The organism is Gordonia sp. SGD-V-85, assembly GCF_001456905.1.
Taxonomy (GTDB): domain Bacteria; phylum Actinomycetota; class Actinomycetes; order Mycobacteriales; family Mycobacteriaceae; genus Gordonia; species Gordonia hongkongensis.
Genome location: NZ_LNQO01000018.1, coordinates 57,489 through 101,559 on the forward strand (window position 1 = coordinate 57,489; position 44,071 = coordinate 101,559).

At 65.2% G+C, this 44,071-nt stretch carries 40 protein-coding genes and 1 pseudogene (1 of these 41 running past the window's edge); 24 read left to right on the forward strand and 17 right to left on the reverse strand.

Translation table 11 applies throughout. The annotated features are described in order from the left end of the window. The 3 genes in view from AS181_RS25460 to AS181_RS18610 are tightly spaced (at most 12 nt apart) and all read left to right on the forward strand, a layout consistent with a single transcriptional unit that may run on beyond the window. Positions 1-191 carry the 3' end of an Eco57I restriction-modification methylase domain-containing protein gene (locus AS181_RS25460; protein WP_231742558.1) on the forward strand. It extends 3,889 nt beyond the left edge of the window, so the window shows 191 of its 4,080 coding nt (coding positions 3,890-4,080); its start codon lies off the left edge, out of view; it ends in the stop codon at positions 189-191. 12 nt (positions 192-203) lie between these two features. Beyond that, on the forward strand, positions 204-3,665 hold the full coding sequence (locus tag AS181_RS18605) for a helicase-related protein (RefSeq protein WP_058253022.1): 3,462 nt from the start codon (positions 204-206) through the stop codon (positions 3,663-3,665). Continuing rightward, positions 3,662-4,762 (forward strand): Swt1 family HEPN domain-containing protein, encoded by a 1,101-nt coding sequence (locus AS181_RS18610; RefSeq protein WP_058253023.1) that lies wholly within the window; start codon positions 3,662-3,664, stop codon positions 4,760-4,762. Before AS181_RS18605 ends, AS181_RS18610 begins: the two co-directional genes overlap by 4 nt. Positions 4,763-4,780: 18 nt before the next feature. Here AS181_RS18610 and AS181_RS18615 read toward each other — a convergent pair whose 3' ends face one another. From AS181_RS18615 to AS181_RS18630, 4 genes are all read right to left on the reverse strand, one after another. After that, positions 4,781-7,033, reverse strand: a complete 2,253-nt coding sequence (locus tag AS181_RS18615) for a hypothetical protein (RefSeq protein WP_058253024.1) — start codon at positions 7,031-7,033, stop codon at positions 4,781-4,783. Between the two features lie 242 nt (positions 7,034-7,275). Next, entirely contained in the window at positions 7,276-9,822 is a 2,547-nt protein-coding gene (locus AS181_RS18620; RefSeq protein ID WP_058253025.1) for a S8 family peptidase, read from the reverse strand. Continuing rightward, on the reverse strand, positions 9,815-10,783 hold the full coding sequence (locus AS181_RS18625; protein WP_058253026.1) for an AAA family ATPase: 969 nt from the start codon (positions 10,781-10,783) through the stop codon (positions 9,815-9,817). Before AS181_RS18625 ends, AS181_RS18620 begins: the two co-directional genes overlap by 8 nt. A gap of 187 nt (positions 10,784-10,970) precedes the next feature. Further along, complete coding sequence (locus AS181_RS18630) at positions 10,971-11,699, reverse strand: hypothetical protein (RefSeq protein WP_231742561.1); 729 nt, start codon at positions 11,697-11,699, stop codon at positions 10,971-10,973. Positions 11,700-11,904: 205 nt separating this feature from the next. On the opposite strand from AS181_RS18630, the gene AS181_RS18635 reads away from it, so the two are divergent. Next, positions 11,905-13,500 carry a hypothetical protein gene (locus AS181_RS18635; protein WP_058253027.1) on the forward strand — a complete coding sequence of 532 codons (1,596 nt, stop codon included), beginning with the start codon at positions 11,905-11,907 and terminating at the stop codon, positions 13,498-13,500. Positions 13,501-14,115: 615 nt separating this feature from the next. Further along, the gene (locus tag AS181_RS18640; protein ID WP_058253028.1) at positions 14,116-14,550 is read left to right on the forward strand and encodes a DUF309 domain-containing protein; all 435 of its coding nucleotides are present in this window, start codon (positions 14,116-14,118) and stop codon (positions 14,548-14,550) included. Positions 14,551-14,554: 4 nt separating this feature from the next. Here the strand turns inward: AS181_RS18640 and AS181_RS18645 are convergent, their stop codons facing one another. Together AS181_RS18645 and AS181_RS18650 are read right to left on the reverse strand one after the other, a co-directional pair. Beyond that, on the reverse strand, positions 14,555-15,103 hold the full coding sequence (locus AS181_RS18645) for a dihydrofolate reductase family protein (RefSeq protein ID WP_058253029.1): 549 nt from the start codon (positions 15,101-15,103) through the stop codon (positions 14,555-14,557). 61 nt (positions 15,104-15,164) lie between these two features. Next, entirely contained in the window at positions 15,165-15,734 is a 570-nt protein-coding gene (locus AS181_RS18650) for a TetR/AcrR family transcriptional regulator (protein ID WP_231742562.1), read from the reverse strand. A 37-nt stretch (positions 15,735-15,771) separates the two neighbouring features. Here AS181_RS18650 and AS181_RS18655 point away from each other — a divergent pair, with 37 nt between their 5' ends. Then, positions 15,772-16,464, forward strand: coding sequence for a lysophospholipid acyltransferase family protein (locus AS181_RS18655; RefSeq protein WP_058253031.1), 693 nt, complete (start codon positions 15,772-15,774; stop codon positions 16,462-16,464). 24 nt (positions 16,465-16,488) lie between these two features. Here the strand turns inward: AS181_RS18655 and AS181_RS18660 are convergent, their stop codons facing one another. From AS181_RS18660 to wrbA, 3 genes are all read right to left on the reverse strand, one after another. Continuing rightward, positions 16,489-16,917 carry a nitroreductase family deazaflavin-dependent oxidoreductase gene (locus AS181_RS18660; protein WP_058253032.1) on the reverse strand — a complete coding sequence of 143 codons (429 nt, stop codon included), beginning with the start codon at positions 16,915-16,917 and terminating at the stop codon, positions 16,489-16,491. Positions 16,918-17,204: 287 nt separating this feature from the next. Further along, positions 17,205-17,729 (reverse strand): FBP domain-containing protein, encoded by a 525-nt coding sequence (locus AS181_RS18665; protein ID WP_058253033.1) that lies wholly within the window; start codon positions 17,727-17,729, stop codon positions 17,205-17,207. Between the two features lie 286 nt (positions 17,730-18,015). Beyond that, complete coding sequence (gene wrbA / locus AS181_RS18670) at positions 18,016-18,615, reverse strand: NAD(P)H:quinone oxidoreductase (protein WP_058253059.1); 600 nt, start codon at positions 18,613-18,615, stop codon at positions 18,016-18,018. 132 nt (positions 18,616-18,747) lie between these two features. On the opposite strand from wrbA, the pseudogene AS181_RS18675 reads away from it, so the two are divergent. From AS181_RS18675 to AS181_RS18705, 7 genes and pseudogenes are all read left to right on the forward strand, one after another. Beyond that, positions 18,748-19,501: pseudogene (locus AS181_RS18675) on the forward strand (DUF72 domain-containing protein). 80 nt (positions 19,502-19,581) lie between these two features. Continuing rightward, a complete protein-coding gene (locus tag AS181_RS18680; protein WP_058253034.1) occupies positions 19,582-19,836 on the forward strand; it encodes a DUF2510 domain-containing protein in 255 nt (84 codons plus the stop codon). Between the two features lie 57 nt (positions 19,837-19,893). After that, positions 19,894-20,388 (forward strand): RrF2 family transcriptional regulator, encoded by a 495-nt coding sequence (locus tag AS181_RS18685; RefSeq protein ID WP_058253035.1) that lies wholly within the window; start codon positions 19,894-19,896, stop codon positions 20,386-20,388. A 140-nt stretch (positions 20,389-20,528) separates the two neighbouring features. Then, positions 20,529-21,710: a globin domain-containing protein gene (locus tag AS181_RS18690; protein ID WP_058253036.1), complete on the forward strand. Its 1,182-nt coding sequence runs from the start codon at positions 20,529-20,531 to the stop codon at positions 21,708-21,710. Next, positions 21,707-22,141: a hypothetical protein gene (locus AS181_RS18695; protein WP_058253037.1), complete on the forward strand. Its 435-nt coding sequence runs from the start codon at positions 21,707-21,709 to the stop codon at positions 22,139-22,141. Before AS181_RS18690 ends, AS181_RS18695 begins: the two co-directional genes overlap by 4 nt. Before the next feature lie 301 nt (positions 22,142-22,442). Beyond that, the gene (locus tag AS181_RS18700) at positions 22,443-22,697 is read left to right on the forward strand and encodes a hypothetical protein (RefSeq protein ID WP_058253038.1); all 255 of its coding nucleotides are present in this window, start codon (positions 22,443-22,445) and stop codon (positions 22,695-22,697) included. 128 nt (positions 22,698-22,825) lie between these two features. Beyond that, positions 22,826-23,551 (forward strand): FadR/GntR family transcriptional regulator, encoded by a 726-nt coding sequence (locus tag AS181_RS18705; RefSeq protein ID WP_058253039.1) that lies wholly within the window; start codon positions 22,826-22,828, stop codon positions 23,549-23,551. A 21-nt stretch (positions 23,552-23,572) separates the two neighbouring features. Here AS181_RS18705 and AS181_RS18710 read toward each other — a convergent pair whose 3' ends face one another. From AS181_RS18710 to AS181_RS18720, 3 genes are all read right to left on the reverse strand, one after another. Next, positions 23,573-24,805, reverse strand: a complete 1,233-nt coding sequence (locus AS181_RS18710) for an amidase (protein ID WP_231742563.1) — start codon at positions 24,803-24,805, stop codon at positions 23,573-23,575. Between the two features lie 68 nt (positions 24,806-24,873). Beyond that, a complete protein-coding gene (locus AS181_RS18715) occupies positions 24,874-26,694 on the reverse strand; it encodes a hydantoinase B/oxoprolinase family protein (RefSeq protein WP_082652975.1) in 1,821 nt (606 codons plus the stop codon). A 1-nt stretch (position 26,695) separates the two neighbouring features. Further along, a complete protein-coding gene (locus AS181_RS18720) occupies positions 26,696-28,774 on the reverse strand; it encodes a hydantoinase/oxoprolinase family protein (RefSeq protein WP_058253040.1) in 2,079 nt (692 codons plus the stop codon). Positions 28,775-29,032: 258 nt separating this feature from the next. Here AS181_RS18720 and AS181_RS18725 point away from each other — a divergent pair, with 258 nt between their 5' ends. The 8 genes from AS181_RS18725 to AS181_RS18760 all read left to right on the forward strand — a co-directional run bounded on the left by AS181_RS18725 (position 29,033) and on the right by AS181_RS18760 (position 37,677). Beyond that, the gene (locus AS181_RS18725) at positions 29,033-29,590 is read left to right on the forward strand and encodes a MaoC family dehydratase (RefSeq protein WP_058253041.1); all 558 of its coding nucleotides are present in this window, start codon (positions 29,033-29,035) and stop codon (positions 29,588-29,590) included. Beyond that, positions 29,587-30,801 (forward strand): CaiB/BaiF CoA transferase family protein, encoded by a 1,215-nt coding sequence (locus AS181_RS18730; RefSeq protein ID WP_058253042.1) that lies wholly within the window; start codon positions 29,587-29,589, stop codon positions 30,799-30,801. Before AS181_RS18725 ends, AS181_RS18730 begins: the two co-directional genes overlap by 4 nt. After that, complete coding sequence (locus AS181_RS18735; RefSeq protein ID WP_058253043.1) at positions 30,798-32,180, forward strand: MmgE/PrpD family protein; 1,383 nt, start codon at positions 30,798-30,800, stop codon at positions 32,178-32,180. The genes AS181_RS18730 and AS181_RS18735 overlap by 4 nt, the downstream gene beginning before the upstream one ends. Positions 32,181-32,228: 48 nt before the next feature. Then, the gene (locus AS181_RS18740; protein WP_058253044.1) at positions 32,229-33,392 is read left to right on the forward strand and encodes an acyl-CoA dehydrogenase family protein; all 1,164 of its coding nucleotides are present in this window, start codon (positions 32,229-32,231) and stop codon (positions 33,390-33,392) included. Next, entirely contained in the window at positions 33,389-34,228 is an 840-nt protein-coding gene (locus AS181_RS18745; RefSeq protein WP_058253045.1) for an HpcH/HpaI aldolase/citrate lyase family protein, read from the forward strand. The genes AS181_RS18740 and AS181_RS18745 overlap by 4 nt, the downstream gene beginning before the upstream one ends. A gap of 326 nt (positions 34,229-34,554) precedes the next feature. Then, complete coding sequence (locus AS181_RS18750; protein WP_139114218.1) at positions 34,555-34,953, forward strand: hypothetical protein; 399 nt, start codon at positions 34,555-34,557, stop codon at positions 34,951-34,953. Between the two features lie 202 nt (positions 34,954-35,155). Continuing rightward, the gene (locus tag AS181_RS18755; protein WP_058253047.1) at positions 35,156-36,724 is read left to right on the forward strand and encodes a hypothetical protein; all 1,569 of its coding nucleotides are present in this window, start codon (positions 35,156-35,158) and stop codon (positions 36,722-36,724) included. Next, positions 36,721-37,677 carry an alpha/beta hydrolase family protein gene (locus AS181_RS18760; RefSeq protein ID WP_396266597.1) on the forward strand — a complete coding sequence of 319 codons (957 nt, stop codon included), beginning with the start codon at positions 36,721-36,723 and terminating at the stop codon, positions 37,675-37,677. The genes AS181_RS18755 and AS181_RS18760 overlap by 4 nt, the downstream gene beginning before the upstream one ends. 43 nt (positions 37,678-37,720) lie before the next feature. On the opposite strand, the gene AS181_RS18765 is transcribed toward AS181_RS18760, so the two are convergent. Together AS181_RS18765 and AS181_RS18770 are read right to left on the reverse strand one after the other, a co-directional pair. Further along, positions 37,721-38,764 (reverse strand): 2Fe-2S iron-sulfur cluster-binding protein, encoded by a 1,044-nt coding sequence (locus tag AS181_RS18765; RefSeq protein WP_058253048.1) that lies wholly within the window; start codon positions 38,762-38,764, stop codon positions 37,721-37,723. A gap of 2 nt (positions 38,765-38,766) precedes the next feature. Further along, complete coding sequence (locus AS181_RS18770; RefSeq protein ID WP_058253063.1) at positions 38,767-39,978, reverse strand: cytochrome P450; 1,212 nt, start codon at positions 39,976-39,978, stop codon at positions 38,767-38,769. Between the two features lie 238 nt (positions 39,979-40,216). Here AS181_RS18770 and AS181_RS18775 point away from each other — a divergent pair, with 238 nt between their 5' ends. The 3 genes from AS181_RS18775 to AS181_RS18785 all read left to right on the forward strand — a co-directional run bounded on the left by AS181_RS18775 (position 40,217) and on the right by AS181_RS18785 (position 42,429). Continuing rightward, positions 40,217-41,149: an AraC family transcriptional regulator gene (locus AS181_RS18775; protein WP_058253049.1), complete on the forward strand. Its 933-nt coding sequence runs from the start codon at positions 40,217-40,219 to the stop codon at positions 41,147-41,149. A 120-nt stretch (positions 41,150-41,269) separates the two neighbouring features. Then, a complete protein-coding gene (locus tag AS181_RS18780; protein ID WP_058253050.1) occupies positions 41,270-41,983 on the forward strand; it encodes a TNT domain-containing protein in 714 nt (237 codons plus the stop codon). Continuing rightward, positions 41,980-42,429 carry an Imm63 family immunity protein gene (locus AS181_RS18785; RefSeq protein ID WP_058253051.1) on the forward strand — a complete coding sequence of 150 codons (450 nt, stop codon included), beginning with the start codon at positions 41,980-41,982 and terminating at the stop codon, positions 42,427-42,429. The genes AS181_RS18780 and AS181_RS18785 overlap by 4 nt, the downstream gene beginning before the upstream one ends. A 181-nt stretch (positions 42,430-42,610) precedes the next feature. Here AS181_RS18785 and AS181_RS18790 read toward each other — a convergent pair whose 3' ends face one another. From AS181_RS18790 to AS181_RS18800, 3 genes are all read right to left on the reverse strand, one after another. Then, complete coding sequence (locus AS181_RS18790; protein ID WP_223258854.1) at positions 42,611-43,156, reverse strand: RES domain-containing protein; 546 nt, start codon at positions 43,154-43,156, stop codon at positions 42,611-42,613. A 171-nt stretch (positions 43,157-43,327) separates the two neighbouring features. After that, positions 43,328-43,666, reverse strand: coding sequence for a hypothetical protein (locus AS181_RS18795; protein ID WP_033204248.1), 339 nt, complete (start codon positions 43,664-43,666; stop codon positions 43,328-43,330). A gap of 23 nt (positions 43,667-43,689) precedes the next feature. Then, the coding region (locus AS181_RS18800; RefSeq protein WP_175404356.1) for a transposase at positions 43,690-44,071 on the reverse strand (382 nt) is incomplete at its 5' end.

The following is a 44,071-nucleotide window of genomic DNA, read 5'->3' on the forward strand; positions in this document are numbered from 1 at the left end:
TCGAAGCGCGCGCGAATAGGTCTCCCTTCGGGAAGGCCACCACAGCGAGTCTCATCGCAGGCATCGATGCCTTGGTGGCCCGCGGCTACGGATTGACCACGGCGGATTTCGCGATCATTCGCGAAGACTTCTCTCCCAATGGCTATCCCGACGACGTGTTCTCGCTCGCCTGCATCGACATCGCCAGATAATCGGGAGAAACCATGACGCAGCTACCTGACTTTGCTACCAACCACGCGGCGAATGACGCGTGGTTGACGGTTGCGGACAAGGTAAACGAGTTGTTCTGTCGCTTGCGCGAGAACAGGGTCACAGCTCCACCCATTGCCATCGCGACTGCCTACGTAAACCCTGCGGGTTACGCGCTTCTCGCCGACGAGTTGGAGGCCGCTCCACGAGTGCGGCTGTTGCTCGGCGCTGAACCGGAGGAGGAGTCGGTTCGGGCGATCACCTCTGGTGACTCCGATCAAGATGCGCGTCGGGACGCGGCAATCGAACACCATCAAGCGTGGCTGAAAGCAGAGCGGGACACCATGGGCTTTGCGCGTGTTCCCAACGCTGAGGCGAAGCGCATGGTCGATTGGCTGAAAAGCGTTGATAGTCTGGGTAACTCGAAGGTTGAGGTGCGTCGCTACTCAGGAGGCTTCCTTCACGGCAAGGCGTATCTGGTTGAGGACAACGCAACGCAAGCGGCGATCGCTGGTTCGTCGAACATGACTTACGCTGGCCTAGCCCGCAATGCCGAGTTGAATCTCGGCACCGGTGGCGGGACTGGCGCAGCGGAGAAGGTGCGTGAGTGGTTCGAGCACTACTGGTCGCAAAGCGACTCGTATGACCTTGCTGAGCTGTATGGCCGCCTGTGGGATCCGCATACGCCGTGGGTGGTCTACCTTCGGATGCTTTGGGAACTGTATGGCGAGCATCTCGATTCTGATGAGAACCCTGAACCCCACACGCGCCTTGAGTTGACGCGCTTTCAGGCGGACGGGGTGGTGCGAATGGAGCGCCTTCTCGATGAGCACGGCGGTGTCCTGGTCGCGGATGAGGTTGGCCTGGGAAAGACGTACCTTGCGGGCGAGGTCATCTACCGAACAGCAAACATCAATCGGCAACGGGTGCTCATCGTCGCGCCGGCTGCACTGAAATCGTCGATGGGGGAACCATTTCTGGAATCCTACGACTTCAGCCGCTGGGTGAAGGTCTACTCCTACGAGGAGGTACGCAACCGTCTCGACGCGGACAGAGGACCGATTGACTCATTCCTCCAGGAAGTCGCGGACTATTCACTCGTCGTCATCGACGAGGCACACAACCTGCGCAACTCCGGTGCGCAGCGTTCAGGTGCTGTGGACCGCGTAATCACGGCGGGTGGGGCGAAGCGTGTTGTACTGCTGACTGCGACTCCGGTCAACAACTCCCTCTCCGACCTCGAAACTCTGGTGAAGTACTTCATCCGCGACGATGCCCGCTTTGCGGCCCTGGGTATCCCGAGCATTCGTGAGTACATTAAGCATGCGCAGGCCATGGACCCCGTAAATCTGACACCCGAGCATCTGTTCGATCTGATGGATCAGGTTGCCGTGCGGCGCACCCGAAAGTTCGTCAAGGAGCATTACGCCAATGAGCTGATCCGGGGCGCGGATGGCAAGCTGACCACTCTGAAGTTCCCGCAGCCCAAGGTTCGCCGGATCGACTACGACCTCAACGATGACGGCTTGGCGCTCATTGACGCGATGGTCTACGCGCTCGACGACCCGACCGATCCACACGCCTCACGCGCGTGGGAAGAACGCAGTCGCGATCCGCAGCGGCTGATGCTCGCACGATACCTCTCCAGCATGTACACGGTCGACCACGACTTGCAGGAATACCAGATCACCAACGCAGGCCTGCTTCGGTCCGGCCTCCTCAAGCGACTCGAATCCAGTCCACAGGCGCTCCACGCCTCTCTCGAAAACATGATCGCCTCCCACGAGAGCTTCCTGGAGGCGCTCGGAAAGGGCTTCGTCCTCAAAGGCGAAGCGCTGAGTGATTGGGTCTCCTCCGACTCCGACGACCTCGACGCCTTCGTGGCCGAATTCGACAACGACGAACAGATCGAATCGGTCGACGGCTACCACCTCACCGAACTTCAGGGTGACGTCGAGTCCGACATCGCTTTGCTCTGTGAGCTGCGAGATCTCGCCCACGTTGTGATCGAAGGTGTCGAGCCCAAGGTTGAGCAACTCATCGGGGAACTGACGACGATTGCGGCCGACGCGCAGCGCGTCGACCCGCGCGGTCTCTCGCATGCTGACCGCCGGAAAGTCATCGTATTCTCGGCCTTCACCGACACGATCATCCCCATCCACGACGCCATCGTGGCAGCAATCGTATCAGCGCCCGCAGGATCTCCGTTGGCCGACTACCGTGCTCGCATCGCCCCGCCAATCATGGGCTCCTACGCCAGAACCCACGAACGCGGAGCAACCGGCGGCGTCGACCAAGGAGGCCGAGCGTCAACCATCGCCGGCTTCGCACCCGCGACGGCCGGACCTCGAAACGCAAAGGGCGAGCCAGCGGCGAAGGACGAGTTCGACATCCTCTTCACCACCGATGTGCTCTCCGAGGGTGTGAACCTGCAACAAGCCGGGCAGATGATCAACTATGACCTGCCATGGAACCCCATGCGAATCGTCCAGCGACACGGTCGTGTCGACCGCATCGGCTCCAAACACGACTACGTCCACTTGGGGCTCTTCTTCCCGGCCGAACGCCTCGACGCCCTGCTGGACCTAGAGGCACGTCTTGAAGCAAAGCTGGCGCTAGCCGATGCGGCGGTCGGGGCAGGGAGCGTACTCCCGGGCCGCGGACCAGGTCACGAAGTGAATCTCACCGACGACCAAGTCGTCGACGAGTTCGAGAAGCTGCTCGACGCCGGTGGATCGAGTGCCTCACTGTCCGGCGAGGAGTACCGTCGGCGACTGTCCAGTGCGTTCAACATGGACCCGCTGCTGAAAGCCGACATCCTCAGTCTCCCCTACGGTTCGGGAAGCGGATTCGTGAACCCAGTGGTGAACGGCAACGGCTACGTCTTCTGTATCAAGATCGGAAAGAGCCCGAAGCCCTGGTTCAGATACGTGCCGGTCGACGACGACTGGTCGCTCCGCCACAACGAAGACGGCCAACCATTGATCTCCCCTGACACCCTCCTTTCCCTCCGCGTCGCCGATCCACAAAACGCCAGCGCTGATCGATGGCTCCCCGACGAGGTCTACGACCACGCATTCGACGCGTGGGAGGTCGCGCGCGACAGCGTCTACAACGTCTGGCAGGAGCTAACCGACCCGAACGCGTTCCAACCCGACCTGCCACTGTCCTTCCGGGATGCATACGCACTCGTGTTCCGGAAAGGTGGATATCTCGGTCGAGATGCTCAGATCGCGCTAGCCAATCGCCTACGCAGCGTCCCCTCCGCCAAAGTATCGCGACAGGTTCGTGGGGCCATCAACCAAGGTCGCACGGACGAGGAACGCATCAAGCTGATCACCGAGGTGCTCGACGAGGCCGGAATCAGCGAACCACCGCCACGCGAACCCCTCCCCGATGTCGAGAAGCACGAGGTCCGCCTCGTGACCTGGCTCGCTGTGAAAGGTACACGGGCACTTGAGGAGACAGCACAGTGACCTTCGATGCACGCCACTCCGTCGATCAGAGTCTGCACCACCTCGCGCAGCGACTCGACCCGATCATCGGCACCAAGTTGGCGCCCAGCCTCAGCGGCCTTCCATGGCCGACAGTCCTGAGTGAGCTCGACAAGATGAAGGGCAAACCACCCAAGTCATACTCGGCGGCGGACCTGCAATCGCAACTCAGAATGATCACCGAACGCCTCGGCAAACTCGGGTTCCCGTTCGACGACTACACACGCGTGGTCACCACACTTGGCAACGAACTGCGGATCGTCAGGAACCGGTGGGCACACCATGATGACCTGACGACATTGGATGCTTGGCGCGCAAACGATTTCGCGGTACGACTCCTAGAGCACTTCGGTGACGATCAGGGTGCCGCCGATGCGCGAAAGCTTCGTGACGAAGCCTTCGACGCCTTGGTGGAGGCGAAAGTCATCGCTCAGCACGTCGCACCTACGCTCCCGCAACCGCACACCGAGGCGCCGGAGCCCGGTGCCGAAGCTGAGCCGGACTCGGACGTCGTCCGCCCAGACCCTTCCGTGTTGACGCGCTCCGATTCCGCGAGCACCCCAACCATCGGCTCCGGACGGTCGGAGTTCGAGCCGTGGACAGTCGTCGTGGTCGGTGATGTCGATGTCCTCGACGCCTTGCCGAAAAAGGTCGCCAAGGAACAGGTCCGTGCTGCCGCAACTGAGATCGCCGAGTTCGAAGGCCCAATACACATCAACCGGCTCGCCCAGCTCACAGCCGCATCCTTTGGAGTCCGACGGCTTTGGCCGGCGCGCGAGAAGAAGCTGATCTACCAGATCAAGCAGACCGGGCTGGTCATCGATGATGACAAGTGTGTCTGGCCAACCGATCTCGATCCAGCGACGTGGACAGAGTTCCGGCCCAACGACAGCACTGTCGCCAGGCCCTTCACCGAGATCAGCCCGGCCGAGGTCGCAAACGCGATGCGGCTCCTGCAAGCCAGCACTCCGGGGATCAGCGACGCGGACCTCGACGCAGCCACCCTCCGAACCTTTGGGCGCAAGCGCAAGACGAAACAGTTTGCTGCGCAACTCGCGCGGGCTCGACATCTCCTTTAATGCGGAATGATGACCAACTCACTCCAGGGTCCCGTCGAGTTCCTGGATCGCGTCCTCCACCGCAGCGGCAACCTCCCGGAGGAATCGGTTCTGATCTGGCGAAGCGCTCACCGTCGGGATAGGCGCACCGCGATCGTAGACATCGGTCGCGATGATTTTGGCCCTTTCGAATGTCGATCCCGGCCCCTTCTGCAGGTAGGCAGTCTGCCAACCCTGCCGAACCTCGTCGCGTAGTCGGCGCTGTGTCAGTTCCACAAGCCGACTTGTGATGGCGTGGGACAGCGAGTCGACGATCGCCTGCCTCTCGTCATCGCTTGGCTCCCCGCCGATCCATCGCTCGGGCTGCTGCAGCATTAGGTAGACCTGCATCTGCAAGAAGTAGCGAAGGTTAGCTACCGGTTTCAAGTTCCCGTACTCGTCGTCCCAGCCCTCGGCGAGGCGACGGCTGAGAGCTTTCACCCGAGTCCAATGCTCCTTGGGTGCGTCGGGATTGAAATCAAGCCCCAGAGTGCCGCGCCATCGTGCATGGAACGTCTTGGCAGCCTCCGTTACCGCCAGCGAGAGATTCATACGGTTAAATACCGGCCGGCTAGGACCAGCTTCAGCGGCTAGTTCCGGGTGCCCGAGTAGCTTTAGCGCAGCATCGAGTTGCGCGATCGAGCGCGAGCCAGCTTTCTTGTTTGCATCTAGCTTGCCCTGAATTCCGCCCACGAAGAAGCTGGCCTGGTCAACTCTGAGCCGCAGGATTCGTTCGGCGGCAGGGCCAAGTTCGTCGCCAATGGACTTGAGCACGTTGTCGACCGACGCCAGGACGTGTTGTTTACGATCGGTGAATCCAGGCAGATTGTCGCCTTTGACCTGGTCGAGATGCGTGAAAATGGTGTGGAGCTTGCCGGCGTTGCCGGACACCGCGATTCCTTTGAGAGCGGCCACTGCAGCGGCCTGCATAGGCTGCGCGGCATTGTCGACGAGGAGAATTGCATCGACCTCCTGTAGTCGAGTGGCAACATGAGTAGACAGGGTCGCGACGGACCTAGGCGTATGTCCGAGTCCCTCGCCGTCGACGAGCACTAGTCGAATAGGCTCGGAGACCCAGTCGGGCTGGAAGGGGCCGGACACTCGAATTCCGTTGACCAGTGGGGTCAGAAGGCTTCCAAATAGAGGCGCATAGTTGCTGGAAAACCGCGTCACCTGGGTGATGAAGGCGGACCGATCTGCGGACTCCCATGTCCACGTGGTTGGCCACCCTTGTCGGCTTCGCGTTACCTTGCCGAGCCTTAAGGCAGCGAAACGCTTTTCGATTTCGTCAATGAGTGAGTCGACAATGAGATGGAACTCTTCGGACTGCCGGAGATCGCTGTCGAGTCGTTCCTCGATCACTTCTTCCAGGACTCGCTCATCTTGTTCAGCTTGGGTCTCAATGGAGCGAAGTTGACCTGCGTAGCGGCCAACGACTGACTTCACTGACGAAATAGCCGCAGCCACAACCTTATTAGTTGTTTCAAGATCGACTGAACCAAAGTCACTGGGGTCGAAGGCGAGCTCATGATCGTCGTCGTCATCATCGTCGAAGTCATCAGCGTCTGCCAGCGGCGCGCCCCGCCCGAGTACGTAGCTGAACCGGTACCGCTGATTAATGTGATCTAGGAGGCGCCTTCTGATCTCGTCGTCGGAGCGCTCTCTGAAGGCAGCGAGCGCCGCTTCGGAGACGTTCTCCGTTAGGTAGTCAATCACTTGGTCGCGGGGAACAAAGGTCACGACGGCCTTGTATGTCTCGTCAGCGGTGGTGATCAATTCGGTGTCGGAAACCGTCGTCTTCGCGGTTGACGTCGATGGAAAGCGTTCATTGTCCGGATCGGTTCCCAGCATTTGTCGGACGACGGTCGTCTTTCCGGCACCAGTGGTGCCCAGCAGTTGTACTGTGCGGTAGCCTTCGTCGCTGCCCGGTATTGGCAGCAACTCGTCACGAAGGTTTGCGTAATCGGTTTCTGCGATCTCCATTCCCTCGTAGAAGATGTCAACCACGCGGGAGTCAAAGCGGCTTATCGCAGTGGCACGGGACGTGATCTCCCAGAGTTCCGGATTGCGAAGCAATTCGTTCAACTGTTCGACAAGCTTAGTTGCCTCCAGCTCGTCGCGGGTGCCCAGGCCGCGCCGAACGCGCCGACCTGTCTTGCCCGTCGCAACATCCAGACGCGCAGGATGTCGGAAGATTACGGACCAGGACTCTCTCCCTTGGGTGCGACTCTTGCTTGCGGTGTAAAACTTCATTCGCCCACCTTGTTGTTCCGGTGATGTTCCGGAACTGAGTATTGGCGATGCCCGACGCGCTGTCAAGCCCTACTTGGAACATCACCGGAACAACAGAGACTCACGGGTGGATGGCGGATTGAGCAGTCAGCGGGGCGGTGAGCGCATGCACACCACTGCGTTTCCATCACGCGCGAGGCGCGGTACGCGCGTTGTTCCGGTGGATGACTATCCACCGGTGAGGTACGGCTGTGGGGCCTGAGTCAGTCCGTTGCGATCGCAGTCGCGATCGGAACTTGCAGTTGGGTCGCGATGGGTGTGTACAGGTCAACTCCCTGTTCGGGTGTCCTGAGCGACAGGATCAACGAGTACCGCACCGGCATGTCGATCCGGTCCTGCCGCTTGTTGTTTTTCCACCAGCCGCCAGCCGGGTAAACAGCGACTGAATTACATTGCGCCAATTCACTTCCCGTGCCATGCCACTCGTCTTGGTGCAGCGATCCGAGGTGGCGTTGACGCTCGCCGAGGAGCCATCTTTCGGAGGTTGTTCCTGAGCCTGCGCGACCGGCTTCTTGAGCTTGAGCGTTGCGGTTGATTCGAGAAACGAACTGCTGGCCGCTCTCCAGCGCTCCCTGCAAGTCGAACCGAAGCGAGTGAGACGGATAGGCGTACCGCTGCCGCCATCCGCGTCGCGATGCTGACGGCTCGATGAAGTACGACAGCGTGATCCGAAGCCGGACCGCCGCTGACCCGAGTTCTTCGAGGGCCTCTGTGGGCCATGGGAGCGTGTGTAGCCGGAAGCGGCGCATTGTGTACTTTCTGCCATCGAATGGCACGAACTGGTCCTGCGCGACGAGCGTAACTGCCCGTCGTGATGAGTTGAGGACGGAGTTTTCTGTTGGGACACCCCACCCGTAGCGACGAAGCTGTTCGAGCCGAGCGGCTTTGGGCTGATTGGCCTGGACGTTGCGGGCCATCGCCGGTGTCCATTCGGCCTCGTGCGCAAGTAAACCGCGGATCGTTTCCGGCCAGTAATCGGGGTATCTCTCCATTGCGAGCGCGGCCAAGCGTGCCGCCTGCGCGGTTGCGGCGCTCGTGGCGTTCGCTGAGGTCAGGGCGATGTCACTTGTGTTCCCGGTCGACCGCAGTGAAAGGCCCGGGAGTCTGGTTTCGAACATCTGGCCACCGTCGGTGAGGACATTGCCACCCTCCATGCAAATGTCCGGCTTGATCGGTGCAGTGCGGTGCCGGAACCGCATCGATGTACGGCTGTGTGGCGACAGGCCACCAGCCTCGCCCAACACTGACCACCCCGCGTACTGCGGATGTTGGGGCAATTCGGTCAGGTTGGTAAAGGCACCAACCGTTAGCGCGTTCCATGCTTGGGCGGGATCTTCGATCGCGGCAAGGTCGGAGTGGTCGGCATAGTCCTTCGCGTAGGAGTCGACGTTGCCCGCAGCTACGACGACAAGGCGCGCAATGGTGGGGTCGGGCTCCGAGATTAGCTGGAATCGATTTCCGTCCCTTGTGGTTTCGGTGCCAACCGCAAGGGCATCGACTGTAGCGGACCACAACGTCGGGTCGCCGGGGTTGTCGGACCTTGTGCTCAGTGTGAGGGCGAAAACGCGCCGGCGTTGAGCGGCAATCTCTGGGAGTGCCACTGCCTGGACCGTGGCGCTCCCGTAGTCCAAGGGATCGATCCGGGCTTCGCCTGGACCGGGTTTCATCCGTACGGACTCGAGGCGATGGCGGAGCTGAACAGGCTCGCTACTCTGCAGCGCCGCGTCTAAGTCATCGCCGTACAGCGCAAGGCCAGCCATCGACGTGCCGTGACCCCGGGGGTCCGTGTCCGCTCCTGAAGCGCCGATTATGGTGTGCAGGTCCTCGGGAGCGAGGGACGATTCGATCAGCACGTGGCTGCGCAGCACACCTGTGTCCAGGTGACACACTGCCGGTGCGCTACCGTCGGCCGTGCTCAAGCGTTCGACCAGGTCCTGGACGTATTCGTCCTGTTCAGCAGCGGGTAGGTCTTCGATCGTCTCGATGAATTCCGGCTTTCGGATCTCCGCCAGCGGCACGACCGTGAATGGCAGTGGTTCGAGTTGGCTCCAAGTGGCCTCGACCCACACTACGAAGCGGTCACGTAACTGGATCGACCGAGGCAGCATTCGAAGCTCGTAGGCACTCACGAACCCTTTGATGGCTTCGAAGTCACCGCCCGAAGTGTCGAGCCAAAGCTCCCACCAGTGCTGCCCGTGCACCGGGGGTTCGCCGTCAGACGTCCACAGATCGGCGAGGATGGCTTTGCGGATTCGTGAGATGTTGGCGACGAGGTCTTGATTTGGCGGCTGCCCAGTCTTGGTGCTGCCACTGAGGTAGTCCTCGAACAGCTTCATGAACGCTGCGCGGTCCTCGTCGGCCACCCACACGGTTGCCCGCTCCGGGGTGTCCTTTGTCGCTGGCCTCACTGAAAGTAGCAGCCAGCGAGGCCTTTTCGGAGTCCTTGTGTGGGTAGTCATCCGGTTGAGAGAGTCAAGCTTCAGCGGGTACGACACATTCTCGCCTTCGAGAACGAGGATCGTTCCTTGCGACTCGAGTTCATCGTCGGAAAGCTCGAAGTCGTCGCGGTCGCTATCGAGTTCATCGAATGCGTCAGTCAGCTCTTGCTTGCGGGCAGCGCCGTGCAAGTCCCGATTTACGCTCCGGCGCTTGAATCCGCCACCCCCACCGCCGGAGTAGCGATCGAAGCTCTCAGCTGTGGTGTATCCCTGAACGTAGAGGTGGTCGAGCGGCTGGTCCTGTTCAGCCAATGGTGGCCGATCGCCGAGCAGTGAGTGCCGCGATGAGATCGTCGCGCTCCACCATCGTCTCGCCTCGCATCAGGACCGATTTGGCCGCAGACTCTGCGGCTTTCACCAAGTCTGCGTGACTAAGTCCCTCTGTGTAGTCGCCGAGCTTCGTTAGACTGCCCTTCTGGACCAGGGAGCCTAGCCTGGCTCGCATCACCGCTGTGGCTTGTCGAGCGTCCGGGAGGGTGTAGTCCAGGACCGCGTCGAAGCGCCGAAAGAGCGCTTTGTCGAGGATGGAGCGGTGGTTTGTGGCCGCGATCACGATCGATTCGGGACTCGAGTTCTCGAGGAATACAAGAAAAGAGTTCAGGATTCGGCGAGCCTCGCCGACGTCGTTTCCCGAGCGGTCGGCGCCTAGCGCGTCGAACTCATCGAACAGGTAGACGCCCCGCTCCGCCGCGACGGAGTCGAATACGATGCGTAGCTTCGCTGCGGTCTCACCCATGAACTTGCTGAGCAGACCATCCAGACGAACGGTGAACATCGGCAGCGACAGCTCAGTGGCAAGGACCGATGCGGTCATCGTCTTCCCGGTTCCTGGCGGACCTACAAGGAGTAAACGATGCGCGGGTGCGAACCCATGTTCAAGCAGGTTCTTTCGCTGACGCTGCTCAGCGAGCAGTTGCTTGATCTGTGCAGTTCGCTCTGGTGGAGCTACCAGCTCACGAAGGTGAACCTGAGGGTGTGACGCCTCGACCAGTTCGGCCAACTCGCCACGAACTCGCGGAAGCGAGGTGACGTTTGAGAGGGGCGCGCGTTCACGGGACGCGTCTACCGCTTCCTTGATGTTGGTGGCAAGGACGTGGTGCCCCTGTCGTGCCTCGCGTGCAGCGATCTGCAGTGCGACTGAGTAGAAGGCTGCGTCGTCGCCTGCCGCGTGATTGCGGACCATCGCGGTGATGTGCTCGCCTAGGCCAGCCATGACGCCTCCTTCCTGGCGGAATCTGCCTGCGTAGATCGTACGGTCTTACACGGTGCGCGATACTGATACCTCGCCGAACCGCTGCTTCGGCAGTGAGCCTGACAATTGGGGTATCCGTCGCGTCGATCGAAGGGCACACCGACATGAAGAGCGCCAGTTGGAGGTGGGCACGATACTTGCTCCCGCTCTAGCTCTCCTCGAGCACAGGTTCTGGTGACTCTCCAAACAGGCGGCGCCAGAGCGCTCCGACCTCGTCGGCGAACTGGATGTCGGCGCGGACCTCGACGTCGCCGTCGACCACGTACAGCACACCTGACGACTGGCCTGCCGGAATGACCCGCGGGAACTGGTCGAGCATCTGCTGCTGAACGTGTTGGATCACCTGAGACATCTGAGGGGAGTTCATCAGGTGGCTGGACATCATGGAGCCGTAGCCACCCAGCTGGCCGAGCTGCGACCTTTGGGAGCCGAATCCGAACCCCGGCGGGAGCCCTGAGTACATCGATTCCGCCTGCTGCCCGATGGCGTCGAGACCTCCGCTCAGACTCTCAGATAGGGCATCGCGCATGAGTTCGCGCAGTGAGATGTTCCCTTTGGCGGGTCGACACCGATAGGGCGCGCGGAGACCATCTTCCTCCACGGCGTACACATCGACGTCGAGGTCGGTGATGGGGCCGGCCGGCTGATGGCCTTCGGAGAGTCTCCGGAAGTTGAAAAGAATGCTGTCAACAGGGTCAACGAGAAGCTGAGAGACCGCGGCGTGTCGTGCAGGGTCAATCCATATGCGCTGCGCAACCGGTGGATGGTCACCCAGGCGAAGACGCTCAAGCTCGACGAATTCTGCGCGGTCGCCAACATCATCGACATCCGAGGTGTCCGGGCCATCGTGACCGGCCCCACGCCCTCGCTCACGCACCTCACGAAGGCCATGAGGGACGCACACCATCGAGACAACTCTCACGAAAACAGCTGAGCACTAACCACTTACACGAATCTGGCGCGCGACGTCAGTCGCTCTGCCGACCCATAATCTCTCGAAAGGCTTCACCATGGCAATACATCCTCGGCACTTCGATCCGGCCTGCGCACCTTCTCCTCAGACGTTCGCCACCGCTCTTGCGATGGCCAAAGGATCGGGAATCGCTGAACTGATCACCGGGTGGAACAGGCAACAACGCAGGCCATCGCAAGGAGGGCGGCGTCGCCTGCCCTACACGATCCTGGGCTGGCAGACCGCGCTGATCGTGCGGGGCCTCTTATCCCAGCCGCCCACGATCACCGGTACCTTCCGCACCCTGCTGGACTTCGATGCCGCGCAGCTTGCTGAGGTCGGTATCGACGACAAGGCCCTCGAACCGATGCGCAGCAACTTCGAGCCGGCCTACAAGAGCTTCGCTGGATGGCTCGACGCCGAACTGGAATGTCTCGACTCCGGACCCGACCAACCAGCAAGCCGCATCAGCGTGCCAGAGGCGCGTGCAATAGAACGCAGGCGAACACCCGACCAGTTGGCTGCCTACCAACTCGCTGGCGAGCGCCGCGCCGAAGTCGTTAACGCTATCGTCAGCGCGTGGATCGATCCCAAGTGTCGGCAGGGAAGTCGAGGTGACCTTGTTGTCGACGGCATGGTCGTCGACCTCGCTGGCCCGTCACCTGACTTCACTCGCCACGAGAAGCGGAAACGAGCAGCCACATACTATGGCGCTTACTACCGGCGCGACTCCCGCCACCGACTCGATTCCGAGGGCAACAAGATCGCGAAAAAGCGCGGCTGGGGCATCGAAGTCACGGCAGTGACATCGGTAGGACCGACCGGCGCCCTACACAGCGTTCCGCCACTATTCACGGGCCTCTCGATCCACAAACCGACTTCTGGGTCGCTGGAAGGTCTTGACGAGGCGGTTCGCTTCCACCGGAAGGCTGGCTTCGATACCCGGGCCAAGGCTGCAAACGCCCGCCGTCCACTACTCGTCGCCGACATGGGATATCTCAAAAAAGGTTCGGGCACATGGCAAATCGCCAATGGATACGCGGCGATCTTCCGCTATCCGGAGAACTGGAAGTCGCTGGTCTTGCCTGCCGTCGACCCGACCGATGCGAACCGGAAGATCGCCCCCGGACCGACGCAAATCGAAGGCAACTTCTACTGTCCGGCCGCGGTCGAACTGTACAACGGTCGGCGCATGATTCGACCCCTGCGCACCATCCTCGACAAGGACGCGTGGGAGGCCCATGACGTGCGTCTCAAGCGGATGATGCCGATGGTGATGGGAGTCAATCGCAGAGCTTACGAAGCCGGGGAGCGTCGGGGCCGACCGACTCGAGGTAGTGACGGCAAGCGGGTGATGGTAAAGAAGTTCACGTGCCCAGCTGCGCTCGGAAACGTCCGATGCGCACGCTGGCTCAACCCGGCGACGGACGGTCGTGACGATCTGCCATTCATTGACCCGGGCCCCGAGGTACCCGTATACCGGTGCTGCCGACAGAAAGCGACCGTCGTCACCCTGACCGACGACCAGGTTCAGCGGCAACAGCACTCCCAGTACGTTCCGGGATCGTGGATGCACGCCATCACCTACGAGGCCTATCGCGCGCTCACCGAGCAGCGGTTCGACCTCGTCCGACGGCGCCCATCCACCGGCTTGGAGCACCTCAAGTACGGGCCCGGCGTGAGCCCGTCGTGTGCATTACCATCGCGGTCGCATTCGCGGTCGTGAACTGGCTTACGATCCAGGGCTTCAAACACCGGGGCATCCCAGACTTCGAGTCCATCGACGAACGGTGGCAGCAACTCGCCGACGACCTAGGGCAGGACCCGGCTACGGAGCCGCCCGCAGCTAGGGGCACGTCAACAACTTCACACCCACGAGGGGTGGTCTCCACCGGAGACCACCCCTCGTGGCGTCTCCACCACGCGGCAATTCTCCGAACATTCCGGCACCTCAACTGCGATGACCTCGTGAGATCAGCGCGGAGCGCCCGAAGAGCCGTAGGTACTTGGGTGTGCGAGCGCCCGTGACCAGTTCTCAGCAAGCTACTCAGCGAGCATGCGATGCGATCGGGTGTCCGTCGTCGACTGCCGAAAATTCTCCGGACGTCAGGGACAAATTCCCCGGACACCCATCGCTGGCTTGGTGGCTGGCCAGCCAGCACGGACTGCACACCACACCACGAGTTATTTCAAAGGTCAGGTTGCGCACAGCGACCTGACCTTTCTCGTTTCCGACGTAGGAAGTTGGGTATCGTCCGGCTGTCCGCTCGTCGTTACGCAGTCTCACAGCCGAGGCGTTGGGCTTACCGGCACAAGCGAGCACATGTCAGAGAGGTGCGCCGTGTCCGACGACCGTGACCGCGACCCCGACGGTCGCGCCCGCCAGGCCCGGCCGCGTGACGAGCTGGGACGGCCGCTGCCGTATGGCGCACAGGGCGTCGAACCGGTGTCCGAAGAACCGTTGCCGCCCGACGAGACGATCGCTTACGCGTGGCAGCTGCTCGAGGAGGGTCGGCCGTTCTCCGCGCATGAGGTGTTCGAGACCCGGTGGAAGTCGTGTCCGCCGGACGAACGTCCGTTGTGGCAGGGACTTGCGCAGCTCTGCGTCGGTCTCACGCACCATCGTCGGGGCAACGCCGTCGGGGCTCGACGCCTCTACGATCGCGCCGCTGCGCACCTGGACGAATACGAGCGGTCGCACGGACCGACCTACGGGATGGATCTCGCGGCGATCCGCGACCGTGCTCTCGCGGAGATCGAATCCGATCCGGCGTGACGCGTCACACCGTCCGGTAGCGCAACAGTGAGACACCCTGTTCGAAGCTCTTGGTCTCCATCAGTTGCAGCGCGGGGATCTCCATCCCGTCCGGGAACAGGCGACGACCCGATCCCTGCACGGTCGGATAGACGAACAGCCGGTATTCGTCGACCAGCCCGGCGCTGATCAGCCTGTGGCACAAGCTGATACTCCCGGTCACGACGATGTCCTTACCGTCGGCCTCCTTCAGCGCGGTCACCTCGTCGACGACGTCACCGGACAGCACCGTCGAGTTCTGCCACTCCGGGTCGGTCATCGTGCTCGACACCACGTACTTGTCCACGGTGTTGAGATAGTCGGTGATCCCGGTGGCGTCGTCGGTCTGGTGCGGCCAGAAGCCGCGGAAGTCCTCGAAGGTCTGCCGGCCGACGAGCAGCGCATCGGCCTCGGCGTCCTGTCGGTGCGATTCGGCCATGAGGTCCGGCGCCTCGACGGTCGGGTCGAACCAGTTGGTCAGCATCTCGATCGAACCGTCGAGTGTCATGTTCTGGGTGATCGCCAGCGTTCGCATGCTTCTCCTGAAGTGTCGTCGCGATGTCCTCCCAGATACCGACCGGCGGGCCGGGCGAATGTTATCGGTCCGGATCGCCGGGAGAAGGTCGGAGGCTGTTCGCGACGATGCGTTCGACGAGCTCGGCGTCGTCGATCCCGGGCGCGGCAAGTCCCAGTGATCCCGTCGAGGACAGCATCGCGATCCCGTGTATCCCGACCCACAGCTCGGCCGCGCGTAACTCGGGATAGACGACAGAGCCGCTCTGCTCGATCAGCGAGACCAGCCAGGTGAACAGCGGCTGCGACGTGGAGCGAAGGTCGGCGCCACCGCCTTCGAGGAGGTCGTGACGAAAGATGAGGGCGAACATCGCAGGTCGACGGCGGGCGAATGCGACGTACGCGAATGCGACGTCGTGAATGCTCGCAGGGGCCTCGGCCGCGCGCATCAGTTCCGACGACAGGTCCTCCAGGCCTTCGCGGGCGATGGCTGCCAGAAGTGAGCGATGCGTCGGGAACCATCGGCGGGGAGCGCCGTGGGACACGCCGGCACGGCGTGCGATCTCGCGTAACCCGACATCCGGTGAACCGGTCTCTTCCAGCAGCTCGACGCCGGCGTGAACCAACGCGTTTCTGGTTTTGACGGACTCCACGTAGACAGTGTCACCCATAGTCGCGTAGACAGTGTCTATGCGACTGCGAACCAAGGCGATGTACGTGGTGTGTCGTTACGTTCTGATCGGCCCGGCCTTGGTCCTGTGGCGGCGACCGCAGATCACCGGCCGTCATCACCTTCCGGCGATCGGGCCGGTCATCCTGGCTGCCAATCACCTCTCGGTGCTCGACTCCTTCTATCTGGCGCTGGCGGCAGGGCGACCGGTGACATTCCTCGCCAAGCGCGAGTACTTCGACCGGCGCGGCCTCATCGGCCGCCTACAGCGCTGGTTCTTTTTCGCTATGGGGCAGATTCCCGTCGACCGGCGTGGGGGCCTGGGTGCGGCAACGGCGCTTCGGCAGGCAGCGACGGTTCTGGATGACGGCGGGGTCTGGGGGATTCACCCCGAAGGCACCAGATCGCCGGATGGTCGGATGTATCGCGGCCGGACCGGGGCCGTTCGGGTAGCGCTGGCCACCGGTGCGCCGCTGGTGCCGGTCGCGATCACCGGGACCGGGCGGACGGATGGCCGATCACGCGGACGACGCAGGGTGACGATCGACATCCTTCCGCCGCTCGACCTCGGGTCCGGGGACCTCACCGAGGGCCGAGTACGCGTCCTCACAGACGAACTGATGGCGACGATCTGTGAGCGGTCCGGACAGAGCTACATCGATGAATACGCGCGGCTGTGGGTCCGCGGCGCAGACCGTCCCGGTGCTGCATGAATCATCGGATCGCCACGCAAGCCCCTACCGAGGCGTCAGATCGACGATGGCCAGCGGGCGCGTCGTCTTCTTCTGGTAGCCGGCGTAGCGACCGCGGTTCACCTCGTCGACGAGGACGAAGCGCCGGGCGTAGTCCGGGTCGTCGGGGTAGGTCGCCCGCGCGGTGACCTGGATGCGGCGTCGACCCACCTGGACCTCGACGTTCGGGTGGGCCTTGAGGTTGGCGAGCCACCCCGGGGGTCGCGGCGATCCGCCGTTCGACGCGACCACCAGGTAGGCCTCGCCATCGCGCGCATAGGTGAGCGCATTGCACCGCGCCTCGCCCGTCCGGCGGCCGATCGTCCGGAGCAGCAGTGTGGGGTTGCCCATGAGCAGTCGGTGGCCGACGAGACCGCCGGAATGCTCGTAGAGCCATTGATGGGTCTGCAGTGCTCGGATGAACAGCGACGTCATGGGTCCACTATCGCCGATGTAAAGCCGAGTGAGTGCTCTACGAAGCGCGTCGGCCTCGACGACCTCCGTCGAGTGCCCGGCCCGGCGGGTTTCGCACCTGCAGCACCTGCAGCACCTGCAGCATCTGCGGCCTGTCGGCCGTCGTGGGCTACGAAGGAACATTCGTGAGCGTCGAAATCTCCGCTCCCCGAGGTGCGAGCGAAGCGAGCCACGAAGGGTTTGGCAACGTGTCGCACCAGGCCCTTCGTGGCTCGTCGCAGCGCTCCTCGCACCTCAGGGACCAGGGGTTATGTGGGTTCTTCGGATGAGGGGTCCAAGGGGCTGTCTCCGCTCGCCACGCGCTGGGCGAAGCCGGCGAGGTGGGTGCGTAACGCCTGAATCCGCTGCTGGCGCACGGTCTCGACGTCATCGGAGGCGAAGATGGCCGACGGCTTCGCGCGGACATTCGTCGAACATTCGAAGTTCGAGCAGATGAGTGTCCCGACGGTGTTGCCCTTGCGGCCCGCCGCTCCGGCGAACTTCGCGCTGAAGAACGCCACCTCGTTCGGCAGCTGTACGTCTTCGCAGAACGAACACAACGGACGGTTGCGAGGCTGTCGGCCGCCCAGTCGCAGCATGATCCCGACGACACCATCGTCGGCCGGGATGACCAGATAGCCGACCATCGGGAGTTTCGGATCGCGCCAGCCGACGAAATCCAACCGCTCCCAATCCAACTCGTCGAAGTCGGGTGGGAGCGTCACGCTCTTGCGTTCGCGCAGCGAGGCGTTGACGAACGATGAACGGATCTGGGAATCGGAAAGGGAATGCATGGATGTGTACACCTCAGGTGTCGGAGGAGAAATGAAGAGAGCACGAGTCGACCGGCGCGGTCCGTGATGGGACGCGCGCCGATCGGGGCGGGCTGCTCAATCGTCGGCGCGCACGACGCCGACGACCTCCTCACGCCCGGAGGGCGACACACTGACAGACACGAGCACCGATGGTGAACCGCCGAACCTTCGCTGTCAACTCGATTACGGCGACCGCGCGCTCACAAGATCCGTCCCCGCCCGAACCAAACGGCTGAGCGGGAACGGATCTCGTGAGCGACGACTATCAGGCAGCGAGGAGGCCCGCGATCCGCACCACCCGCTGCGCCATGTGTTCGAGCGCGGCCTTCGTCGCGTCGTCGAGCTCGTTCTTGTTCTCCGGACCCGTGACATGGGAGACGCCGTACGGGTTGCCGTCGGCGAACTTCAGTCCGTCCGTGTACCCGGGCGGGACGAGGATGCCGCCGAAGTGCATCAGCGATGTGTAGAGAGCGGTGAGGGTAGTCTCTTGCCCGCCGTGGGCGGTGTTGCTGGAGGTGTAGGCGGCGTAGGCCTTGTCGGCGAGCTTGCCCTCGGCCCACAGTCCCCCGAGAGAGTCGATGTATGTCTGGAACGGCGAAGCCGTGCTGCCGAACCGCGTCGGACTCCCGAAGATGACGCCGTCTGCCCAGACGATGTCGTCGCCGGTCGCGGCGGGTAGGTCCTTGGTGGCCTCGTAGTTGGCCGACCAGGCCGGGTTCTCGGCGAACGTCTGCGGGTCCCGGGTTTCGGCAATGTGGCGGACTCGGACCTCGGCACCGGCGGATTCAGCGGCATCCGACAGCACCTGTGCCATCGCAGTGCCGTGTCCGGTGGCCGAGTAGTAGATGATCGCCAGCTTGGTCATGTGTACTCCCGTCTCGGTGATTGGCATGTGCCACCGACGGGTACCCACGAGCCGTGAGTCGACACCCACGCGCATACCGGGTACTCGTCGTGGACGGGATTCGTAGCCCCGTCCCGAACGGATAGTTGCGCGATGCTGTTCATCGGCACCTCCGGCTGGCAGTACCGGGACTGGCGCGGTGCCTTCTATCCCGAGAAGCTCCCGCAACGGTTGTGGTTGGACTACTACGCGCAGCGGTTCCCGACCGCCGAGGTCAACAACACCTTCTACCGGTTGCCCGAGCGGAAGGCGTTCGAGCGCTGGGCCGAGACGGTCCCCGCCGACTTCCGGATGGCCGCGAAGATGAGTCGCTATCTGGGGCACATCAAACGGCTCAACGAGCCGGCCGAACCGGTCCAGCGGTTCCTCGATCGGTCGGCCGGGCTCGACGGCCGGCTGGGACCGGTGCTCCTCGGAGTTGCCGCCCACTCTCCGCGCCATCCCCGACGCCCTCGACGAGACGCTCGCGAGGTTTCCGACGTCGGTGCAGGTCGCCGTCGAACCCCGGCGCGAGTCCTGGTGGTGCGACGAGACAAGGACGGTCCTCGAGCGGCACAACGCGGCGCTGTGCTGGGCCGACCGGAAGAACCGAATCCTCAACCCTCTTTGGCGCACAGCCGATTTCGGATACCTGCGCCTTCACGACGGGACGTCTCGACGACCGATGAGCTATGGAACCCGGGCGATCGACAGTTGGTTACGCCGTCTGTCGGAGTCCTTCGACGATTCGTGTGACGTCTACGTCTACTTCAACAACGACCCGGGATGCGCCGCGATCGACAACGCCGCCATCATGATCCGCCGCGCGCGACGCATGGGCACGACGGTGAAGACCGTCGGAGACTGACCCCATTGGCGGTCCGTCATTCGACGGAATCGGAGCGTCGGCCCGGTGGCGCCGCCCGCCGGTCTCGGTACGGTACGTGCATGTCGATCATCCTGATGCTCGCCGTCCTGCTCGTGCTGCTGGCGGTTCTCGGTGCCGGGATCGTCGGCATCGTCGTACTGGTGTCCCGTAAGTCGAAGAACTCGGCTGTCGACGCCGGACGGAATGGGATGGGTGGCTGGTACCCGGACCCGCAGTATCCGGACGTGGACCGGTACCACGACGGCCACGCCTGGACCGCTCACACGCGGCCCGCATCGGCGCAGACTAGTAGCCGGCCGGCTCACCTCGCGTGACCGGCGTCACCTCATTTAATTGGCATCTAAGGTGCCAATTTGTGTTCTACTTACGACATGCAACTGACGCGCTTCACCGACATCGGCCTCCGGGTCGTGATGCGGCTGGCCGTCTCGGGTCAACATGACTCTGTTGCAACAGCTCTCACCACCAAGGATCTCGCCCGCGAACTCGCGGTCCCATACACACACGTCGCCAAGGTCGTCGGAAGGCTGTCGGAACTCGGCGTCGTACACGCTCGGCGCGGTCGAACCGGCGGGCTGACGATCACCGAACTCGGCCGCGATGCCCGCGTCGGGTGGCTCGCCCGTTCGCTCGAAGGTGACGGCGAGGTCGTGGAATGCGAAGGCGCACAGCCCTGCCCGTTGCGCCACGCCTGCCGGCTCCGGGGGTCCCTCGCCCGAGCGGTCGCCGCATTCTATGAGAGTCTCGACTCCGAGACGGTCGCCGATCTCGCCCGCGAGCCGACGACCGCGGTGTTGCTGTCGCTGTCGTCCCGGCCGCCGCGGGACGGACCGGTATCCGAAGCTGCCGCACCCACAGCGACCTGACGCTGTAACCGCCTGCTGCGGTGGTGGTTTCGACAAGCTCAACCAGCGGGGGCGGCGCTCAACCAGCGGGGGCGGCGCTCGACCCGTCACACATTCTTCCTGCGCACCAACCCGATGAGCAGATGAACAAAGGAGTTCTCATGCTGTCTGACACCCAACGCGCGACGATCGCCGCCACGCTTCCCGCCGTCGAAGGGTCGCTTGCGGAGATCACCCCGCGCTTCTATCGCGGACTGTTCGCCGCGCATCCCGATCTGCTCGACAATCTCTTCAACCGCACGCACCAGAAGTCGGGTGATCAGCCGCAGGCCCTTGCCGGTTCGATAGCCGCGTTCGCTCGTCTCCAGCTCGAGCCCGACGTCCGTCGCCAGCGTTTCATCCTCGACCGCATCGCACACAAGCATGCCTCACTCGGGGTCACAGCCGATCAGTATGCCGTTGTGCACGAGCATCTTTTCGCTGCGATCGTCGAAGTGCTCGGCGCTGCGGTCACTCCCGACGTCGCGGATGCCTGGGATCAGCTGTACTGGGACATGGCCGACCTGCTCATCGCATCGGAAGCCGAACTGTATGCCGCCGCCGACGTCGGTCCCGGGCAGGTCTGGCGTGAGGTCCGGGTCACCGACCGCGTGCAGGTCTCTCCCGACACGATCGCGCTGACCGTCGATGCAGTCGACGGTGATCTGCCGAGATTCCGACCTGGACAATACATATCCCTGCAGGTCCCCCTGGCCGACGGCGCCCGGCAGATCCGCCAGTACAGCCTCACGGGCTCGCCGGCGGAGTCGCGATGGCGGTTCAGTGTCAAACTCGCCGGCGAGGTGTCGGCGCATTTGCACGAGCACGTCTTCGAAGGTGACCTCCTCGATGTCAGCACGCCCTTCGGTGACCTGGTGCTGCCCGACGACGACGCTCCGCTCCTGCTCGCTTCGGCCGGGATCGGCTGCACACCTGTGATCGGGCTGCTCACCGCCCTGTCGGAGAAGCGCGACACCCGGCCGGTGACCGTCCTCCACGCCGACCGTTCGCGGGATCGTCAGCCGCACCGCGGCATGCTGGCTGCGCTGGTCGACTCGCTCCCGTCGGGCCGGCTGATCCAGTGGTACGAGAGCGCCTCGCCGCACGTCGTCTCGGACGCGATCCGCATCGGACAGATGACCCTCGACAACCTCGACGTCGAGAGGGATGCTCACATCATGCTCTGCGGTCCCACCGGATTCCTGTCGTCGATGCGTGAGGCCTTCGTCGGTCGCGACGTCGACGAGAGCCGGATTCACTACGAGACATTCGGACCGGAACTGCTCCGGACCGGCGCCCGATGAGCACCGCGGGCTCGGTGGTGACCGCGCTGACCTTCTTGTGGCTCGGAATGGTGTTCGCCATCTCGTTCATCGAGGCGCCGCTCAAGTTCCGTGCCCCCGGGGTGACTCTGCCCATCGGTCTCGGCATCGGCCGGTTGGTGTTCCGGGCGCTGAATGCGGCTGAGATCGTCTGGGCGGTCGGCATTCTGATCGCGGTTGTGTGGGGCTCGTGGTCCGGCGCTGCCGTGCCGATCACCGCCGGTGTGGCGATTGCCGCGCTCGCCGTTCAGTTGGTGGCCGTCCGACCGGCACTGACCAAGCGGTCCGACGCAGTGCTCGCCGGACACGACGGACCTCGAAGTCACGCCCACCTCGTCTACGTCGGCTTCGAGGTCCTGAAGGTCGTCGCGCTCGTCTGGCTTGGTACCGCCGTGCTGATCGGTGCTGGCTGATCCCTCCCCAATCCGGAAGAACGACATGACCATTGATCCCTGAGGTGCGAGGAGCGCAAGCGACCCACCCCCTGCTCCCTGAGGTGCGAGGAGCGCAAGCGACCCACCCCCTGCTCCCTGAGGTGCGAGGAGCGATAGCGACGAGCCACGAAGGGCCTGGTGAGACGCCTTGCGAGACCCTTCGTGGCTCGCTTCGCTCGCACCTCAGGGAGCAGACGTTGGCTCGCTTCGCTCGCACCTCAGAATTGTCGTACCCACGGCATAGCGTGTGCACGACTGACACCGGGACGAGGGGACTTCGATGCCGAGCAGGATCGCTGCATTTCAGAACCACGACGCTGCGACGCTCGCCGGTTATCTCGAAGTGTGTGAGGACCAGTGGGAGAACTGGCAGAGCCGAGCAAACGGCGCCCGGTTGGTAGCAGCCGATTCGCGGACCATCCGGTTCTACGACGACGAGGCCGCGTACTGGAGCCACTTCGCGGAGATGCTCCGTTCCGCGATTGCCGAGGTGGAGGCGTCGACTCGACGAGCAGGGCGCCGACGACCGGCGTGACGTACCGGAGCTGACCACGCCGGGGTCCACCCCCGCCAGGCCGCATCCGAAAACCCTTGGCGCAGCGTCGTCTCCGCCTCGCCGATCTGGTAAGTTGGATCACACCCCATCCACGATCGGAAGATGTTGTGACGGAAGCGAATAAGTCGGCCCGGCGACCGGCGTACCAGGTCGTGGCCGACGCGCTTCGCGTACGTATCCTGGCGGGTGAACTGACCCCCGGTACCCGGCTGCCACCCGACACAGAGTTGCGGGCCGAGTTCGGCGTGGGACAGAGCACCGTCCGCGAGGCCATCCGCTCGCTCGCCAGCGAGAACCTGGTCCACACCACGCGCGGGGTCACCGGTGGAACGTTTGTCGCCACCCCCGACATCAGTCAACTGAGCGCTCACCTCGAAGCCGGGGTCACGCTGCTCGCGGCGGCCGAGGGCGTGACTGTCGACCAACTGATGGAGGTCCGGCAGCTCACCGAGGTCCCGGCCGCCGGCGTGGCCGCGTACCGCCACACCGACGCACACCTGGAAGAGTTGCGCGCCACCATCTTCGACGCCTCGGGCGAGATCGGTCCGGAGGTGTATGCGAACAACCAGGAGTTCCACCGCGTGCTGCTCCGGGCCGCGGACAATCCGCTTCTCGACCTGATCACCGTGCCGGTCTTCCGCGTCATCGGCAGTCGATTCAGCCGCGACGCCGCGCCCGAGGACTTCTGGAAGTGCGTCGACGAGGACCACCGCGCCATCCTCGATGCGGTAGAGAAGCGGGACTCCATGACGGCGATGACCCTCATGCGACGCCACCTCGACCACCTGGGTGACGTCTACAAGCAGATGGACCTGCTCAGACGCCAGGGCTGAGCAGGCCCGCCCCGCCCGAGTTCAGCCCACACCGACCCGGACCGGCGGGAGCCGTCGATGCCAGTCCGTCTGCGCCTGGAACTGCTCGGCGAGAGCGAACAGCGTTCCCTCGCCACCCTTCACCGCGGTCAACTGCGCCCCGATCGGCATGCCGGACGGATGGGTACCCACCGGCAGGGCGAGCGTCGGTCCGTCGTGCAGGGACCACGGGTACGTGAGCTGTCCCATCCGACGCGCCTGCGCCACAACGGCGTCGCCGCCGCCGAGGTGTGGGACGTCGCCCGGCATCGCCGGTGTGAGCACCACATCGACCTCGTCGAACAACTCAGCAGTCCCGGCGCGGAACACATCACGCTGTTGCCGAGCAGCGACGACCTGGTCGTGGGAGATGCTGAGGCCGAGCCGAATTCGCTCACGAGTGGCCGGCTGAAAGCGTTCCGGCTCGTCCCGCAAGCGTTCGGCGTGGGTCTTCGCCAGGTCCGAGTAGATGAGGGTGTACACGACGTCCTGCGCCGATTCGCTGTGACGGACCGGTACGTCGACGACGCTGTGGCCCAGTTCGCGAAGCAGTTCCGCGGCAACTCTCACCGCGTCCCGCACCGCCGGATCCACGTCATCGGTGACGAACGGCCACGGCATCGAGATCCGCAGCGGACCGGTCCGCAGCGGAACCGGATCAGCGCCCGCGAGCACCGCGAACGTCTCCCGAACCTGAACGGCCGATCGTGCCAGTGGACCGACGGTGTCGAAATCCGCACTGACCGGGAAGATCCCGGACATGTCGAGTAGTCCGACCGACGGCCGGAGACCGGTCACGCCGCAGCACGCGGCGGGCAGGCGGATGGACCCGCCGGTGTCGGTACCGAGCGCGACGTCGACGACTCCCGCAGCCACCGCGACACCCGACCCGCCGCTCGAACCGCCCGGCACCCGCGACGGGCTCCACGGGTTCACCGCACCACCCGCCGCCGAGTTCTGACTCGTCACCCCGACAGCGAACTCGGCGAGATTCAACGTCGATGTGATCACCCCGCCCGCACGCTTCAGCGCGCCCACACAGGCGGCGTCGGACTCGGCCACCCGGTCGGCGAAATACTCCGACCCACAGGTGGACAGCACTCCGCCGACCTCGATGTTGTCCTTGACGCCGATCCGCACCCCGGACAGCGGACCCGGCGCCGCAGCCGGATCGGAACGCAACTCGTCGGGGACCCAGGAGATGACCGTGTTCAAGCGCTCGGCGACGGAAAGCACGTCGGCAGAACAGCTTTCGGACACGCCGGAAGGGCCGGCAGTGTTGCCGGCCCTTCCGATGTCACTGTTCAGGACGCCACCCGCGACGAACGCAGCTGCTCGGTGGCCGCTGCGTCGACCGTCCAGTCGTCGGTGTTCACGACGACACCGTAGTCCTGGCGTGCCTCTTCGGCGGTGAGGTACTCGTCCCACACGTCCGAGAGGACGGCGAACGGGTCGCGCAGGAACGGCTCGCCGAAGCCGCCGCCCGACGGCATCCGGATCTCGAGACGCTCGCCCTCGCGGATGACCTCCTGGGTCACCTTGGAGAACAGCACCTCTTCTTCTGGAGTGCCGGGGTTGCGGATGAACGATCCGGACGCGCCGTCGCCGCCACCGAGGGCGCCCGCCGGCGGGTCGGTGCGGTTGTCGGCTTCCGAGCCCAGGAAGGTGTCGGTCTGCATGTACCAGGTCCGCACGCTGCCGATGCCGCCGCGCCACTGACCGGGAGCAGGCGCCTCGTCGCGGAGTTCGTACCGTTCCGCGCGCATGGCGTGGTTGAGCTCGAGTTCCTCGATCGGGTTGTTGCGCGTGTTGGCCATCAGGGCGTCGACGGCGTCCATGCCGTCCTTGCCGTTGCGCGCACCGTACGAGCCCTCGTTGATCTCGATGTACACCCAGTACGATTCGCCGTCCTCGGCGAGTCCCGAGTAGGCGATGGCGCACAGAGCCGCCGACGACCCGGCGATCGCACGCTCGGGCAGCACCGGCGCGAGCGCCAGGTTGATCGAGTCGAAGATGCGGTTGACCTGGGAGAAGCGCGCGAAGCACGACGCCGGGAAGTCCGGGTTGAAGATCGTGCCCTCCGGCGCGTAGGCGCGCACCGGACGGAAGCAACCGTCGTTCTGCGGGACGAACTCCTCGGTGAGGTGCTCGTCGAGCAGGATCGTGCGGATCGCGCTGACCGCGACCGGCAGCACCGAACCCTCGAACGGCACGTTGAACGCCGTCGGCACCTGGTCGTTGGAACCGGTGAGGTCGATGAGGACGTCTTCGTCCTCGACCTGCACGCGCACCGCGACCTTCAGCGGCACACCGCGGTTCTTGCCGTCGTCGTCGAGGTAGCCGATCGGTGCTTCGTAGCTCCCGTTGGGGATCTGCCGGATCCGGCTGCGGAGCATCTCTTCCGAGTAGTCCATCCAGCGGTCGGCGGCACTCATGACGGTGTCGAGCCCGTGCTTCTCCAGCAGTTCGACGAACCGCTTCTCACCGATGCGCGAGCAGGCGATCAGCGCCTCGAGGTCACCGCGGTTCTGCTCCGGGGTGCGCACGTTGTCCAGGATGTGCTGGATCAGCATGTCGTTGCGGACGCCGCCGTCGTAGATCTTCATCGAGTCCATCAGCTTGCCCTCGGCCCAGACGTCGACGACGTCCATGCACAGACCGGGGAAGTTGCCGCCGATGTCGGAGACGTGACCGGTGCAGCCGGCGAAGCCGATGTGCTCACCCTCCCAGAAGATCGGGATGATCACGCCGTAGTCGGGGGAGTGCGCGGCACCGTGATACGGGTGGTTGTGCAGGATCACGTCGCCCGGCTTGTAGGTCCCGGCGAGCTTGCGGTTGACGCCGCGGATGTAGGCGGGAATCGAACCACAGTGCATCGGAGTCGAATCCGACTCGCACAGTTCCCGGCCGTTGACGTCGAAGATGCCGGCACCGAGATCCTCGGACTCGCGGATCAGGCTCGAGTACGCCATCCGGTACAGGACCTGGGCCATCTCCTTGGCCATCGAGTTGAGCGCACCACCGATGACGCGCAGCGTGATCGGATCGACCTCGACGGTGTTCCAGGTCCGGTTGGCCTCGGCGGCAAGCGAAACGCCGTCGGTGGGCATCAGAGCTTTCGCCATGTCAGGCGCTCCTCTCGATGATGATGTGGCCCACGGCGTCGACCGTGGCCTTCTGTCCGATGCCGACGATGGTCGTCGAGTCGAACTGCTGGACGATCGCGGGGCCGTCGAAGGTGTTGCCGGCCTTGAAGAGTGCGCGGTCGTAGATGGGGGTGTCGACCCATTCCGGGTCGGCCGAGTCGTTCTTCCAGAACAGCGCCCGGGTGGTGGCCTTGACGGCTCCCGAGGCGTCGGCGCCGCCCTTCTCGATCTCGGCGATGCGGATGTGTTCGACTGCCCCCACCCCGGTCACGCGGATGTTGACCAGCTGGACCGGCTTGTCGTCGAAGCGCTGCGAGTAGGTACGACCGTGGACCTCGTGGAAGGTGGCCGCGGTCTGCTCGACCCATTCGTCGGTGATGTCGCCGGCGGGTGCGGGGACCCGGAGCTCGTAACCCTGTCCGACATAACGACAGTCGACGCTGCGCTCGAGGGTGATCGCGTCCTCGGCGATGCCGTCGGCCCGAAGCTGGGCGACGGCCTGCTCGGACAGCCGGTCCATCTCGCGACGCAGCAGCTCCAGGTCCGGTTCGGCCGACGAGGTCCACACGGTGGTCGGGACCTCGTAGCGGACGTCGGTGGTCAGCAGGCCGACCGCCGAGGTGATCCCCGGGTGCCCGGGCACGATGACGCGCGGGATGCCCAGATGCTCGGCGATCTGCCAGGCGTAGAGCGGCCCGGCGCCACCCTCGGCGACGAGCGAGAACTCGCGGGGGTCATAGCCTTTGCGGACCGAGTGCAGCGAGATGGCCTCGGTCATCGAGTGTGCGAGGATCTGGAAGATGCCCATCGCGGCGTGTTCGAGATCGGCGCCGAGCTTGTCCGCGATGTGGGTCTTGACGGCCTCGGTGGCGAGCTCGGTCTTGACCTCCATGGTGCCGGACAGGAAGCTGTCCTCCCGGAGCCAGCCCATGACCACCATGGCGTCGGTCGAGGTGGGTTCGGTGCCGCCGCGGTTGTAGCAGGCCGGTCCGGGCATCGCGCCCGCACTGCGCGGGCCGACGCGGAACATGCCGCCCTCGTCGATGCTGGCGATCGAGCCGCCGCCGGCGCCGATGGTGTCGACCTCGGCCATCGGGACCATCGCGTGGTAGTCGCCGATGCGGGTGTCGAGCAGGTGCTTCATCCGGAGCTTGCCATCGGGCGCGACGCCGATGTCGGCGGAGGTGCCACCCACGTCGAGGGTGATGACGCTGGGATATCCCGAGGCCTTGCCGATGAAGCAGCCGCCGAGCAGACCCGCGACGACGCCACTGGTCAGCAGCGAGACGGGGACCTCGCTGGCACTGCGGGAGGTGACGAGACCGCCGGCGGAGGTCATGAGGTGGACGTCCTCACCGACCTGCGCGTCTTTGGCCTTGCCTGCCAGGTTCTCGATGTAGCGGGAGGTCTTGGGACCGACGAAGGCGTTGAGGGCCGTGGTGGAGAACCGCTCGTACTCGCGGTACTGCGAGGCGACGTCGCTCGAGAGCGAGACGAACACACCGGGGTACTCCTCGGCGATGATCTCGCGGACCCGCTGCTCGTGCGCCGGGTTGCGGTAGGCGTGCAGGAACGCGACCGCGATGGCCTCGACCCCACGCTCGCGGAGCAGGCCGACCTCGCGGCGAACGGCGTCCTCGTCGAGCGGCGTCAGCACGTTGCCGGCCGCATCCATCCGCTCCGCGACGGTCCGTCGGTTGCGGCGGGGCACCAGCTGCCACTTCTGCCACGGCAGGTCTTGGTAGTTGGAGTAGTTCAGGGGGCGCTTCTTACGCGCGATGTGCAGGATGTCCCGGAAGCCGTCGGTGGTGATCATGCCGACGTCACTGCCGTTGTGCTCCAGCACGATGTTGGTGGCCACGGTGGTGCCGTGGAAGAACATCTCGATGTCCGCGACGTCGATGCCCGCGCGTTCGGCGAGCACCCCGATCCCGTCCATCGTGCCGATCGAGGGATCGTGGTTGGTCGACGGTGTCTTGTGCACCGTGACCGTCCCGTCGTCGTCCCACAGGACCAGGTCGGTGAACGTGCCGCCCACATCCACGCCGATTCGCTTCATCGAAACTCGCTTCCTCTTTCCATGCTGTCACCCGGTGCGGGGCGGTGAGGCCGCCGACGATGACCGGAGTGATCTGAGCCATAGGTCCGCTCGGGAGCATCATGCAATACATCTGATGGTTTCGGCAACACTTACCGCGAATCTCAGTGAACAGCCAGGAATGAGCGAGCCTTGACGGCATAAAGATCAGATGTTTATGGTGGGCCGCGTCACGGCGTCAGCTCGTTTGGCACGACGCCGCACCCCTCAGGAGGACCATTGACCACCCATCCCGCCACGCTCGGACGCTTCTTCGAGGACTACGTCGTGGGCGACGTCTACCAACACCCGATGGGCCGCACCATCACCGACACCGACAACGCGTGGATCACGTGCCTGTCGATGAACACCAACCAGAACCACTTCAACGAACATCTGGCCGCGACGAATCCCATCACCGACGGCAAGGTCATCGTGAACTCGGGCCTGACCATCGCCCTGGTGCTCGGGCTCTCGGTGATCGACATGAGCCAGAACGCGGTGGCGAACCTACAGTTCACGGATGTCAAGCTGGCGCACCCGGTGTACGTCGGCGACACCATCTACGCCGAGAGCATCTGCACCGACCTGCGCCTGTCGCAGTCGCGTCCCTACGCGGGGATCGTGTCGATGGTGACCCGCGGGATCAACCAGGACGGCGAGGTCGTCATCTCCTGGAAGCGCTCGGTGATGGTCGCGACCCGCGAGAGTGGCATCGGACAGAACTACTTCCCCGAGGTCAAGGCGCCGTCGCTCACCGAACTGACCGCCGGCAGCTCGGCGGAGGCCGCCCGATGAGGCCGCTCGAGGACGTCCGGATCATCGCGATCGAGCAGTACGGCGCGGGCCCGTTCGGCAGCGTCCACCTCGCCGATCTCGGCGCCGACGTACTCAAGATCGAGGAGCCGAAGTCCGGCGGCGACGTCGGCCGGTACGTGCCGCCCTACAACTCCGGCGAGGACTCGCTGTTCTTCGAGACCTTCAACCGCAACAAGCGCAGCCTCTCTCTCGACCTCGGAACACCCGGTGGGCGGCGGGTTTTCGAGGATCTGGTGCGCACCAGCGACGCCGTGTACTCGAACCTGCGCGGCGACGTCCCGGCGAAGATGAAGATCACCTACGACGATCTCAAGCATCTGAACCCGGCGATCGTGTGCTGCAGTCTCACCGGCTTCGGCATGACGGGGCCGCGGGCGAAGCAGCCCGGATACGACTACATCCTGCAGGGCCTGGCAGGTTGGATGGACCTCACCGGCGACCCCGACGGGCCGCCCACGAAATCTGGTCTGTCCCTGGTGGATTTCTCCGGCGGGTTCGTCGCCGCGCTGAGCCTGCTGGCCGGTCTGCACGCCGCACGACGCGACGGGGTCGGCGGTGACTGCGACGTCTCGCTGTACGACACCGCGGTCTCCATGCTCACCTACCCGGCGGCCTGGCACCTCAATGCGGGTTACCGTCCCGGACGGACGAAGAACTCCGCGCATCCCTCCCTCGTCCCGTTCCAGGCGTTCGAGGCCGCCGACGGCTGGTTCGTCGTCGGCTGTGCCAAGGAGAAGTTCTGGGTGCGTCTCGCCGAGGCGATCGGCCTGGCCGAGCTGCTCGATGACCCGCGGTTCACCGACTTCGCCGCACGCGGTCAGCACAAGGACGAGCTACTCCCGTTGCTGGAGAAGCGGTTTGCCGAGGGCACCGTCGAACACTGGGTGGACGTGCTCACCACTGCGGGCGTGCCGACCGGACCGATCAACGACGTCGAGCAGGCTCTCACCGAGGAGCACACGCTCGCACGCGGACTCATCGCGACGACCGAACACGAGGTGTGGGGTGAGGTCCGCCAGGTCACGTCACCGGTGCGCTTCGGCGCCGAGCAACCCGAGTATCGTCGGGCACCACATCGTAACGAGAACTTCGACGAGGTGATGACCCTGCTGGGATACAGCGCGGACGACATCCGGGACCTCGTCGACGGCGGTGCGTTCGGTGCCGTCGCCCAACAGGCCAAGCCGTGACCGCCCGCCGGCTCGCGAGCTGGGCTGCCGGCCTGAGCGTCGACGCCATACCCGAGAACACCCGCCGCGCTGCGCTCCGGCATCTGCTCGACGGCCTCGGCAACGGCATCGGTGCCCGCCGGCGCGATCAGGGCGGTCCGGGCCTGACGGTGGCGCGCGGACTCGGCGGTCCGGCGCAGGCGCATCCGCTCGGGGACTCCGAGGCCATCTCCGCCCCGGCGGCGGCCTTCGCCAACGGTGTCCTGATGCACGCGCTCGACTTCGACGACACGCACGCCGGCGCTCTCGTGCATCCGACGACCGTTGTGGCGCCCGCGGTTCTCGCGGTCGCCGAAGAGGTCGGCGCCACCGGAGCGCAGGCGGTGACCGCACTGGTCGCCGGGCTCGAGGTCGCGTGTCGCCTGGGTGCGGCGGCTCCGCACGGGTTCCATGCCCGGGGCCTGCACGCGACCGCAGTGGTCGGACCCCTCGCCGGGGCCGTGGCCGCCGGACTCCTCTACGGTGCCGACGCCGACGTGCTCACCGATGCGATCGGTATCGCGGCGTCGTCGTCGGGCGGGTTGCTGGAGTTCCTCGACACCGGCGCCAACACCAAGACCCTGCATCCGGGCAACGCCGGGTTCAGTGGCGTCCTGGCCGCGCGGCTGGCCATGGCCGGCGCCAGCGGCCCCGAGTCGGTGCTCGAGGGCAGGCGCGGGCTCTACCGCGCGCTCGCCGACCGTGACATCGATCCGGATGCGATCGTCGCCGAGCTCGGAACCCGCTGGGAGAGTGCGACTATCGGCATCAAGCCATATCCGAGCTGCCAGCTCATGCACGCCACGCTCGACGCCGTCTCCGCGGCGCTCGACGCCGCAGGTGCGCAGGGACTCGATGTCACTCCGGCGCGCATCGCCGCGATCACCGCCGACGTCCATCCGGACAGCCTGGAAATCGTGTGCGGGCCGGGGACCGGCACCCGGGCGCCGCGCAGCGTCTACGACGCGAAGTTCGACCTGCCCTGGAGCGTCGCCGCGCTCGTCCATGACGGAGCGGTGACCGTGGACACCTACACCGAGAGCTCGATCGCGCGTGCCGAGGTAGCCACGACCGCCGGCCTCGTCGAGGTCGTTTCCGTACCCGATGACCGCCCGGCCGCCGATGCTGCCGGCCGGGCGGTCATCACCTTCGACGACGGCAGTCGGATCGTCGGCGAGGTGCCGTGCAGCCGCGGGACGTCGGGACAGCCCATGGACGACGCCGCGGTCGCCGAGAAGTTCCGGGGCAACACCGGTGGGGGCGACGATACGGAAGCCCTCGTGCACGCGGTGTTCGCTCTGGGCGACGCACCGTCCGTCCGGCCGATCCTGACGCTCGTGGCGACCGTCGTCGCCGGCTGAGCTCGCCCCGCCGCGCACCTTCCTCCCACTCGAATCAAGGATCACACAATGGATTTCAGCTTCAACGAAGAGCAGCGTGACTTCCGGGCGGCCCTGCGTCAGCTCGTCGACAAGGAGATCATCCCGGTCGCGAACGAATGGGAACGCACCGGCCGGTATCCCACCGAGATCGTCGACCGGTTGCGTGAGATGGGCTTGTTCGGGATCACCACACCGGAGGAGTTCGGCGGGCTCGAACTCGACATGGTGTCGTTCACCCTGGTCTACGAAGAACTCGCGCGCGGGTGGATGGGCATCGCAGGAATCCTCGGCAGCCACAACCTGGCCTGCTGGATGATCGCTCGCCACGGCACCGATGAGCAGAAGGCGCAGTGGCTGCCCCGGCTGGCGAGCGGCGAATGCCGCACCGGTATCGGCCTCACCGAACCGGGTGCCGGAACCGATCTGCAGGGCATCAAGACGACCGCCACCAAGGACGGTGACGACTACGTCGTCCGCGGCACCAAGACCTGGATCACCAATGCACGCCATGCGAACGTGCTTCCGGTACTGGTGAAGACCGATCCGTCGACCACCCCGGCGCACAAGGGGATGAGCATTCTGCTGGTGGACACGACCACGCCCGGCTTCGAGGTCCAGCGCGACCTGGGCAAGCTCGGATACAAGGGCACCGAGTCGTGCGAGATCTTCCTCGACGAGGTGCGTGTCCCACAGTCGACGTTGCTCGGCGGCGTCGAGGGCCGCGGTATGCAGCAGGCGCTGTCGGGCCTCGAGATCGGGCGTCTCAACATCGCCGGACGCAGTGTCGGCATCGCCCAGGCGTCCTACGATGCGGCGCTGAACTACTCGCGGGAGCGGACCGCGTTCGGCAAACCGATCTCGGACTTCCAGGCAATCCAGCTCAAGCTCGCCGACATCGCCACCCAGCTGCAGGCCGCCCGCCTGATGACGTACTGGGCTGCGGCCAAAGCGGATTCGGGTGCCCGTGTCGACGGCGAGGCCGGGATGGCCAAGTACTTCGCGTCGGAGACCGCGATCACCGCGAGTCTCGAGGCGATGCGCATCCACGGCGGCTACGGCTACTCGACCGAGTTCAACGTCGAGCGCTACTACCGGGACGCCCCGTTGATGTCGATCGGTGAGGGCACCAACGACATCATGCGGACGGTCATCGCCAAGGCACTGGTCAACGGCACCGTCACCGTCGGATGAGTTCCGAGCTGATCTTCCTGTACGTTCCGGGAGACCGGCCCGAGCGGTTCGACAAGGCGACCGGCTCGGGTGCCGACGCGGTCGTCCTCGACCTCGAGGACGCGGTTCCGTTGTCGGGCAAGGATACTGCGCGCATCGCGGTGGGCGAGTGGCTGGCGAGCCCGGCTCGCCCGTCCGTTCCTGCCTGGGTGCGGGTGAACCCGGGCCCTGAACTCCCCGACGACCTGACCATGGCGGTCCGGGCCGGCGCCGACGGGGTCTGGCTGCCCAAGGTCGACGACGCAGCGATTCTCGACCGTGTGGACGGTCTGCTGACGGAACTGGAGTCCGAGTTCGGCGGCCCGCGAACGCCGGTGTCGCCGCTCATCGAGACCGGTGCCGGCCTGTGCAACGCGGCGGCGATTGCAGCGGGCCCGCGGGTGGCGTTCGTCCAGATCGGCGAGGTCGACCTTGCTGCGGATCTCGGAGTCTCACCAGTGGTCGGCAACGAATTACTCTGGGCACGTTCGCAAGTGGTCGCAGCGTCGGCGGCGGCGAAGATCCGCCCGCCCCTGGCGGCGGCGTCGCCCTCGATCGGTGATGACGCCGCGTTCGAGGTCGAGACCAGGCAGCTGATCGGTCTCGGGTTCTTCGGACGGGCCTGCATCCATCCGCGTCAGATCGCGCCCGCGCGATCCGGCATGGCGCCATCCGAGTCCGAGGTGGCGACGGCCCGCGACATCCTCACCGCGTTCGACGCGGCCGGCGGTGCCGCAGCCACCGACAGCGCCGGGCGACTCATCGACGAGGCCGTCGCGCGGATCGCCCGGAGAACTCTCGCCCGGCAGCCAACGTAATATCGGTGACGCCGGGTCGGGGGACTCCGCGGTTCCCGCTCGGCGTGCCGGACCCGACACCTCACGCGACATCGAAACGGAGACAGACATGGTGGACACCATCTTGTGGCAGGCGATTCAGGACAACGAGCTGGCACTGGCGGTCCTGCAGTACGTGTTCTCGGGCGTCAAGTAGGCCACCTGCGGTCATCCGGGGCAGATTCCGGCGAACTCCGGCGGGCCCGGGGTTGACGCGCAGGGATCACCGACGAACCCCGGGTGAAGGCTCGGTGAAGTCTGCTCGAGGCGCCTCGTGATGCGCTGACCTTGATCCTAGGGTCGGCATCATGAATCGATCTGTGGTGAAGAAGATGTCGGTGGTCGCCGCGACGATGGGCGCGGCGTCGGTCCTCAGCGTGGTGGGTTCGCCGGTTGCGTCGGCGAACTCGTTCTCCACCAGCACGCATGGTGGAACAGCGAGTTACGACGACGGAGGCGACCGGTTCTGTGCGTTCGCGTGGAACACCGAGGGAGTCCGTACGGTCCGGGTCACCCTGACCGCCATCAGTCGCCCCGGCCCGAGCCACGACTTCACCGAGCGCAACACCTACGCCGGCGGCACTGCGGGCAACACGTGCCGCAGCCTCGCCACCGCGTACGAGGACACCCAGTACCGGGCCGTCATCCGCGGGTACTGGGGTGAGCCCGGGACGACCGAGACCAAGACCGTCACCTTCTACAGCTGACCCGACCCATCCGGTACCGCGCCGCCGGTCGCTCTCCCGAGCGGCCGGCGGTGTGCTGTGTCGGGAGTCGACCTTTTGTACACACATTCCCGGTGCGATTTCGGAAAGAGCTGAGCGACGATTTCGGGACGCATTACCGGAATCATTCCGCGAATTGGTCGACTCATCCGGCGACGCCGGAAATGTCCGCTAACGTTTAGCAATGCTCACTGGCGCACGCGGAAATCGATGGCAGATCCGACTCGCCGCGGCAGCACTTGTGCTGGTCGTGGCCGCAGGTCTGTCCATCGTCTCGTCCGGCCCGTCCGCGGCGGCGCCGGTGGTTAACCCTCAGGCCGGAAAGGTCGTCGCGCACGCCGATTTCCAGGTGAAGCGGGACGGTTTCTCCTTCGAGAACTGGGGACCGAATGATGCGCTGCACACCCGCGGCCTGAGCATCGAGGGCATGCGTGCCGTCTTCGGTGACGAGGTCTGCGCCCGTATAGTGCTCGGGGTGTGTTCGCCGACGACGGTGGCCGAACTCGTGCAGCAGGAATTCAACGAGTCGATGTCGGGCGGGCACTGCTTCGGAATGGCCGCACTCGCCGGACTGTATGCCACCAAGCGTCTGAACCCGTTCCCGTTGGCGATGCCGTGGCAGTCCGTCTACAGCATCCGCCCGTCGGCACCGCTCGACGAACTCATCGCCCGGATGTTCATCACCCAGGGGTTCCCGCCCACCGACCTGGCGCAGTCCGAGGTCACGGTCACCCAGGCACTGTCCCGTCTGCGGTCGGCGTGGGCACGCAACGACAACTACGTCTTGGCGATCTACACCGACGAGGAACAGAGCGCCGGACACGCCATCAACCCGATCGCGATCCGCGACCTCGGGCAGGGCAAGCGCGGCATCGTCGTGTACGACAACAACTTCCCCGGTGTCGAGAAGATGATCGTCGCCGACCCCGCCGCGAACAGCTGGTACTACTCGACCGCGACCAATCCGTCGGAGCCGACCCTGCTGTTCCAGGGCTCCCCGCTCAACAAGATGATGCTGGTCCCGTTGGCGCCGATCCTGGCACGTCATCAGGATCCGGAACTGCGCAGTGACGAGACCGTGGTCATCGTCTCGGACAACAACGGTGGCGCCCGCGGCTACGGCGACGTCGACTGGGATGTGCGGGTCACCGACCCCGCGGGCCGCGCGATCCCGGGCGTCGACAAAAAGATCCTGTTCAACAACGACAACACCGCCACCTTCACGGTGCCCGCCAACCGCACGTTCAAGATCATCGTGGACGGGGTGGAAGCGGGTCGTACCGCGGACATCGACGCCACGGTGCTCAGCGCCGGCGGTGTGGTGGCGATGGGTGATCTCGAAGTGCCCGCCGGCGCGGTCGCGGCCATCGACGCCGACCCGACCCGGCACGGCATGCGGGTGACCTCGTCGGCGCCGTCGACCGCGGAGTTCCAGGTCGCGACCGAGGATTCGCTGCGCTCGTTGTCGACCGAGACCACCCAGCTGGCAGTCGGCCCGGGTTCGGCGGTGTCGGTCGGAACCGCGAGTACCGGTGTCACCGTCCGGTCCGAGGGACGGGCGCAGCGACTGCGTCTGGAGGTCGAACGAAGTGACACCTTCACCGATCGGATCGCCGTCAGCCCGACGTCGATCTCGCTGCCCGCGGGCGCGACGGTCACGGTGCCGGTGAACCTGTGGCCCGGTTTCGGACCGGTCCCGGCGACCGTTCGTAGCGGTCCGTCGATCACCCCTGTGCCCCTGAGCATGCGGTGAGGAATACGTCGGGCGGTGGCCGCCTCGCACTGGCCGTCCTGGCCGCGACTGTGGTGGCGCTGTCCGCGTGTGCGGACGGAACGACGCCCGTCTCGACCTCGAGCAGCAGCGCCACGGCCGCCCCGGTCGAGTACCTCGACGAGGTGACGGTTCAGCGGGTGCGGTACCCGACCCCGGATGACGGTGACACAGACCAGAATTGGGCCGAGCTGTATCTACCCGCGGGTGAGCAGCGGGTCGATTCGATACCGCTCGTGGTCCTCGTCCACGGTGGTGCATGGCAAAGCGCCCTGGGCGCCGATGTCTTCGAGCCGCTCGCGCGCGACCTCGCCGGCCGCGGGATGGCCGTCTACAACATCGAATACCGCCGTGTCGGCTCGGGCGGCGGATGGCCGACGACGTTCCGCGACGTCGCGAGCGCCCTCGATCACGTCGTCGTCGTGGACCGGCAGTTCCCGCAGATCGACACCGACGACGAGCTGATCGTCGGGCACAGCGCGGGTGCACAACTCGCGGTGTGGGGCGGCACCCGGCACAAGCTGGAGGACGACGAGGTCGGTGCCCGACCATTGTTCCGCCCGACGCGCGTCGTCTCCCTCGCCGGTCCGCTCGACATGACCTACGCCGCAACGCACGGCGACGACCGCATCGTGACCGCCCTCGGCGGCACCCCGGCGCAGGTTCCGCAGCGGTACACGATGGTCGATCCCATCCAGAACATCGATCCCGACACCCCGGTGGTCGCCGTCCACGGCACCGCCGACCGAATGGTCTCCCCGGCGAACTCACAGCGGTACGCCGCCGCCGTCGTGAAGGCCGGCGGCGACGCGGAGGCCGTACTGATCCCAGGCGGCAACCACGGTTCGGTGGTCACCTCGAACGCGCCCGAGTACCCCCGTGTCCTCGACATCATCACCGGCGCGTCGGCCGCCGACGTGCAGGACGTGGCCTGAGCCGGTCCTCGGCCACTGGGACCGACGCGACTGCCGGGCCGCCTCAGAGCGTCACGAGACTCGCTGCGGGCGTGTACTTCTCCCGACTGATCCGGCGCGGGGGCATCCGTCGCCGCTTGAGTGCCCGGACCCCCGCCTCGACCATCGCGGGCGGGCCGCAGAGATACGCGGCGTAACTGCGGCAGGAGTCGAAGTCCGTCATCATCGCGTCGCCGACGTAACCGGTGCGGCCGCACCACTGTTGGCGACTGAGGCAGGGCGTGTACCGGATGTTCGGGTGGTCGGTTGCGAGTGTGCGCCAGAAGTCGACGTCGTACAGTTCGGCCTCGGTGCGGACGCCGTGGTAGACGTGGATCTCGCGATCGGGGTCGGTTTCCAGCGCGGCTCTTGCGATCGCCTTCAGCGGCGCGAGGCCCGTACCCCCGGCGAGCAGGATGAGTCCGACTCCCGGCTCGTCCTCTCGATGACAGAAGTCACCCCAGGGCCCCGTCATCGACACCGACGATCCGACGGTCAGCGAATCGAAGATCCACCCGTCGGTGGCCAGACCGTCGGGTTGCCGGCGGATGTGGAACTCGAGGGTGCGGGATTCGCTGGGCGGGTTGGCCATCGAGTACGGACGTGTCTGGTCCGTGCCCGGGATCGACAACTCGACGTACTGGCCCGCGGTGAACTCGAACGGGTCGTCGAGCGACACCGTCACGGAGACCGTGTCGTCGGCGACCGTGGTGAGGGAGCTGACGGTTCCGGCGAGATCGCGCAACGCGTGGTGGTGCGCGCCGGACTCGTCCGCGGGTGGTTCGACGACGATGTCGGTGGTGGGCGTCGACTGACACGACAGCACGTATCCCTGGTCCCGCTCGCCGTCGGACAGCACGGTGTCGGGGGTCGGCGGCGCGTCCACCATTCCGCCGGTGACGCGTACCTTGCAGGTACCGCAGGTTCCCTGGTTGCAGGAGTTGGGAATCCACACACCCTGACGTAGCAGGGCATCGAGAACCCGCTGCCCGGATCCGCAGGTCACCGAGGTCGTAGGCGTGTCGATGCGGAAGGTCGTCGGGTCGGACCGGGTCGTCGGGTCGGACATCGTCACACCTCCCAGACCGTATGCAACGACGTCGGGCCACGGAAACCCCAACCCCAGAACTCGACGTCGCTGCTGTCGTCGCGCTCGAGGTTCGGGATCGACTCGAACAGCTCCTCGAGTCCGATTCGGCACACGTGGTTGGCGAAGTAGATGCCGGCACACGCGTGGTTGCCGGCACCGAATGCCAGGTGAGGCAGGGGCGGTCGCGTGATGTCGTACTCCGACGGCGCCTCGTAGACCGAGTGGTCGTGGTTGGCCGATCCGTACGACATCAGGACCACCGAGCCCGCCGGCAGGTCGACGCCGGCGACCTCGGTGTCCGTCGTGCTGATCCGGGCGGTCGCCGACCAGATCGGCGACGTCCACCGCATGCCCTCGGAGATCGCGCGCGGGATGAGACCCGGCTCGTCGACGACTTGCTCGAACTGATCCGGGCGACTGAACAGACCGACGAGTGTCGACGCCATGGCGTGACCCGGCTCCTGCATCGCTCCGAGGAGGTAGACGTACAGCGTCGGATAGATGTAGTCGCGGTCGCGGGTCTGCCCGTCGGGCATCCCGTCGTGCAGCCAGTGCGAGATCGCGCTGTCGTCGGGATTCTCGATCCAGTTGTCGATCAGCGGATCGACGATCGACTGGATCTCCAGCTTCGCGGCGTCGGCCTCGGCGAAGCCGTCCGGGTTGGTGAACTCGCCGTTCTCGTCGACTCCCGCATTGGTGAACGACACCGACAGTTTGTGGAACCATTCACGCAACTTGTCGGAACTCACCGACTGGAGGCCGAGCAGGTCGCCGAGCGCGCGGACGCTGACGGGTTCGCAGTACTGGGCAACGAGCTCGGCGCGCCCCACATCCTCGAAGTCGCTCAGGTATCGGCGGGCGATGGGCCGGACGAGGTCGTCGATCCACCGGTCGACCTCCTGGGGCTGCAGGGCCGGGTCGACCATGGACCGCAGGTCCTCATGGATCGCCCCGTTGACCCCGATCACCGCCGGGTGTCCGAAGGTCCGCCCGCCCGCCTTGGTGATGACCGCCTCGAAGTCGGGGCTGGTGGCAATCGTCCGGCAGATGTCCGCGGTCGTGGCTACATAGGAGCCCAGGATCGGGATGTACGCGAGCGGTGCCTCGACGCGGAGACGCTCGTAGACGGGGTAGGGGTTGCGTTCGAGCTCGGTCATCGTGATGTCGTCGATCCACGACATGGTGCTGGTCATGGGTTCCTCCGCTGTGTTCGTCTCGAGGCCGGGGGTCTGCGCCGGCAGGCTGTCGGCGACCCGGTGCGAGGTGACACTAGGGACCGCCGGACCGGCGGTCGATACGGTTCGCGCGCCGGCGGCACCGATCGCGCGACGATGTGATCGCAGTCTCTGAGGAGGGTGGCGAGTGTGACCGGTCACCGGGTTGAATCGAGACGCGGGACCCTTGCGTGACCGGAGTACGAGGAAGACATCCATGCGGAGCACCACATCCACCAGTGACTGGGAGACGGCGCATCGTGCCGTCGAAGAGGTGTACTTCCCGCATGAGCTGACCGCGCTGTCGTCGCCGGATCAGCTGAATCTGAACCTGCAGACCGTCGAGCTGGGACCGGTCACGATCGGCAAGCTCAACTGGGGGACCGATGTCTCCATCTCCTGCGACTATCCGGGCGCCTACGAGATCAACATCCCGGTCCGCGGCGTCCTGGACTCGCGCGCCGGATCGGTGCAGACGACGTCCGAGGAGGGGACGGCCACGGTCTTCACCGCGGACCGCCCGTCGACGATCACCCGGTGGTCGGCGGACTGCGTCGTGGTCGGGGTGAAGTTCGACGCCGAGTACCTCGAACGTGAGGCCGACCGGGTCCGGGCGTCGGCGCTGCGTTCACAGTTGCGGCTGCCGGATCAGCTGGATCTCGCCGGACCCGACCAACAGGCATGGTTCGGGCTCGTGCGTGCATTGTCGGCTCAGGTGCGCGAACCCGCCGACCTCCTGTCGAACCCGCTGGTCGGACCGCAGCTGGCGAGCGCGATCAGCAGCGCGTTCCTCCTCGCTGTCTCTCCGGAAGAGGCGGGTACCGGTCTGCGCCCGCGGATGGTCAAGCGCGTGCTCGACGCGTTGCACGACGATCCCGGACGCGACTGGCGTCTGGCGGACATGGCCGAACTGAGCGGCTCGAGCCTCCGACGACTGCAGGAGGGCTTCGCCGAACACGTCGGTGCGAGTCCGACCCAGACGCTGCGGGACATCCGACTCGACCGGGCTCACCACGACCTCACCGAACCGGACAACACCGACACGGTGGCCGAAGTTGCTGCGCGATGGGGCTTTTCGAGCCCCAGTCGGCTGGCGGCCGCGTACAAGAAGCGCTACGGCATCCCGCCGTCGGAACACCGTCGGCGGTAGCCCTTTGGGACGTCCGGTCGAATCTGAGTCGGACCTTTGCAGTTCAGGCCCCATCGTGTCGTCGATCGGTTAGTTTCCGCACTGCGTGACCTCCGGACGTACCCATCGAAAGGCGCGGCCATGAAACGTCGCCATGCTCTGCTCGCCATCTTCTTCAGTCTTGCGCTGGCGGTGTCCGGGGGAGGGGTCGCGGCGGCCGCACCGAATCCCCTGAGATCGTTGGACTTCGGATCGCTGGGCGGGCCGGAGGCGGGTGGATGTTCCGCACAGTTGTTGTACAACGACGAACTGTTCGGTCCGAAGATTCTGGCGACCGATGCCCCGGTGGGTCCGCAGTTGAGGGGTTACGACCGGCTCGCGGGTCTGAGTCCGAGCGAGTTCCTGCAGACGTATCGGAAAGGGGACAAGTGGGACTATCCGGACCACGACGGATACACGCTGAACCCCGACGGGTCCGCCAAGAAGTCGGTGACCACCCTCAACCCGAACAAGCGGATAGATCGCTATGGTCCCGCCAATGGTCGCTTCCTGGCCCCCGCGGGCACGCACTACAAGAGGCGGGCGCTTCCGCCGGAGAACCTCGTCGACAAAGACAACCCTCAGTTCTGCAACTATCACGTGTACGTGGTCATGCGCCCGGTGAAGGTGTGGATCGGACGTATCGCCAAGGGCTTCGGTCAGCCGGGCGGCGGCATTCAATATCAGATCGACCAGCAGCTCCTCGATCCCGGGTTGATCGAGGACCATCGCGGATGTTTCAACGAGACAAGCGGTTTCGTCAACACCCAGTGGTTGCTGTGTTCGGGTGTGCTCGAGAGCGTCTTCCCCGGATGACGTCGGGCGCCGACGACCAGCTCGACCCCGAGATGCGCAGCCGGATAGCCGATCTCGCGGCGACGATGTCGGCGGAGCCGTCCGATGTGCCTCGCCTGGGTCACATCCCCGACGACGCGACGCCCTCGTGCGTGCGTGACTCGGACGGTGTGTGGCACTTGATCATCCGCGAACGCGGCACGGTGATGTTCGACCGGCAGTCCAGCGATCCAGAGGAGTTTCTGAGCTGGGTTGCGGTGGCGATCGCCGAAGCGGCGTCGTATCGGCTGCACTCGCCCGGCGCGCCCGACTATCTGCGCCGCATATGGGCAGAACAGTATCGGATGCTGACCGCGGCCGACCCGGAGTGGGCCCGTGCGTGGTTGGAGCGGACCCGGACAAGGTTGGTCGACCAGGGAGCCGACGATCGTGAACTGGCGCAACTGCCGGGCCGGCATCCCGGCTGAGACGAGGTTGGGAATCGGCGTCCACCGGTGTGGGCGGCGTAGCGGTGCAGGTTCGCTATCCCGAACTTGAAGACGATCGTAGGACCACCACGGTTGGTCGAGCTATCCTCATGCTCGTTCGACGATGCGGCACAGCCTGTTTCAGGCCGGTTATGTGGAGTCCACTCGAGTCCGAAGAGGGTCAGGGCGCGGGCCAGTTGTGGATCCGCGGCGTCAATGGGGGAGTGGTCGAGAACGCCGGAGTGGGGCTGATGTCGGGGTCGGCGGCGCGTTCATAGAGCGCCCACATGCGCAGCTGGTCGCCGTGTCGGGAGTCGAACTCGATCCCGTCGACCGCTGCATGGCCGTGGTCGGTGAGGGCGTAAATCCAGCGGGAGATGGCCTGGGTGAGCCCGCGGGGCCGGCCGTCCCGCAACGCGGCGGTGTCGAGGTCATCGAGCCCGTAGCGGATCGCGAGCGGCCGAAACACCGTCCGGAGGGTGGCGAGGCTGTCCGGGTCGGCGGGCACCGCGAACCGTCCGGTCAGGGTGCCGTGACCGATCATCCGTAGATCGCACCACGATCGCGGAACGTGGCCGGGCGGCAGCGCGGGGTAGTCCTGCTCGTCTTCCTCGTCGACGACGATGTCGTCGAGCTCGGCGATCAGTTGTGGGCTGGGTCGGGCGAAGGCGAGGACTTCGAGGTAGCAGGCCAGGGGAGTGTCGGCGCAGTACAAGGTGCGCCACACCCCCGTCGGGGTCGTCCCAGCGGCCGGCGAAGCGGTCGTCGGTGGCGTACTCCCATGGTGTCCACTCCCACGGGCTGGGCGCGTATCCGACTCGATATATGGGCGTGGCAGTCCGGATGCTGGTGGTGATCGGGCCGTGCGGGGTGCTGATCGTCGAAGGCTGTGGTTGGTTCATCCCACCGCGGCGAATTGGCGGGCGGCGGCGAGTACTTGCGGTCCGACGTCGGCGAGCTCGCCGTCGCGCAACAGCAATGCCGGCGCCCGGTCGTCGAGGACCGGGTTGAGGCCCTGGAACCAGGCTTGTGCGACGGCGGGGGTGTCGCGTTCGGTGATCAGGCGGGCGGCGCGGTAGGCGATCCGGAGCCGTTCGACGTCCTCGGGGTTGGCGATGGTGCGGGTGCCGTCAGCCCATTGCCGCACCGCCCGGGTCTCGCTCACCCGACCCAGGTAGGCGACCAGCCGCGCGCCGAGCAGATCTCGCAACGCAGCCACCAGTTCGGGCTGCGACATACGAGCCGCCTCGGCGTAGGCAGCTAGTGTTCTGAGTCATTAATTCGTGTGCAGTAGTGGGCGATGGAGTCGAGGATCTGGTCAGCGGTCTTGACCCACACGTAGGGGCGGGGGTTGTCGTTCCAGGTCTCGATCCATGCTCTGATGTCGGCGTTGAGCGCTCTCACGGTGCGGTGGGGGGAGCGTTGGAGCTTCTTGGTGGTCAGTTCGGCGAACCAGCGTTCGACGAGGTTCATCCAGGATGAGCTCGTCGGGGTGAAGTGGACAACGAATCGTGGGTGCGAGGTCAGCCATCGTTTGACCGCGGGCGTCTTGTGGGTAGAGGCGTTGTCCATGACCAGGTGGACGTCGAGCTCGTCGGGCACCTCGGCGTCGATCTTGCGGAGAAACCCGATGAATTCTGTT

Coding starts and splice junctions, on each gene's coding strand:
- AS181_RS18750 (WP_139114218.1), top strand. CDS start 34,555: ATGAATCGATCTGTGGTGAAGAAGATGTCGGTGGTCGCCGCGACGATG.
- AS181_RS18770 (WP_058253063.1), bottom strand. CDS start 39,978: ATGACCAGCACCATGTCGTGGATCGACGACATCACGATGACCGAGCTC.
- AS181_RS18660 (WP_058253032.1), bottom strand. CDS start 16,917: ATGACGTCGCTGTTCATCCGAGCACTGCAGACCCATCAATGGCTCTAC.
- AS181_RS18740 (WP_058253044.1), top strand. CDS start 32,229: ATGGATTTCAGCTTCAACGAAGAGCAGCGTGACTTCCGGGCGGCCCTG.
- AS181_RS18690 (WP_058253036.1), top strand. CDS start 20,529: ATGCTGTCTGACACCCAACGCGCGACGATCGCCGCCACGCTTCCCGCC.
- AS181_RS18775 (WP_058253049.1), top strand. CDS start 40,217: ATGCGGAGCACCACATCCACCAGTGACTGGGAGACGGCGCATCGTGCC.
- AS181_RS18625 (WP_058253026.1), bottom strand. CDS start 10,783: ATGGCTGGCCTAGGCGAGCACATCACCGCGATGGTCCGCAATCACGCG.
- AS181_RS18755 (WP_058253047.1), top strand. CDS start 35,156: ATGCTCACTGGCGCACGCGGAAATCGATGGCAGATCCGACTCGCCGCG.
- AS181_RS18645 (WP_058253029.1), bottom strand. CDS start 15,103: ATGCGAACGCTGGCGATCACCCAGAACATGACACTCGACGGTTCGATC.
- AS181_RS18720 (WP_058253040.1), bottom strand. CDS start 28,774: ATGAAGCGAATCGGCGTGGATGTGGGCGGCACGTTCACCGACCTGGTC.
- AS181_RS18785 (WP_058253051.1), top strand. CDS start 41,980: ATGACGTCGGGCGCCGACGACCAGCTCGACCCCGAGATGCGCAGCCGG.
- AS181_RS18745 (WP_058253045.1), top strand. CDS start 33,389: ATGAGTTCCGAGCTGATCTTCCTGTACGTTCCGGGAGACCGGCCCGAG.
- AS181_RS18680 (WP_058253034.1), top strand. CDS start 19,582: ATGTCGATCATCCTGATGCTCGCCGTCCTGCTCGTGCTGCTGGCGGTT.
- AS181_RS18635 (WP_058253027.1), top strand. CDS start 11,905: ATGGCCAAAGGATCGGGAATCGCTGAACTGATCACCGGGTGGAACAGG.
- AS181_RS18765 (WP_058253048.1), bottom strand. CDS start 38,764: ATGTCCGACCCGACGACCCGGTCCGACCCGACGACCTTCCGCATCGAC.
- AS181_RS18700 (WP_058253038.1), top strand. CDS start 22,443: ATGCCGAGCAGGATCGCTGCATTTCAGAACCACGACGCTGCGACGCTC.
- AS181_RS18685 (WP_058253035.1), top strand. CDS start 19,894: ATGCAACTGACGCGCTTCACCGACATCGGCCTCCGGGTCGTGATGCGG.
- AS181_RS18615 (WP_058253024.1), bottom strand. CDS start 7,033: ATGAAGTTTTACACCGCAAGCAAGAGTCGCACCCAAGGGAGAGAGTCC.
- AS181_RS18605 (WP_058253022.1), top strand. CDS start 204: ATGACGCAGCTACCTGACTTTGCTACCAACCACGCGGCGAATGACGCG.
- AS181_RS18730 (WP_058253042.1), top strand. CDS start 29,587: ATGAGGCCGCTCGAGGACGTCCGGATCATCGCGATCGAGCAGTACGGC.
- AS181_RS18780 (WP_058253050.1), top strand. CDS start 41,270: ATGAAACGTCGCCATGCTCTGCTCGCCATCTTCTTCAGTCTTGCGCTG.
- AS181_RS18655 (WP_058253031.1), top strand. CDS start 15,772: ATGCGACTGCGAACCAAGGCGATGTACGTGGTGTGTCGTTACGTTCTG.
- AS181_RS18695 (WP_058253037.1), top strand. CDS start 21,707: ATGAGCACCGCGGGCTCGGTGGTGACCGCGCTGACCTTCTTGTGGCTC.
- wrbA (WP_058253059.1), bottom strand. CDS start 18,615: ATGACCAAGCTGGCGATCATCTACTACTCGGCCACCGGACACGGCACT.
- AS181_RS18665 (WP_058253033.1), bottom strand. CDS start 17,729: ATGCATTCCCTTTCCGATTCCCAGATCCGTTCATCGTTCGTCAACGCC.
- AS181_RS18795 (WP_033204248.1), bottom strand. CDS start 43,666: ATGTCGCAGCCCGAACTGGTGGCTGCGTTGCGAGATCTGCTCGGCGCG.
- AS181_RS18715 (WP_082652975.1), bottom strand. CDS start 26,694: ATGGCGAAAGCTCTGATGCCCACCGACGGCGTTTCGCTTGCCGCCGAG.